General features: G+C 70.2%; 56 protein-coding genes and 1 tRNA gene (1 of these 57 only partly in view). 39 read left to right on the top strand and 18 right to left on the bottom strand.

Annotated features, from left to right (window positions below; translation table 11 throughout):
- Positions 1–272 precede the first annotated feature (272 nt).
- The 5 genes from ACZ6SQ_RS14080 to ACZ6SQ_RS14060 all read left to right on the top strand — a co-directional run bounded on the left by ACZ6SQ_RS14080 (position 273) and on the right by ACZ6SQ_RS14060 (position 3824).
- Complete coding sequence (locus tag ACZ6SQ_RS14080; RefSeq protein ID WP_469560759.1) at positions 273–1691, top strand: amino acid permease; 1419 nt, start codon at positions 273–275, stop codon at positions 1689–1691.
- A 144-nt stretch (positions 1692–1835) separates the two neighbouring features.
- Positions 1836–2258: a M67 family metallopeptidase gene (locus ACZ6SQ_RS14075; protein WP_469560755.1), complete on the top strand. Its 423-nt coding sequence runs from the start codon at positions 1836–1838 to the stop codon at positions 2256–2258.
- Positions 2259–2370: 112 nt separating this feature from the next.
- A complete protein-coding gene (locus ACZ6SQ_RS14070) occupies positions 2371–2466 on the top strand; it encodes a putative leader peptide (RefSeq protein WP_343234080.1) in 96 nt (31 codons plus the stop codon).
- 113 nt (positions 2467–2579) lie between these two features.
- A complete protein-coding gene (locus ACZ6SQ_RS14065) occupies positions 2580–2858 on the top strand; it encodes a MoaD/ThiS family protein (RefSeq protein ID WP_469560752.1) in 279 nt (92 codons plus the stop codon).
- 15 nt (positions 2859–2873) lie between these two features.
- Positions 2874–3824, top strand: a complete 951-nt coding sequence (locus tag ACZ6SQ_RS14060) for a PLP-dependent cysteine synthase family protein (RefSeq protein WP_469560749.1) — start codon at positions 2874–2876, stop codon at positions 3822–3824.
- A gap of 488 nt (positions 3825–4312) precedes the next feature.
- Here the strand turns inward: ACZ6SQ_RS14060 and ACZ6SQ_RS14055 are convergent, their stop codons facing one another.
- Positions 4313–4759 (bottom strand): type II toxin-antitoxin system PemK/MazF family toxin, encoded by a 447-nt coding sequence (locus ACZ6SQ_RS14055; RefSeq protein ID WP_386379715.1) that lies wholly within the window; start codon positions 4757–4759, stop codon positions 4313–4315.
- Between the two features lie 205 nt (positions 4760–4964).
- Here ACZ6SQ_RS14055 and ACZ6SQ_RS14050 point away from each other — a divergent pair, with 205 nt between their 5' ends.
- Positions 4965–5717, top strand: coding sequence for an MBL fold metallo-hydrolase (locus ACZ6SQ_RS14050; RefSeq protein WP_469560745.1), 753 nt, complete (start codon positions 4965–4967; stop codon positions 5715–5717).
- 152 nt (positions 5718–5869) lie between these two features.
- Here ACZ6SQ_RS14050 and ACZ6SQ_RS14045 read toward each other — a convergent pair whose 3' ends face one another.
- Together ACZ6SQ_RS14045 and ACZ6SQ_RS14040 are read right to left on the bottom strand one after the other, a co-directional pair.
- Entirely contained in the window at positions 5870–7132 is a 1263-nt protein-coding gene (locus ACZ6SQ_RS14045; RefSeq protein ID WP_469560742.1) for a PTS transporter subunit EIIC, read from the bottom strand.
- A 181-nt stretch (positions 7133–7313) separates the two neighbouring features.
- Complete coding sequence (locus ACZ6SQ_RS14040; protein ID WP_469560740.1) at positions 7314–8603, bottom strand: PTS transporter subunit EIIC; 1290 nt, start codon at positions 8601–8603, stop codon at positions 7314–7316.
- Here ACZ6SQ_RS14040 and ACZ6SQ_RS14035 point away from each other — a divergent pair.
- From ACZ6SQ_RS14035 to rdgB, 4 genes are all read left to right on the top strand, one after another.
- Positions 8550–9023 carry a PTS sugar transporter subunit IIB gene (locus ACZ6SQ_RS14035; RefSeq protein WP_469560736.1) on the top strand — a complete coding sequence of 158 codons (474 nt, stop codon included), beginning with the start codon at positions 8550–8552 and terminating at the stop codon, positions 9021–9023. The genes ACZ6SQ_RS14040 and ACZ6SQ_RS14035 overlap by 54 nt on opposite strands.
- A gap of 132 nt (positions 9024–9155) precedes the next feature.
- Positions 9156–9881: a ribonuclease PH gene (rph, locus tag ACZ6SQ_RS14030; protein ID WP_469560733.1), complete on the top strand. Its 726-nt coding sequence runs from the start codon at positions 9156–9158 to the stop codon at positions 9879–9881.
- A gap of 137 nt (positions 9882–10018) precedes the next feature.
- Positions 10019–10417: a hypothetical protein gene (locus tag ACZ6SQ_RS14025; protein ID WP_469560730.1), complete on the top strand. Its 399-nt coding sequence runs from the start codon at positions 10019–10021 to the stop codon at positions 10415–10417.
- Between the two features lie 48 nt (positions 10418–10465).
- Positions 10466–11071, top strand: a complete 606-nt coding sequence (gene rdgB, locus ACZ6SQ_RS14020) for an RdgB/HAM1 family non-canonical purine NTP pyrophosphatase (RefSeq protein ID WP_469560725.1) — start codon at positions 10466–10468, stop codon at positions 11069–11071.
- A 55-nt stretch (positions 11072–11126) separates the two neighbouring features.
- On the opposite strand, the gene ACZ6SQ_RS14015 is transcribed toward rdgB, so the two are convergent.
- Both ACZ6SQ_RS14015 and bcp read right to left on the bottom strand, forming a co-directional pair.
- A tRNA-Leu gene (locus tag ACZ6SQ_RS14015) sits at positions 11127–11211 on the bottom strand.
- Positions 11212–11844: 633 nt separating this feature from the next.
- Positions 11845–12312 (bottom strand): thioredoxin-dependent thiol peroxidase, encoded by a 468-nt coding sequence (gene bcp / locus ACZ6SQ_RS14010; protein ID WP_469560722.1) that lies wholly within the window; start codon positions 12310–12312, stop codon positions 11845–11847.
- A gap of 92 nt (positions 12313–12404) precedes the next feature.
- On the opposite strand from bcp, the gene ACZ6SQ_RS14005 reads away from it, so the two are divergent.
- The 3 genes from ACZ6SQ_RS14005 to sugE all read left to right on the top strand — a co-directional run bounded on the left by ACZ6SQ_RS14005 (position 12405) and on the right by sugE (position 13632).
- Complete coding sequence (locus ACZ6SQ_RS14005; protein WP_469560719.1) at positions 12405–12734, top strand: DUF3618 domain-containing protein; 330 nt, start codon at positions 12405–12407, stop codon at positions 12732–12734.
- A gap of 93 nt (positions 12735–12827) precedes the next feature.
- Positions 12828–13130: a GroES family chaperonin gene (locus tag ACZ6SQ_RS14000; RefSeq protein ID WP_203634995.1), complete on the top strand. Its 303-nt coding sequence runs from the start codon at positions 12828–12830 to the stop codon at positions 13128–13130.
- Positions 13131–13311: 181 nt separating this feature from the next.
- The gene (sugE, locus tag ACZ6SQ_RS13995; protein WP_469560716.1) at positions 13312–13632 is read left to right on the top strand and encodes a quaternary ammonium compound efflux SMR transporter SugE; all 321 of its coding nucleotides are present in this window, start codon (positions 13312–13314) and stop codon (positions 13630–13632) included.
- 18 nt (positions 13633–13650) lie between these two features.
- Here the strand turns inward: sugE and ACZ6SQ_RS13990 are convergent, their stop codons facing one another.
- Positions 13651–15972, bottom strand: a complete 2322-nt coding sequence (locus ACZ6SQ_RS13990; RefSeq protein WP_469560714.1) for a transglycosylase domain-containing protein — start codon at positions 15970–15972, stop codon at positions 13651–13653.
- Positions 15973–16175: 203 nt separating this feature from the next.
- On the opposite strand from ACZ6SQ_RS13990, the gene ACZ6SQ_RS13985 reads away from it, so the two are divergent.
- The 4 genes from ACZ6SQ_RS13985 to ACZ6SQ_RS13970 all read left to right on the top strand — a co-directional run bounded on the left by ACZ6SQ_RS13985 (position 16176) and on the right by ACZ6SQ_RS13970 (position 19778).
- Positions 16176–16976, top strand: a complete 801-nt coding sequence (locus ACZ6SQ_RS13985) for an ABC transporter permease (RefSeq protein ID WP_469560711.1) — start codon at positions 16176–16178, stop codon at positions 16974–16976.
- A gap of 154 nt (positions 16977–17130) precedes the next feature.
- Positions 17131–17895, top strand: a complete 765-nt coding sequence (locus tag ACZ6SQ_RS13980) for an ABC transporter permease (protein WP_469560986.1) — start codon at positions 17131–17133, stop codon at positions 17893–17895.
- Positions 17892–18890, top strand: coding sequence for an ABC transporter ATP-binding protein (locus ACZ6SQ_RS13975; protein WP_469560708.1), 999 nt, complete (start codon positions 17892–17894; stop codon positions 18888–18890). The genes ACZ6SQ_RS13980 and ACZ6SQ_RS13975 overlap by 4 nt, the downstream gene beginning before the upstream one ends.
- Positions 18891–18995: 105 nt before the next feature.
- Positions 18996–19778 carry a DUF1707 SHOCT-like domain-containing protein gene (locus tag ACZ6SQ_RS13970; RefSeq protein WP_469560705.1) on the top strand — a complete coding sequence of 261 codons (783 nt, stop codon included), beginning with the start codon at positions 18996–18998 and terminating at the stop codon, positions 19776–19778.
- Between the two features lie 341 nt (positions 19779–20119).
- Here the strand turns inward: ACZ6SQ_RS13970 and ACZ6SQ_RS13965 are convergent, their stop codons facing one another.
- A complete protein-coding gene (locus tag ACZ6SQ_RS13965; RefSeq protein WP_469560703.1) occupies positions 20120–21505 on the bottom strand; it encodes an SGNH/GDSL hydrolase family protein in 1386 nt (461 codons plus the stop codon).
- A 145-nt stretch (positions 21506–21650) separates the two neighbouring features.
- Between ACZ6SQ_RS13965 and ACZ6SQ_RS13960 the strand changes: the two genes are divergently transcribed.
- Positions 21651–23036, top strand: a complete 1386-nt coding sequence (locus ACZ6SQ_RS13960) for a DUF445 domain-containing protein (protein WP_469560701.1) — start codon at positions 21651–21653, stop codon at positions 23034–23036.
- Positions 23037–23253: 217 nt separating this feature from the next.
- On the opposite strand, the gene ACZ6SQ_RS13955 is transcribed toward ACZ6SQ_RS13960, so the two are convergent.
- Complete coding sequence (locus tag ACZ6SQ_RS13955; protein WP_469560699.1) at positions 23254–23703, bottom strand: hypothetical protein; 450 nt, start codon at positions 23701–23703, stop codon at positions 23254–23256.
- A gap of 213 nt (positions 23704–23916) precedes the next feature.
- Here ACZ6SQ_RS13955 and ACZ6SQ_RS13950 point away from each other — a divergent pair, with 213 nt between their 5' ends.
- Both ACZ6SQ_RS13950 and ACZ6SQ_RS13945 read left to right on the top strand, forming a co-directional pair.
- A complete protein-coding gene (locus ACZ6SQ_RS13950; RefSeq protein ID WP_469560697.1) occupies positions 23917–24924 on the top strand; it encodes a GlxA family transcriptional regulator in 1008 nt (335 codons plus the stop codon).
- A 172-nt stretch (positions 24925–25096) separates the two neighbouring features.
- The gene (locus ACZ6SQ_RS13945) at positions 25097–25618 is read left to right on the top strand and encodes a hypothetical protein (RefSeq protein WP_469560694.1); all 522 of its coding nucleotides are present in this window, start codon (positions 25097–25099) and stop codon (positions 25616–25618) included.
- A 150-nt stretch (positions 25619–25768) separates the two neighbouring features.
- Here the strand turns inward: ACZ6SQ_RS13945 and ACZ6SQ_RS13940 are convergent, their stop codons facing one another.
- Entirely contained in the window at positions 25769–26233 is a 465-nt protein-coding gene (locus ACZ6SQ_RS13940) for a DUF2267 domain-containing protein (protein WP_469560692.1), read from the bottom strand.
- Between the two features lie 255 nt (positions 26234–26488).
- On the opposite strand from ACZ6SQ_RS13940, the gene ACZ6SQ_RS13935 reads away from it, so the two are divergent.
- Positions 26489–26791 carry a hypothetical protein gene (locus ACZ6SQ_RS13935; RefSeq protein ID WP_469560691.1) on the top strand — a complete coding sequence of 101 codons (303 nt, stop codon included), beginning with the start codon at positions 26489–26491 and terminating at the stop codon, positions 26789–26791.
- Between the two features lie 25 nt (positions 26792–26816).
- On the opposite strand, the gene ACZ6SQ_RS13930 is transcribed toward ACZ6SQ_RS13935, so the two are convergent.
- Both ACZ6SQ_RS13930 and ACZ6SQ_RS13925 read right to left on the bottom strand, forming a co-directional pair.
- Positions 26817–27053 (bottom strand): DUF397 domain-containing protein, encoded by a 237-nt coding sequence (locus ACZ6SQ_RS13930; protein WP_469560686.1) that lies wholly within the window; start codon positions 27051–27053, stop codon positions 26817–26819.
- Entirely contained in the window at positions 27054–27899 is an 846-nt protein-coding gene (locus ACZ6SQ_RS13925; protein WP_469560684.1) for a helix-turn-helix domain-containing protein, read from the bottom strand. It lies immediately after the preceding gene.
- Positions 27900–28116: 217 nt separating this feature from the next.
- Here ACZ6SQ_RS13925 and ACZ6SQ_RS13920 point away from each other — a divergent pair, with 217 nt between their 5' ends.
- Complete coding sequence (locus ACZ6SQ_RS13920; RefSeq protein ID WP_469560681.1) at positions 28117–28752, top strand: ATP-binding protein; 636 nt, start codon at positions 28117–28119, stop codon at positions 28750–28752.
- A gap of 23 nt (positions 28753–28775) precedes the next feature.
- Here ACZ6SQ_RS13920 and ACZ6SQ_RS13915 read toward each other — a convergent pair whose 3' ends face one another.
- On the bottom strand, positions 28776–30119 hold the full coding sequence (locus ACZ6SQ_RS13915; protein WP_469560678.1) for a DNA cytosine methyltransferase: 1344 nt from the start codon (positions 30117–30119) through the stop codon (positions 28776–28778).
- Between the two features lie 229 nt (positions 30120–30348).
- A complete protein-coding gene (locus ACZ6SQ_RS13910) occupies positions 30349–31035 on the bottom strand; it encodes a hypothetical protein (RefSeq protein WP_469560676.1) in 687 nt (228 codons plus the stop codon).
- 120 nt (positions 31036–31155) lie between these two features.
- Here ACZ6SQ_RS13910 and ACZ6SQ_RS13905 point away from each other — a divergent pair, with 120 nt between their 5' ends.
- The 3 genes from ACZ6SQ_RS13905 to ACZ6SQ_RS13895 all read left to right on the top strand — a co-directional run bounded on the left by ACZ6SQ_RS13905 (position 31156) and on the right by ACZ6SQ_RS13895 (position 35247).
- A complete protein-coding gene (locus ACZ6SQ_RS13905) occupies positions 31156–32565 on the top strand; it encodes a ParB N-terminal domain-containing protein (RefSeq protein ID WP_469560674.1) in 1410 nt (469 codons plus the stop codon).
- Positions 32565–34409, top strand: coding sequence for a DEAD/DEAH box helicase (locus ACZ6SQ_RS13900; protein ID WP_469560672.1), 1845 nt, complete (start codon positions 32565–32567; stop codon positions 34407–34409). The genes ACZ6SQ_RS13905 and ACZ6SQ_RS13900 overlap by 1 nt, the downstream gene beginning before the upstream one ends.
- 61 nt (positions 34410–34470) lie before the next feature.
- Positions 34471–35247, top strand: a complete 777-nt coding sequence (locus ACZ6SQ_RS13895; protein WP_469560670.1) for a protein NO VEIN domain-containing protein — start codon at positions 34471–34473, stop codon at positions 35245–35247.
- A 37-nt stretch (positions 35248–35284) separates the two neighbouring features.
- On the opposite strand, the gene ACZ6SQ_RS13890 is transcribed toward ACZ6SQ_RS13895, so the two are convergent.
- From ACZ6SQ_RS13890 to ACZ6SQ_RS13880, 3 genes are all read right to left on the bottom strand, one after another.
- Positions 35285–37324 (bottom strand): GmrSD restriction endonuclease domain-containing protein, encoded by a 2040-nt coding sequence (locus tag ACZ6SQ_RS13890; protein WP_469560667.1) that lies wholly within the window; start codon positions 37322–37324, stop codon positions 35285–35287.
- Positions 37325–37453: 129 nt separating this feature from the next.
- The gene (locus ACZ6SQ_RS13885) at positions 37454–37933 is read right to left on the bottom strand and encodes a very short patch repair endonuclease (RefSeq protein ID WP_469560664.1); all 480 of its coding nucleotides are present in this window, start codon (positions 37931–37933) and stop codon (positions 37454–37456) included.
- A gap of 279 nt (positions 37934–38212) precedes the next feature.
- Positions 38213–39232, bottom strand: a complete 1020-nt coding sequence (locus ACZ6SQ_RS13880; protein ID WP_469560660.1) for a hypothetical protein — start codon at positions 39230–39232, stop codon at positions 38213–38215.
- A 123-nt stretch (positions 39233–39355) separates the two neighbouring features.
- On the opposite strand from ACZ6SQ_RS13880, the gene ACZ6SQ_RS13875 reads away from it, so the two are divergent.
- From ACZ6SQ_RS13875 to ACZ6SQ_RS13860, 4 genes are all read left to right on the top strand, one after another.
- Positions 39356–40144 (top strand): class E sortase, encoded by a 789-nt coding sequence (locus tag ACZ6SQ_RS13875; RefSeq protein ID WP_469560658.1) that lies wholly within the window; start codon positions 39356–39358, stop codon positions 40142–40144.
- Positions 40145–40192: 48 nt separating this feature from the next.
- On the top strand, positions 40193–40492 hold the full coding sequence (locus tag ACZ6SQ_RS13870) for a DUF6412 domain-containing protein (RefSeq protein ID WP_386379689.1): 300 nt from the start codon (positions 40193–40195) through the stop codon (positions 40490–40492).
- Positions 40493–40572: 80 nt separating this feature from the next.
- Positions 40573–41271 (top strand): YidC/Oxa1 family membrane protein insertase, encoded by a 699-nt coding sequence (locus ACZ6SQ_RS13865; protein ID WP_469560655.1) that lies wholly within the window; start codon positions 40573–40575, stop codon positions 41269–41271.
- A gap of 139 nt (positions 41272–41410) precedes the next feature.
- Positions 41411–42268 carry a fumarylacetoacetate hydrolase family protein gene (locus tag ACZ6SQ_RS13860; RefSeq protein WP_469560651.1) on the top strand — a complete coding sequence of 286 codons (858 nt, stop codon included), beginning with the start codon at positions 41411–41413 and terminating at the stop codon, positions 42266–42268.
- A 367-nt stretch (positions 42269–42635) separates the two neighbouring features.
- On the opposite strand, the gene ACZ6SQ_RS13855 is transcribed toward ACZ6SQ_RS13860, so the two are convergent.
- Both ACZ6SQ_RS13855 and ACZ6SQ_RS13850 read right to left on the bottom strand, forming a co-directional pair.
- Positions 42636–43121: a heme-degrading domain-containing protein gene (locus tag ACZ6SQ_RS13855; protein WP_469560648.1), complete on the bottom strand. Its 486-nt coding sequence runs from the start codon at positions 43119–43121 to the stop codon at positions 42636–42638.
- A 23-nt stretch (positions 43122–43144) separates the two neighbouring features.
- Entirely contained in the window at positions 43145–44260 is a 1116-nt protein-coding gene (locus ACZ6SQ_RS13850) for a Gfo/Idh/MocA family oxidoreductase (RefSeq protein WP_469560646.1), read from the bottom strand.
- A gap of 334 nt (positions 44261–44594) precedes the next feature.
- On the opposite strand from ACZ6SQ_RS13850, the gene ACZ6SQ_RS13845 reads away from it, so the two are divergent.
- The 10 genes from ACZ6SQ_RS13845 to ACZ6SQ_RS13800 all read left to right on the top strand — a co-directional run.
- Positions 44595–45833 (top strand): ROK family transcriptional regulator, encoded by a 1239-nt coding sequence (locus ACZ6SQ_RS13845; protein WP_469560983.1) that lies wholly within the window; start codon positions 44595–44597, stop codon positions 45831–45833.
- Positions 45834–46481: 648 nt separating this feature from the next.
- Positions 46482–47354, top strand: coding sequence for a hypothetical protein (locus ACZ6SQ_RS13840; RefSeq protein ID WP_469560644.1), 873 nt, complete (start codon positions 46482–46484; stop codon positions 47352–47354).
- 75 nt (positions 47355–47429) lie between these two features.
- Complete coding sequence (locus tag ACZ6SQ_RS13835) at positions 47430–48185, top strand: GntR family transcriptional regulator (protein WP_469560640.1); 756 nt, start codon at positions 47430–47432, stop codon at positions 48183–48185.
- 282 nt (positions 48186–48467) lie between these two features.
- Positions 48468–49592: a TIGR03364 family FAD-dependent oxidoreductase gene (locus ACZ6SQ_RS13830; RefSeq protein WP_469560638.1), complete on the top strand. Its 1125-nt coding sequence runs from the start codon at positions 48468–48470 to the stop codon at positions 49590–49592.
- A complete protein-coding gene (locus tag ACZ6SQ_RS13825) occupies positions 49586–50266 on the top strand; it encodes a phosphonatase-like hydrolase (protein WP_469560635.1) in 681 nt (226 codons plus the stop codon). The genes ACZ6SQ_RS13830 and ACZ6SQ_RS13825 overlap by 7 nt, the downstream gene beginning before the upstream one ends.
- Positions 50263–51315, top strand: a complete 1053-nt coding sequence (locus ACZ6SQ_RS13820; protein ID WP_469560632.1) for an ABC transporter ATP-binding protein — start codon at positions 50263–50265, stop codon at positions 51313–51315. The genes ACZ6SQ_RS13825 and ACZ6SQ_RS13820 overlap by 4 nt, the downstream gene beginning before the upstream one ends.
- Before the next feature lie 226 nt (positions 51316–51541).
- Positions 51542–52312 carry a 2-aminoethylphosphonate ABC transporter permease subunit gene (locus ACZ6SQ_RS13815; protein ID WP_469560980.1) on the top strand — a complete coding sequence of 257 codons (771 nt, stop codon included), beginning with the start codon at positions 51542–51544 and terminating at the stop codon, positions 52310–52312.
- Positions 52299–53096 (top strand): ABC transporter permease, encoded by a 798-nt coding sequence (locus ACZ6SQ_RS13810; RefSeq protein WP_469560629.1) that lies wholly within the window; start codon positions 52299–52301, stop codon positions 53094–53096. The genes ACZ6SQ_RS13815 and ACZ6SQ_RS13810 overlap by 14 nt, the downstream gene beginning before the upstream one ends.
- 54 nt (positions 53097–53150) lie before the next feature.
- Complete coding sequence (locus ACZ6SQ_RS13805; RefSeq protein ID WP_469560626.1) at positions 53151–54203, top strand: 2-aminoethylphosphonate ABC transporter substrate-binding protein; 1053 nt, start codon at positions 53151–53153, stop codon at positions 54201–54203.
- A gap of 89 nt (positions 54204–54292) precedes the next feature.
- Positions 54293–54837 carry the 5' portion of an alkaline phosphatase family protein gene (locus ACZ6SQ_RS13800; RefSeq protein ID WP_469560623.1) on the top strand. 949 nt of this gene lie beyond the right edge of the window, so the window shows 545 of its 1494 coding nt (coding positions 1–545); its start codon is at positions 54293–54295; its stop codon lies beyond the right edge, outside the window.

Raw genomic sequence — 54837 nt, 5'->3', positions numbered from 1 at the left:
CTTACGTCCTGCTTATGTCCCGTTGGTCCGCTTCTTCCTGTGCGGTGCGTCACAAGCGGTCACGGCGATCAATGTCGCGGCCGTGATAGATCTTCACGACCGCCCGGCGAGCACCACCCATGCCCGCCGGGTGCGCCACCGAGCCGGCGACCGCCGGCCAGGCACGGGCGGGCCCCGCGAAGTCCGCTCAGCTCCATCAGTCCGGGGGGATCGAGACCCGATCCGAGGCCCACGAAAGGCCCGGGTCGGCAGTGGAGAAAGGCGCACTACACATGACCTCTGCACAGGTCACCGACGCACCCGAAGAGGGTTACGAGCGAGGCCTCGGCAGCCGTCAGGTCCAGATGATCGCCATCGGCGGCGCCATCGGCGTCGGCCTTTTCCTGGGAGCCGGGGCGAACATCGCCAAGGCCGGTCCCAGCCTCATCTTCATGTACGCCCTCGCGGGCGTGATCATCTTCTTCATCATGCGGGCGCTCGGTGAGCTCCTGCTCTACCGCCCGGTCTCGGGTTCCTTCGCGGAGTACTCCCGCGAGTTCCTCGGCCCGTTCTTCGGCTACTTCACCGGCTGGACGTACTGGCTGATGTGGGTCGTCACCGGCATGGCCGAGCTGACGGCCGCCGCGATCTACGTCAACTACTGGTTCCCCGACATCCCGCAATGGGTGACGGCACTGGTCTTCCTGGTGATCCTTTTCGCGGTCAACCTGATCTCCGTGAAGCTCTTCGGCGAGCTGGAGTTCTGGTTCTCCATGGTCAAGGTCACGGCCCTGATCGGCATGATCGTCATCGGTCTCGGCGTGCTCACCTTCGGCTTCAGCTCCGCCGGCGACACCGCCGCCGTCTCCAACCTCTGGGAGTTCGACGGCTTCTTCCCCAAGGGCATCGGCGCGTCCCTGATGACCCTCCAGGGCGTCATGTTCGCCTACCTCGCGGTCGAGCTGGTCGGTGTCACGGCCGGTGAGTCGGAGGACCCGGAGAAGACCCTCCCCAAGGCGATCAACACCCTGCCCTGGCGCATCGCGCTGTTCTACGTCGGTGCCCTCACGGTCATCCTGTGCGTGGTCAAGTGGACCGAGTTCGCACCCGGCGTCAGCCCGTTCGTGGCGGCCTTCGCGAAGATCGGCATCCCGGCGGGCGCCGCCATCGTCAACTTCGTCGTCCTCACCGCGGCCCTGTCCTCCTGCAACTCCGGCATGTACTCCACCGGCCGCATGCTGCGGAACCTGGCCGAGAGCAGCGAGGCCCCCCGGGTCTTCACCAAGCTGTCCTCCACCAAGACGCCCGCCCTCGGCATCCTCGTCTCGGTGTGCTTCATGGGCATCGGCGTGATCCTGAACTACGTCGTCCCGGAGAAGGCCTTCGGCTACGTCACCTCCGTCGCCACCGGCGCCGGCATCTGGACCTGGCTCATGATCCTCGTCAGCCACGTCCTGTACCGCCGCGCGGTCGACGCGGGCCGGCTGCCCGCCTCCTCCTTCCCGGCGCCCGGCGGCGCGAAGTGCTCGTACGTGGCCATCGCGTTCCTGCTCTTCGTCACCGGCCTGATCGCCTACGACAAGGACTCCCGCGTCAGCCTCTACGTGATGGCCGGCTGGGCCCTCGCCCTCGGCATCGGCTGGCTGGTCGTCAAGGCGCGCAACCCGCAGGTCGCCGAGCGCCGCGAGCCGCAGCTCGAGAAGGTCGGCTGACCCACAGGGCGTCCGCCCATCGGACGTCCGGTCGCCGGGGACACTCGTGGCCTCCCCGGCGGCCACCGCTCAGGACGTCCGGCATCCGGGCCGTCCCGTACCACTCCTCGGTACGGGACGGCCCTTCTGCTTATCCTGACGGGCATGCTGACCATCACCCAGGCCCTGGTCGACCAGATCGTCGCGCACGCGCGCAAGGACCACCCCGACGAGGCGTGCGGCGTCGTCGCGGGCCCGGCGGGCTCGGACCGGCCCGAGCGCTTCATCCCCATGCTGAACGCCGCCATGTCGCCCACGTTCTACGAGTTCGACTCCGGCGATCTCCTCAGGCTCTACCGCGAGATGGACGACCGCGACGAGGAGCCGGTGATCATCTACCACTCCCACACCGCGACCGAGGCCCACCCCTCCCGCACCGACATCTCCTACGCCAACGAGCCCGGCGCCCACTACGTCCTGGTCTCCACCGCCGACACCGACGGCCTCGGCGACTTCCAGTTCCGCTCCTTCCGGATCGTCGAGGGCGAGGTGACCGAGGAGGAGGTCAAGGTCGTCGAGGCCTACTGACTCCGGCCGGTCCCGCCCCCGAGCCGCCATGGGTCTCGCATGCCGGACGAAATCGGTCCGGCATACGGAATCACATTCCAGGACCCCGGCCGGGAATCGATACGATGAGCCCATGGTTCTGAACGACGTGAGCGACAAGACGCCGGGCATGCTGCTCGTGGCGCGGCTGCACGTCGACCTGTGCAGGCTCGCCAGCTCCATCTGTTGACGCTGCCCTGCCGCCGCACGGCCGTGGAGCCGCGGCGCTCACCGCACCACCCCGCACCGGATGCGCCGCCGCGCGCCCACCGACGTCACTACACCCGACAGGAGCCCTCAGCCATGGCCATCGAGGTCCGCATCCCCACCATCCTCCGGCAGTACACCGACGGTCAGAAGGCGGTGGAGGGCAGCGGAGACACCCTCGCCGACCTGTTCACCGACCTGGAGACCCGGCACGCGGGCATCCAGGCCCGCATCGTGGACGGCGGTGAGCTGCGCCGCTTCGTCAACGTCTACCTGAACGACGAGGACGTCCGCTTCCTCGACGGCATCGGCACCAAGCTCGCCGACGGCGACAACGTCACGATCCTGCCGGCCGTGGCCGGCGGCATGGCCTGAGGGTCCTGACCGGCGATGCGCTACGACTCCCCGCTGGCCGCGGTGGGCAACACCCCTCTGGTGCGCCTGCCGCGGCTCTCGCCGTCCGAGGACGTGCGGATCTGGGCCAAGCTGGAGGACCGCAACCCCACCGGCTCGGTCAAGGACCGCCCCGCCCTGCACATGATCGAGCAGGCGGAGAAGGACGGCCGGCTCACCCCGGGCTGCACCATCCTCGAGCCCACCTCCGGCAACACCGGCATCTCCCTGGCCATGGCGGCCAAGCTCAAGGGCTACCGCATGGTGTGCGTCATGCCCGAGAACACCTCCCAGGAACGCCGGGACCTGCTCGGCATGTGGGGTGCCGAGATCATCTCCTCCCCGGCGGCGGGCGGCTCCAACACCGCCGTACGCGTCGCCAAGGAGCTGTCCGCCGAGCACCCCGACTGGGTGATGCTCTACCAGTACGGCAACCCGGACAACGCAGGCGCCCACTACGCCACCACCGGCCCCGAGATCCTGGCGGACCTCCCCTCCATCACCCACTTCGTTGCGGGCCTCGGCACCACCGGCACCCTCATGGGCGTCGGCCGCTACCTCCGAGAGAACAAGCCCGACATCAAGATCGTCGCCGCCGAGCCGCGGTACGACGACCTCGTCTACGGCCTGCGCAACCTCGACGAGGGCTTCGTCCCCGAGCTCTACGACGCGTCCGTCCTCACCACCCGGTTCTCGGTCGGCTCCGCCGACGCGGTCACCCGTACCCGGGAGCTGCTCCAGCAGGAGGGCATCTTCGCGGGCGTCTCCACCGGGGCCGCGCTGCACGCGGCGATCGGTGTCGGCCGCAAGGCCCTCAAGGCGGGCGAGCAGGCCGACATCGTCTTCGTCGTCGCCGACGGCGGCTGGAAGTACCTCTCCACCGGCGTCTACACGGCCCCCACCACAGAGGAAGCCATCCAAACCCTCCAGGGCCAACTCTGGGCCTGACCCCCGGGCAGCGTCCCTATGGGGCGTTGGGCCGCCCTCGCCCCCGAGAAGCCCAGCCAGGCTGCAGAAACCGTCCGCGCAGTTCCCCGCGCCCCTTAAGGGCACAACGCCCCGGCACGTCCAAAGGGACGCGGGAACTGCGCACCCAGCAACAACGAACGGCTCCCGACACCCCCCAAGGGGCGCGGGGAACTGCGCGAGCAACCACGATGGCGGGCAAGCCGATGACGGACGGGTCCCGGCACGCTCTCAGGGGCGCGGGGAACTGCGCGAACGGCCACGATGGTGGGTAAGGCGAGAAGCGGACAGGTCCGGGCACGTCCTTAGGGGCGCGGGGAACTGCGCGAATCACCACGACGGCGGGTCAGGCCATGACGGACGGGTGCCGGCTCGTCCGCAGGGGCGCGGGGAACTGCGCGACAAGCCACAGCCATGGCGGCGGGTAAGGCGATAGCGCGGCGACGGTCGACGACGGGCGGCAGCCGCGGCTACGTCGTCAGGTGGCGGACCTGGTCCCAGAGGGTCGGGTCGACCACCCCCACACGGCGCCGGAAGTCGGACACCGCGACCTCACGAAGCTCGTCGGTCTCGAGAAAGCTCGCTCGGCCACGCGCGTCCCCGACCGCCCCCGGCGGCAGCGGAATAACCCCCGCCCGCTCGTCGTGGAACCGGCTCGTGATCTTCGCGACAACCACCCGCCGCCCCCGAACCGCCAGCACCAGACACGGCCGATCCTTCGCCCCGGGCCGGTCCTCGAAGGGCACGTTCGCCCACCAGATCTCCGCCGGCCGAGGCCGGACACCGACCGCCCCGGCCCGCCCGGGAGGCCGCGTCCGCCGCCCCGCGGGACGCCGCCGCCCCCACCCGTCCACGACCGCGGCGACCAGCGCCAGGAACACCACCGCCGCGAGCGCCAGCCACCAGGACGTGTCCATACGGAGAACCGTACCGGCGCACACCCCACTCCGCGCGCCCTCCCGCACCCCGCACGCACCCCAGGTCCAGCCGAACCGGTGACAGCACAGGTGAGTTCCCCCACAACGGCCCCTGGCGGAGGAGCGACCGGACGTTTTGCGCCTTACGCTCGACGAACCGCACGACCCCCGTCTACAACATCCCGCCAGCGGAGGTTTCTGCTTCATGAAGCTCACCGTCGTCGGCTGCTCGGGGTCGTTCCCGTCCGCGGAATCGGCCTGCTCGAGCTACCTCGTCGAGGCCGACGGCTTCCGGCTGCTTCTCGACATGGGCAACGGCGCCCTCGGCGAGTTGCAGCGCCACTGCGGTCTCTACGACCTCGACGCGATCTTCCTGAGCCATCTGCACGCCGACCACTGCATCGACATGCTCGCGTATTTCGTCGCGCGCTACTACCGGCACGAAGGCGGCCGCTGCGCCCCCATCCCGGTCTACGGTCCGGAGGGCACGGAGCACCGTCTGACCACCGCGTACGCCGACACCCCGTCGGCCTCCTCGATGAGCGAGGTCTTCGACTTCCACACGGTCAAGCCGTCCACCTTCGAGGTCGGCCCGTTCACGGTGCACACCGAACGGGTCGCCCACCCGGTGGAGGCGTACGCCATCCGGGTCGAGCACGGCGGCCGGTCGCTGACGTACTCCGGCGACACCGGCGTCACCCCCGTGCTGGACGAACTCGCCCGCGACAGCGACCTGTTCCTGTGCGAGGCCGCCTTCACGCACGGCAAGGAGAACATCCCCGACCTGCACCTCAACGGCCGTGAGGCCGGCGAGACCGCGACCCGTGCGGGAGCGCGGCGCCTGGTCCTGACCCACATCCCCCCGTGGACGGACCCGCAGGTCAACCTGGCCGACGCGCGCGAGGCCTACGCCGGCCCCGTGGAACTGGCCGTACCGAGGACGTCGTACGAGATCTGACGTCCGAGGAACGCGTTCGCAGAACGGGCACACCGAACGAGCACGCTGAACGAGCACACCGAACAAGCACGACACGGCGAGGCCCCCCGGAGCGGATTCCGGGGGGCCTCGCCGTCGTTCGGGACGGGGTCAGGACGCCGTCACACCGTGGCTCACGCCTTGGTGAGGTCCTCGACCTCCTCCTCGGGCTCGCGGCCCGGGGTGGGCAGGTTCCACTTCACGATGGCGAAGCGGAAGACCGAGTAGTAGATCGCCGCGAACACCAGGCCGACCGGGATGATCATCCATGGCTTGGTGGCGAGGTTCCAGTTCAGGGCGTAGTCGATCAGACCCGCCGAGAACGTGAAGCCCGCGTGGGCGCCGAGGGCCCAGGTGACGGCCATGGACACGGCGGTGAGCACCGCGTGGATCGCGTACAGCGCCGGGGCGATGAACATGAAGGAGAACTCGATCGGCTCGGTCACACCGGTGACGAACGAGGTCAGGGCCAGCGAGATCATCATGCCCATCACGGCCTTGCGGCGCTCGGGGCGGGCGGCGTGCGCGATGGCCAGGGCGGCGGCCGGGAGGCCGAACATCATGATCGGGAAGAAGCCGGTCATGAAGAGGCCGGCGTCCGGGTCACCGGCGAAGAAGCGGTTCAGGTCGCCGTGCACGACCTCGCCCGCGGCGTTGGTGAAGTCGCCGATCTGGAACCAGGAGACGGTGTTCACGAACTGGTGCATGCCGACCGGGATCAGCGCGCGGTTGATCAGACCGAACAGGCCCGCGCCGCCGGCGCCGAGGCCGGTCATCCACTCGCCGAAGCTGGAGATGCCCTCACCGATCGGCTCCCAGACCAGGCCGAAGAAGACACCGACGGCGGTGCCGACGAAGGCCATGATGATCGGCACCAGACGGCGGCCGTTGAAGAAGCCCAGCCAGTCCACCAGCTTGGTGCGGTGGAAGCGCTGCCAGAGCGTGGCGGCGATCAGGCCCATGACGATGCCGCCGAGAACGCCCGGGTTGTTGTACGTCGCGGCGACGTCGACACCCTTGTTCGCGGTGGTGTTGACGACGGCGTCGGTGACCGGGAACGCCTTCAGGACGTTGGCGTAGACGAGGTAGCCGACCAGCGCCGCGAGGGCGGTGGAGCCGTCGGACTTCTTGGCGAAGCCGATGGCGACGCCGATGCAGAACAGCAGCGGCAGGTTGTCGAAGACCGCGCCGCCTGCGGTGGCGAACACGGAGGCGACCTTGTCCCAGCCGAGGCCGTCGGCGCCGAAGACGTCGGCCTGTCCGAGGCGCAGCAGGATGCCCGCCGCCGGGAGTACGGCGATCGGCAGCTGCAGGCTGCGGCCGACCTTCTGCAGGCCCTGGAACAGGCCGGATCCCCGCTTCTTCGCGGGGGCCGCCGATGCGGTGGCGGTGCTCATACTGTCCTCCATCGGGGTGATGGTCTACACCACTCAGTGGTGTAGACCTGTTTCTAGCACGTGAAGGACGCATAAGGAACCCGTCATTCCTGCGACGAAATCACTACGCCCCGTGCCCGTGATCGGGCACGACGAAGGCCCCCCGGACCGGCGGTCCGAGGGGCCCTGGGGGAGGGGGAGTTCAGGCCTTGGTGACGTCCTCGTGCTCCTCCTCCGGCTCCCGGCCGGGAGTCTTGAGATCGAACTTGGTGATCGCGAACCGGAACACGAGGTAGTACACGGCCGCGAAACACAGGCCGATCGGGATGATCGCCCACGGTCTCGTCGCCAGGTTCCAGTTGATGATGTAGTCGATCAGACCCGCCGAGAAGCTGAAGCCGTCGTGCACTCCCAGCCCCCAGGTCACCGCCATCGACACACCCGTCAGCACCGCGTGGATCGCGTACAGCGCCGGGGCCACGAACAGGAACGAGTACTCGATCGGCTCGGTGATACCCGTCACGAACGACGTCAGGGCCACCGACAGCATCAGACCGCCGACCTCCTTGCGGCGGTTCGGCCGCGCGGTGTGGGTGATCGCCAGCGCCGCCGCCGGCAGAGCGAACATCATGATCGGGAAGAAGCCCGACAGGAACTGCCCCGCGTCCGGGTCACCTGCCAGGAACATGTTGATGTCGCCGTGCACCTCGGTCCCGTCCGGCTTCACATACGTCCCGAACTGGAACCAGATGGGCACGTTCAGGAACTGATGCAGACCGATCACCAGCAACGCGCGGTTGGCCACACCGAAGATGCCCGCACCCCACGAACCCGCGTCGCTCAGCCAGTCGCTGAAGTTCTCCAGCCCGTCACCGATCGGCGGCCAGATCCACAGACACAGCGCCGCGAACGCGATCGCCACGAACGACATGATGATCGGCACGAGCCGCCGCCCGTTGAAGAAGCCCAGCCAGTCCACCAGCCGCGTGCGGTGATAACGCTGCCAGAAGTACGCCGTCAGCAGACCGATCACGATGCCGCCGAAGACGCCCGGATTCTGGTACGTGAACCCCGCCGCCGTGTCCTCGGCAGGCGCCAGACAGCCCACGTTGGGAATGGCCAGGCTGTCCGGCGGACAGTCCTCGGGGAACTGGCGCAGCACGTTGTAGTACACGAGGAAGCCCGCCACCGCCGCGAGGGCCGTGGAACCGTCCGACTTCTTCGCCATACCGATGGCCACACCCACACAGAACAGCAGCGGCAGCCCGAGCGAGCCGTCCAGCAGCGCCCCGCCCGCACCCGCCATGACCTTGGACACATCGGTCCAGCCGAGCCCCTCGTCGCCGAACACGTCCGGCTGGCCCAGCCGGTTGAGGATGCCCGCCGCCGGCAGCACGGCGATGGGGAGCTGAAGGCTGCGCCCCATCTTCTGGAGCCCTTGGAACAGTGTGTTCCAGCGGGCGCGTCCGGGACTGACGGCTTCTTCACTCATGGGCGTCCTTCCGGGCGGTTTGGCGACCGTCCGTCAGGTGGTGTAGACCAGTCACGGACGATTGGGAGCCGTGCCGTCATCCTGCGGCCCATACGGCCCGAACGCTCGCGAAGTTGGGCCAATTGTGGGTTACTGCGACAAAGCGGTTCACGCCCCTTCACATCAGGTCGGATCAGGGAGAAGGACATGGCCAGCAAGGCTGAGAAGATCGTTGCCGGGCTCGGCGGCATCGACAACATCGAAGAGGTCGAGGGCTGCATCACCCGCCTGCGCACCGAGGTCAACGACCCCTCGCTGGTCGACGAAGCCGCCCTCAAGGCCGCCGGCGCCCACGGCGTCGTGAAGATGGGCACCGCCATCCAGGTCGTCATCGGCACCGACGCCGACCCGATCGCCGGGGAGATCGAAGACATGATGTGAGCCACCACGGCCCACCCGAGGGGCCCCCTCCCGACCACGGGAAGGGGCCCCTCACACATCCCGCCACCCCTGGCGCCCCGCCCCCGCCCCGACGCGCGAACCCCGCCCGCCAGGGGCACTAGGCTCCTCCCCATGTCTCGAATCGACGGCCGCACCCCCGAACAGCTCCGCCCCGTCACCATCGAACGCGGCTGGAGCAAGCACGCCGAGGGCTCCGTCCTCGTCTCCTTCGGCGACACCAAGGTCCTCTGCACCGCCTCCGTCACCGAAGGCGTCCCGCGCTGGCGCAAGGGCAGCGGCGAAGGCTGGGTCACCGCCGAGTACGCCATGCTGCCCCGGGCCACCAACACTCGCGGCGACCGCGAATCCGTCCGCGGCAAGATCGGCGGCCGCACCCACGAGATCAGCCGCCTCATCGGCCGCTCCCTGCGCGCCGTCATCGACTACAAGGCCCTCGGCGAGAACACCGTCGTCCTCGACTGCGACGTCCTCCAGGCCGACGGCGGCACCCGCACCGCCGCCATCACCGGCGCCTACGTCGCCCTCGCCGACGCCATCACCTGGGCCCAGGGCAAGAAACTCATCAAGCCCGGCCGCAAGCCCCTCACCGGCAGCGTCTCCGCCGTCTCCGTCGGCATCGTCGACGGCGTCCCCCTCCTCGACCTCCGCTACGAGGAAGACGTACGCGCCGACACCGACATGAACGTCGTCTGCACCGGCGACGGCCGCTTCGTCGAGGTCCAGGGCACCGCCGAGGCCGAACCCTTCGCCCGCGACGAACTCAACGCCCTGCTCGACCTCGCCGTCGCGGGCTGCACCGATCTCGCCGCACTCCAGGCCAAATCGCTCGCCCAGTAACAGCCGGGCGACAAGGCGGGCGGCACGGGCAACCGTAGCCGCCCGCCGCCGCGTCACCAGTAGTACGGACGCACGGCCCACCGCCGCGCGCCCGGTCACAGGAGGGCCGACAAGGCCCAGAGGGAGGGAACCGTTCCATGGCCGCGAGCCGCCGACGCCGCACCACCGCTGTTGCCGCCGCCCTGGTGGCTGCCGTGCTGACCGCCGGCCTCACCACCGGCTGCGACGCCGTGAACAAGGCACTGGACTGCGTCCAGACCGCAGACGCCATAGCCGACAGCGTCACCGACCTCCAGCAGGCGGTCGAAAGCGCCTCGAACGACCCGGCCCAGCTGGAGGAGTCCCTCGACTCCATCGACCAGAACCTCGGCGAGATCAAGGACAAGACCGACAACGCCGACGTCGAGAAGGCCGTCGACGACCTCGGCAAGGCCATCACCAACATCCGCACCGCCGTCGAGAACGGCGACGCCACGCCCGACATCGGCCCCGTCACCGACGCCGCCGGCGAACTCACCAAGGTCTGCACGCCGTAACCACGGCCGAGGACCGGCGGGTCATGACGTCCCGCGATACTGGACGCCATGACCCGCCTGATCCTCGCCACCCGCAACACCGGAAAGCTCACCGAGCTCGAGGCGATCCTCGCCGAAGCCGGCCTTCCCCACGAGCTGGTCGGCGCCGACGCGTTCCCCGACATCCCCGACGTCAAGGAAACCGGCGTCACCTTCGCCGAGAACGCCCTCCTCAAGGCACACGCCCTCGCCCGGGCAACCGGCCTCCCCGCCGTCGCCGACGACTCCGGCCTCTGCGTCGACGTCCTGGGCGGCGCCCCCGGCATCTTCTCCGCCCGCTGGGCCGGCCGCCACGGCGACGACCGCGCCAACCTCGACCTGCTGCTCGCCCAGCTCGGCGACATCGCCGACGAGTACCGCGCCGCCCACTTCGCCTGCGCGGCCGCCCTCGCCCTCCCCGACGGCACCGAACGCGTCGTCGAGGGCCGCCTGACCGGCACCCTGCGCCACGCCCCCTCCGGCACGGGCGGCTTCGGCTACGACCCGATCCTCCAGCCGGACGGCGACACCCGCACCTGCGCGGAACTGACCCCGGCGGAGAAGAACGCGATCAGCCACCGCGGCAAGGCGTTCCGGGCCCTCGTACCCGTGGTGCGCGAGCTGCTGGGCAGCTGACGGAAGCCCGCCCCGGTGACCCGGAGGAAGCCGGATCACCGGAGCGGCGCCGAAGTGCGGTCGGTGGGACTCGAACCCACACGGGATTTCTCCCACGGGCACCTAAAACCCGCGCGTATCGCCTATTTCGCCACGACCGCCCCAAAACGGACATTCGATCACTCGGTGCCGTCGGGTGTTCACAGTGTACGGGGGCGGCCGCTCTCGCTGTGTCGGGGTTTCCGGCGACACCATGTCGCTGTCGGCGCATGGCAGTTCGGGCGGAGGTGGCGGAGATTCCAGGAGCGGCGGCCCAGCGCGGCGCGGGAGCGGCCGTCGTCCGGGATGCCGAGGGCGCGGGCCGTCGCCCGGAAGCTGTCGGCCGATGTGACGGCGGCCCGCAGCTCGTCGTCCGTGAACGGGAGTTCGGGGTGCGGGCGGCTGATGCCGGGGAATCGGCCGATGTCGATACCGACCGTCTCGATGCGACGGCGGAGGTGGGCGAGTGTGCCGGTCGCAGGTCTCGCCCCGAGCTTCAGTGCGGTTTCGCGTAGAAGCGCGGTTTCGCGTAAAGAGGAGGGAGATGCGGCCGCCTCGGCGAGGGCCGCGTCCGGGTGGGTGCGCCATGGGCTGCCCAGGTGTGCGACTGGCTCACGGCCGCCGCCAGGGTGCTGCGTGCACAGGCAGGCTTGATTCCCGGTTCCCCTCCGGTCAGACCGGGCGCTCCCCTCTCGTACGGATCAGCGATCTGATCGTCGGACGGTCACGCTCGGTCTGACGGGGTGGGGGTGCGGTCAGACCCCCAGGTCCTTGATGATCTTGGCGACGTGGCCGGTGGCGCGGACGTTGTAGAGGGCTCGTTCGACCTTGCCCTCCTCGTCGACGACGATCGTGGAGCGGATGACGCCCATGTACGTCTTGCCGTAGTTCTTCTTCTCGCCGTAGGCGCCGTAGGACTCGGTGACGGTCTTCTCCGGGTCGGCGAGGAGCGTGACCTTCAGGTGCTCCTTCTCGCGGAACTTGGCGAGCTTCTCCGGCTGGTCGGGGGAGATGCCGATGACGTCGTAGCCGGCGCCGGCCAGCAGGTCGAGGTTGTCGGTGAAGTCGCAGGCCTGCTTGGTGCAGCCGGGCGTGAGGGCGGCCGGGTAGAAGTACACGATGACCTTGCGGCCCTTGTGGTCGGCCAGCGAGACCTCGTTGCCGTCGGCGTCGGGCAGGGAGAAGGCGGGGGCCGGGTCCCCGGGCTGGAGTCGTTCGCTCATGCATCGAGCGTAACCGGGGGTCCTGACCGTGCGGCCACGACAAGAGCTGACAGACTGTTCGGAACAGCATCAGCAGACACGGAGGCCGTACGGTGGCGGAGACGTCGGACACCAGAACCCCGGCGCAGATCGAGGCGGACATCAAGCGCCGCCGCGCAGTGCTGGCCGAGACGCTCGACGAGATCGGGGTCCGGGTACACCCGAAGACCATCGTCGGCGATGTGAAGGCCAAGGTCGTCGCCAATGTCGATCACACCCTCGGAAGGGCCTACGTCCAGGTCAACCGGGCCGTGACGGACGTGCGGGCCCAGTTCGTGGACGACGAGGGCGCCCCGCGCCTGGAGCGTGTGCTGCCGGTCGCCCTCGTCGCCGTCGGCCTGGTCGGGGTGCTCGCCCTGAGCACCCGGCGCCGTAAGCGCTGACCCTGCGGGGCCCGGCATGCCGAAGACAGGTAGGTTCGAGGCGTGAGCGCCAACAGAAACGACAGCACCCCGCACGACAAGCTGCCCATCCGCATGCTGCACGACCGCGTCCTCGTGCGGCAGGACACCAGTGAGGGCGAGCGGCGCTCGGGCGGCGGCATTCTCATCCCCGCCACCGCGGCCGTGGGCCGTCGGCTGGCCTGGGCCGAGGTCGTCGCGGTGGGCCAGAACGTGCGGACCGTGGAGCCCGGCGACCGCGTCCTGTACGACCCGGAGGACCGGGCCGAGGTGGAGGTGCGCGGCACGGCCTATGTGCTGATGCGTGAGCGTGATCTGCATGCCGTGGCGGCCGACCGGTTCGAGGGGTCGGAGGACTCCACGGGGCTCTACCTCTGACGCGCCTTACGATTCCTTGCTCGGGAGCGGGGCTGGTGACCACTGTCACCGGCCCCGTTCCTGTTTCTTTGCTAGATTCGAAGGAGCCCGACGAGACGCGCCGTACCGGGGCCGCCCGCACAGGGTGGGACGCAAAGACGACGCACCGCCCTGAAGAGGTCTGTCTCGCGGAGGTGCTCCCATGGCCTGGGTTCTGCTCGTCGTCGCCGGTCTGCTGGAGGTCGGCTGGTCGGTCGGGATGAAGTACACCGACGGCTTCACCCGGTTGGTGCCCAGTGTGCTCACCGGCGCCGGAATCGTCGCCAGCATGGTGCTGCTGTCCTACGCCGCCCGTTCCCTGCCCATCGGCACCGCGTACGGCGTGTGGGTCGGTATCGGTGCGGCCGGGGCGGCGGTGCTCGGCATGGTGGTGCTCGGTGAGCCGGCCACCGCCGCCCGGATCTTTTTCATCTGTCTGCTGCTGGTCGCCGTGGTGGGTCTGAAGGCGACCTCGGGTCACTGACCGCCCGCCGGGCGTGTCTCACTCGCGGGGTTCCGCGCCGCCGGTGAGGACGCCGCCCAGGTCGCCGCCGTCGGTGGTGCCGCCGCCCGGGTCGCCGGTGGTGGTGCCGCCGTCCGTGGTGCCTCCGTCGGTCGTGCCGCCGTCGGTGGTGCCGCCCGTGTCGGTGCCGTCGGTCGTGCCGCCGTCGGTGGTGCCGCCGTCCTGGCCGCCGGTGTCAGGGGTGTCGGTGGGGCCGGGGAGGGTCGGCTCGTCGGAGGGGTCCTCCTCGGTGGGCGTGATCTCCGGCATCTCCCAGACGGGCTCCTCCTGGACCCAGAGGTCGAAGTCGTTGTCCGGGACGCCCTCGAGCGCGTCCCGGGTGAACTGCGCCCAGATCTCCCCGGGCGGCCCGCCACCGTTGATGCGGTCCAGTCCCAGCGCGCCGTACAGCGGCTCCTGCGCGGCCGTCTCGGGGTTCTGGCCCATCACGGCGACGACGGTGGCCAGGTCGGGGGTGTAGCCCGCGAACCAGGCCGCCTTGTCCTCCTCGGCCGTGCCGGTCTTGCCGGCGGCCGGGCGGCCCGCCTCCTGCGCGGCGAACGCGGTGCCGTTGTCGACCACGCTCTGGAGGATCGAGGTCGTGGTGTCGGCGGCCTCACGGCTGACGGCCTGCCGGATCTTGCGCGCGGGCAGCGCGATCTCCTCGCTGCCGTCCTTGGTGAGCTTCTTGATCAGGGTGTACGTGCCGTGCTTGCCGTGGTTGGCGAGGGTCGCGTACGCCTCCGCCATGTCGAGCACGCTGGCCTGCGCGACACCGAGGGCGACGGAGGGCCCGGAGTCCTGGAGCCCGGGGGTGTCGGCCGGGAGGCCGAGGCCGATCGCGGTCTTCTTCACCCGCTCCGGGCCGACGTCGACCGCCATCTGCGCGTACACGGCGTTCACGGACTTGTCGGTGGCCTCGCGCACGCTGATGGGGCCGTAGTCGACGTGGTCCTCGTTCTCGGGGGCGTAGGAGCCGCCGTCCCAGCCCTCCACGGGACGGGAACTGGTGCCGTCGTAGACGGTGTTGGGTGTGATCTCGCGCTCGTCCTGGGTGACGGAGCCGTTCTCCGCTGCCGAGGTGAACACGAACGGCTTGAACGTGGAGCCGACCTGGAAGTCCCGGCGGGTGGCGCCGTTGGTGTACTGCTTGACGTAGTCGATGCCGCCGTACATCGCGACGACCTCGCCCGTCTTCGGGTCGACGGCGGCGCCGCCCGCGCGGACGTAGTTGTCGACCTTGCGGTTCTTCTTGTCCAGCTTGGACATCAGCTGGTCGTCGACGGCCTTCACGAAGGCGTTCTGCTTGGGCTTCTGGAGCGTGGTGGTGATGCGGTAGCCGCCCGCCTCCAGCTCCTCGGGGTCCAGGATCTTGTGCTCGGTCAGGTACTGCTTGATCGCGTCCACGACGTAACCGCGCTGCCCGGACAGGCCGATCGCGACGGTGGCCTCCCTGGGCATCGGGAACTTCATGCCCTGCCGTGCCGACTCGGTCAGCCAGTTCTTCTTGACCATGCCGTCGAGGACGTAGTTCCAGCGTGCCTCGGCGCCGCGCCTGTTCTCCGGGTGTGCCACCACGTCGTACTCGCTGGGCGCGTTGAGCAGCGCCGCGAGGTAGGCGCCCTTGGCGGCGTCGAGCCGGGTGGCGTCGATGCCGTAGTAGGCCTGTGCGGCGGCCTGGATGCCGTAGGCGTTGCGGCCGAAGTAGCTGGTGTTCAGATAGCCCTGGAGGATCTCGTCCTTGGTCACCTCGCGGTCCAGCTTGATCGCGATGAAGAACTCCTTCGCCTTGCGGGTGACCGTCTGTTCCTGGGCGAGGTAGTAGTTCTTCACGTACTGCTGGGTGATCGTGGAGCCGGACTGCTTTCCCTTGCCGGTGGCGGTGTTCCAGGCCGCGCGCACCATCGCCTTGGGGTCGACGGCGGACTCGGTGTAGAAGTCGCGGTCCTCGGCGGCGAGTACGGCGTGCTGGGCGTCCTTGGAGACCTGAGCGAGGGAGACGTTCTCCCGGTTGATCTCGCCGTCGCGGGCCAGTTGGCTGCCGTCGGCGTACAGATAGACGTTGCTCTGCTTGGTCGCGAGGGCGTTCGCCGGAGGGATCTTGACCAGCGAGTAGCCGAGGAAGAACAGGCCTCCCAGCAGCACGGCCCCCATGACGAAGGCGACCAGCACCATCCGCCAGGTCGGCACCAGCCGGCGCCAGCCTGTTCGCCTCGGCCGTTTCTGCTTGCCCTCGTCCACGGCCTCCCCCTCCGGCGACTCCGGCCCGGTTCTGGATGCCCAGCCCTCGTCCGGTTGCTGCGGCTGCGGCTCGTCGCTCATCTCGTGCACGGACTCCTGTTTCGCGTCGTACGTTCCCGTACGCCCTCGTACGCCTTCTGCGCCCCCAGACGAAGACTCTCGCACCATGCGTTCCGTTCCCGCCGAGCGGCACGCGTTCGTCGGAATTTGCGTGGCGGGCCGTCTCGCGCCGCCGGTAGGCTCCGTCGCTTCGGTGTGCGGGCGGAATCCGGAGGGCGGTGCGTGTGGGCGCGGCACGGTTGTACACGGCCGTCGCGACGGGGGGATTCCGACGGTACGCCACTTATCGGGCGGCCACCGCCGCGGGCGTGTTCACGAACACCGTGTTCGGCGTGATCATCGTCTCCACGTATCTGGCGCTGTGGGACGAGAAACCCCACCTCGGGGGGTACGACCAGTCGCAGGCGGTCACCTATGCGTGGCTGGGGCAGGCGTTGTACTCGACGCTGGCGCTGCAGGGCGGTGGTGCGGAGAAGGACCTGATGGGCCGCATCCGCACGGGTGAGATCGCGATCGATCTGTACCGTCCGGCCGATCTCCAACTGTGGTGGCTGGCGACGGACTTGGGTCGATCGTTGTTCCAGGTGCTGGGCCGGGGGCTGATCCCGTTCGCGTTCGGGGCGCTGGTGTTCGACATGGCGTTGCCCACGGATGTGTTCACCTGGGCGGCGTTCCTGATCGCGTTGGTGCTGGCGATGCTGGTCAGTTTCGGTATCCGGTATCTGGCCGCGCTGAGCGTGTTCTGGATCATGGACGACCGGGGTGTCTCGCAGGCCGTCATGGTCAGCGGGGTGTTCTTCTCGGGCATGCTGCTGCCGTTGAGCGCCTTTCCCGGTGCGTTCGCCGATGTGGTGCGGGCGTTGCCCTGGGCGGCGCAGCTCCAGGTGCCGGCGGACGTGCTGATGGGGGAGACAGGCCTGCTGGCGGCGTACGCCTTCCAGGCGGGCTGGGCGGTGGCGCTGCTGGCGGCGGGCCGGCTGCTGCAGTCGGCGGCGACGCGGCGGGTGGTGGTCCAGGGTGGCTGACGCGGAGGCCGGGGCGCGGACGGCGGACGACGCGGGTGACACGGAGCCCGGGGTGTGGCACGAGGGCGGGGCGCCGGCCGGGTCGTGGCCCGGGGACGGGGGCAGGGCGGCCCGGCTCGGTGAGGGGCTGCGGGCCTACCGGCTGATCGCCGGGATGTGGATCCGCTCCACGGTGACCTACCGCACCTCCTTCGCCCTCACGGTCGTGGGGAATCTGCTGCTGACCGGGCTGGACTTCGTCGGCATCCTGCTGATGTTCTCGCAGGTCGACTCCCTGGGCGGCTGGAGCCTGCCCGAGGTCGCCTTCCTCTACGGGCTGTCCGCGACCTCGTTCGGGATCGCCGATCTGCTGCTGGGCTCGATGGACGCGCTGGGCACCCGTATCCGTGACGGCTCCTTCGACACCCTGCTGGTGCGGCCCGTGCCGGTGCTCGCCCAGGTCGGCGCGGACCACTTCGCGCTGCGCCGCCTGGGCCGGATCACGCAGGGCACGCTGGTGCTGACGTACGGGCTGTTCGCCGTGGATGTCGACTGGACGCCGGCGAAGGTGGTGCTGCTGCCGGTGATGGTGATCAGTGGAGCGGTGGTCTTCGGGGCGGTGTTCGTGGCGGGCGCGGCCTTCCAGTTCCTCGCGCAGGACGCGGCCGAGGTGCAGAACGCCTTCACCTACGGCGGCACCACACTGCTGCAGTACCCGCCGAGTGTGTTCGGGAAGGACCTGGTGCGGGCGGTGACCTTCATGCTGCCGCTGGCCTTCGTCAACTGGGTGCCCGCCTCCTACGTCCTGGGGCGGCCGTACCCGGTCGGGCTGCCGGAGTCGGCGGCGTTCGCCCCGCCGCTGGTGGCGGTGGCGTGCTGTGTGCTGGCCGGGGTGGCGTGGCGGGCGGGTCTGAGGTCGTATCGGAGCACGGGGAGTTGAGGCGGTTGGCTGGGGTCGAGGGCGGGTCCGGTTCCGGGGCGTTCATCGAGCTGGACGGTGTGGAGAAGGTCTTCGACGTGTACCGCAGGACCGGGTTCCTGAAGCGGGAGCGGCGGCAGGTGCGGGCGGTCGACTCGCTGTCCTTCACGGTGGGGCGCGGGGAGATGGTCGGCTACATCGGCCCGAACGGCGCCGGGAAGTCGACCACGATCAAGATGCTGACCGGCATCCTCACCCCCAGCGGCGGCCGGCTGCGGGTGGCCGGCATCGACCCCTCCCGCGAGCGGGTGCGGCTCGCGCACCGCATCGGGGTGGTGTTCGGGCAGCGCACCACCCTGTGGTGGGATCTGCCGCTGATCGACTCCTACCGGCTGATGCACCGCATGTACCGCATCCCCGACGACCGTTACCGCGTCCGTCTGGACCGTCTCGTCGAACTCCTCGATCTCGCCGACCTGCTGGAGGTGCCCGTGCGGCAGCTCTCGCTCGGCCAGCGGATGCGCGGCGACATCGCCGCGGCGCTGCTGCACGATCCGGAGGTGCTCTACCTCGACGAGCCGACGATCGGGCTGGATGTGATCTCCAAGGCCAAGGTGCGGGAGTTCCTGCGGGAGTTGAACACCGAGCGCGGCACGACGGTCCTGCTGACCACGCACGATCTGACCGACATCGAGCAGCTGTGCTCCCGGGTGATGGTCATCGACCACGGGCGGCTGATGTACGACGGTGCGCTCGCCGGTCTGCACGAGGCGGGAGAGAGCGAGCGCACCCTGGTGGTCGACCTGGAGCGGGAGCTGCCGCCGATCGAGGCCTCGCCCGCCCGGGTCGTCCGGGTGGAGGGCCCGCGCCAGTGGCTGGCGTTCCCCGCCTCGCAGTCGGCGGCCCCGCTGGTGGCGGAGATCGCCGCGCGCTATCCGCTGGTCGACCTGTCGGTGCGGGAGCCGGACATCGAGGCGGTGATCGCGAAGATGTACGCGGGGCGGGCCCCGGCGTAATCCCGGGTGCACGCGGGGGAACGGGCCGCGGTGATCTCGCGGGGCGGGCCCGGGCGGACGGTGCGCGGCATACCGTCCGGCGCGTGGAACTCGTAGGCTGATCCCATGACGGACGATGCCCCTGAGCTGCGGGCCTCAGACGCGGACCGTGAGCGAGTCGCCGAAGTCCTGCGGGACGCCCTCGCGGAGGGCCGGCTGGACATGCCGGAGTTCGAGGAGCGGCTGGAAGCCACGTTCAGCGCGCGGACCTACGGCGAACTCGCCCCCATCACCCGTGACCTGCCCGCGCCGGGCGTGACGCCGCCCTCGGTGTCCCTGACCAAGGGGGTGGCGGAGCCAGGCAGTTGGGCGGCACGGATCGTCGGCGGCGAGGGGTCCTCCAACGGCGCCTTCGCGATCATGGGCGGTTTCCAGCGCAAGGGGCGGTGGACGGTGCCGCGGCGGTTCACCGCGTTCACGTTCTGGGGCGGTGGGGAGATCGATCTGCGCGAGGCGGACTTCGTCGACGGCGAGGTCGAGATCAGATGCGTGGCGATCATGGGCGGGGTGCAGGTGACGGTGCCGTCCGGCGTCGAGGTCGTGGTCCGCGGCGTCGGTGTGATGGGCGGCTTCGACCACAGCGAGGAGGGTGTGCCGGGCGATCCCGGCGCCCCGCGCGTGGTCGTCACCGGGTTCGCCTTCTGGGGCGGTGTCGGCGTCGAGCGCAAGCTGACCCGTGCGGAGCGTGAGCTGCGGCGGGTGGAGCGGCGGCAGGCCAAGCAGGATCGCAAGGCGGCGATGCGTGAGCTGCAGGACAACTTTCGCGAGGACGTCGAGAACGCGCATCGCAGGATGCTCGACGGCCACCGTGACCTGATGCGGGAGCGGCGGCGCCGGGACGACGACTGACGGCCCGCCCCGCGGGATTTCCGCCCATCGCCGGGTGCGGGTGGTCGTGGGCTGTTCGCGCGGTTCCCCGCGCCCCTTTCGGGTGGTGGTGCGCTCGGGGGTGTCGGGTGCGGGTGGTCGTGGGTTGCTCGCGCAGTTCCCCGCGCCCCTTGGGCGGTGATGGCGCTCGGGGTGGTGTGATCGCGCAGTTACCCGCGCTGCGGAGGGCGACGGCGTACCCAGGGGCGCGGGGAACTGCGCGACCAGCCACGGACGGCCCGCACTCGTCGGCGAAGGCCACGGGCGGGTCGTAGCCGTCGGGGAACGGTCGCGGGTGAGCCGCGGTCGCTGGGTCGGGCCCGTTACCGGCGGGGCGGCGGCGGTGCCGACAGGGTCGTCAGGTCCAGGGCGTCGGCCATACGGGCGTAGCCGCGGTCGCTGGGGTGGAGACGGTCGCCGCAGTCGTATTCGGCGGCGAGCCGACGCGGGTCGTACGGATCGCGCAGCGCCTCGTCGAAGTCGGCGACCGCGTCGAAGACCCGCCCGTCGCGGATCTCGGCGTTGATCCGCTGCCGTACCTCCTCGCGGGCGTCGGTGTAGCCGGGGTGGCCCCCGAAGGGCATCAGGGTGGCGCCGACGACCTTGACGCCGTGCCCGTGTGCCCGGCCGACCATCGCGCGCAGGCCGGCGAGGATCCGGTCCGGGTCGGCGAGGCGGGGGTCGCGCAGGATGTCGTTGACCCCGAGGTCCACGACCACCACCCGGACGTTGGCGCGGCCGAGGACGTCCCGTTCGAAGCGGTTGAGCCCGCTGGGATTGTCGACGGCGAAGCCGTCCGTGCCGATCCCGGGCAGGCTCTCGCCGACCGGGCTCGTCACCTTGCCGACCAGGCCGTCGGCGAGCACGCGGTTGCCGCTGATGCCCTGGTTGGCCACGCCGTAGCGCGGCACGTCCCGCCCGTCCTCGGCGGCCTCGCGCAGCCGCCGGGCGAGCACGTCGGTCCAGCGGCGGTTCTCGCCCACGCTGGAGGAGAAGCCGTCGGTGAGGGAGTCCCCGAGGGCGACGACCGTGCCGTCGGCCTGGTCGGTGAGCACGTCCAGCGCGGTCAGATAGCGCCAGGCGTCGACCTGCTCGGTGAACCTGGTGCCGGTGAGGTCCTCGACGCGGTCCCCGGCCGCGGCGTAGCTGATCTGGCGGGCGCGCGGATGATGGGTGACCGGCCCGGACGGGGTCGGCGAGTAGGTGGTGACCAGCACGTCACCGTCGTACGGCACGATCAGCGAGGCCGGGTCGCTGACCGTCTGTCCGCCGGGCGGCACGACGACCGTGGTGCGGCCGCCGAAGGTCAGCCGGCGCATCGTCCCGGGCTCGGCCGCCGCGCCCGAGCCGTCGGCGGCCAGCGCGACGGAGGCGTGGGTGAGGGTCAGCGGTGCCCGCCCGAAGAGATTGGACAGCGTCACGCGGGCACTCGTACCCCCGACGCTGGTGTGCACGACGTTGCGCACCGATCGTCCCGCGAGCCCCGAGGCCTGTGTGCCGGGCTCTGCGGCCACCGGGGAGGCCGACCAGGTGCCGACCCAGAGGCCCGTGGACTCCGGCACCGCGGAGCCGCGCACCCGGTCGCCGTCGCCCGTACGGGCGCGGGTGCCGTCGTCGAGTGCGACGGCGAAGTAGATGGCGGCCGACAGGGCCACGATCAGCGCGATGAGCGCGGCGAGCAGCGCACCACCGCGTTGGCGCCTGGACATGCGGTTGTGGTTCTCCTCGGACGGGGGAGCCGCGCGAGGGCTCCGGTGCGATCACTGTGACAAACGCCGGGAACTCTTGTTCCGTTCCAGGAGTCGGTCAGGAAGGGACAATGACGAAGTCGGCGCTCGTGAACGGGTGGAGTGCATGGAACGTACGAGACCGGATGACACCGGCGATACGGGACTGGATGAACCCGGTGCGACGGCCCGGGAAATTTCCGGGGCACCGCGGCGGCCGGGTGCCGCGGGCGGGCGTCCGGCGCGCGCGATGAACGTCTTCAGCGCCGCGGACGAGGACAAACGGCGCGGAGTGCGCCGGATGAAGCTGACGGCGACCGGCCTGCTGCTGTTCGTCGCCGTCGTCTACGTCCTCGCCAAATGGGCCTCCCACGAGGGCGCGGGCGCCTGGGCGGGCTATGTCGCCGCGGCCGCCGAGGCGGGCATGGTCGGCGCGCTCGCCGACTGGTTCGCGGTCACCGCGCTCTTCCGGCACCCCCTGGGCCTGCCCATCCCGCACACCGCGATCATCCCCACCAAGAAGGACCAGCTGGGTGTCTCGCTCGGCGAGTTCGTCGGCGAGAACTTCCTCTCCGAGGACGTCGTGCGCGGACGTCTCAGGTCCGTCGGCATCAGCAGCCGCCTCGGCGCCTGGCTCGCCGAGCCCGAGCACGCCGACCGGGTCACCGCCGAGCTGGCCACCGCGCTGCGCGGCGCGCTGACCGTGCTGCGCGACTCCGACGTGCAGGCGGTCGTCGGCGAGGCGATCACGCGGCGGGCCGACGCCCAGGAGATCGCGCCCGGCATCGGCAAGATGCTCCAGAAGGTCGTCGCCGACGGCGGTCACCGGCGTGTCGTCGACCTGGTGGTGTCCCGCGCCCACGACTGGCTGGTGCTGCACGGCGACTCCGTGATGGACGCCGTGCAGGGCGGCGCGCCGGGCTGGACCCCGCGGTTCGTCGACAAGAAGGTCGGCGAGCGGGTCTACAAGGAGCTGCTGCGCTTCTGCGCCGAGATGCGGGACATGCCGTCCCACCCGGCGCGCGGCGCCCTGGACCGCTTCCTCACCGACTTCGCCTCCGACCTCCAGTCCGACACCGACACCCGCGCGCGGATCGAGCGGCTCAAGGGCGAGGTGCTGGGCCGCGGCGAGGTGCAGGACCTGATCGCCTCCGCGTGGACCGCCGTACGGTCGATGATCGTCGCGGCGGCCGACGACGAGCGCAGCGAGCTGCGGCTGCGGGTCCGGGCCTCTCTGCTGTCGCTGGGCGCCCGGATGGCGACCGAGCCGCGCCTGCAGGAGAAGGTGGACCGCTGGGTCGAGGGCGCGGCCGTGCACGTCGTGACGACGTACCGCAAGGAGATCACCTCCCTGATCACCGACACGGTCGCCGGCTGGGACGCCGAGCACACCACCCGCAAGATCGAGGCGAACATCGGGCGCGACCTCCAGTTCATCCGCATCAACGGCACGGTGGTGGGCTCGCTCGCAGGGCTGGTGATCTACACGGTGTCCCGGGCGATGGGCGCGTAGGCACCGGCGTTCCGGGGCCCGGTGCCGCCCGCGGGGAAGGGCCGGCCGGACGGGGTGGCGCGTGACGGCTGTTCATGATCACCCTAGCGGTGTACCCGGGTGCGGCAGCCCGGGCGGGAGCGCCGGATGGTGCCGTGACCGGAGAGGTCCACCGGCTCCACCGGCTGCCGCGGGGGCCGGTGGGAGTCCGGCGGCATGGCCGGCCGGCCCGGGTCTCTCAGGCCCCGGTGCTGGACCCCGGCCGCACGATCATCAGCACCGTCACCGTCGCCCACAGCAGGTTGAACACCCCGGTCACCATGGCGAGCCGCACGGTGGCCTCCCGTGATCCCTGGTTTTCCGCGAGTGCCTCCTGCCGGGGCAGCACCAGCCCGCCGAGGACCAGCGCGGCCAGCACGGTCAGCGCGATGGACACGATCAGCCAGGCGTCGCCGAGCACGCCCATCGCGCTGCCGGTCGCGAAGCCGAACACGGGCACGGCGACGCCGACGACGGCGTAGACCCGGCAGATGCGGTGCAGCAGCCGTACGGTCTCGGCGGCCCGGACGTCCTCGGGCGCGGCCAGCGCCCTGCGCGCGGCGGGCGGGAACATGCTGGCGGCGACGGTGACGGGGCCGATCGCGACGATGGCGGCCAGGACGTGGACGGCGAGCAGGAACTTGGTCACGCCCGTGACGCTAGGCGGCACGGAGACGGGCCAGAAGTGGCAGGAGTGCCACGGGCCGACGGATTCTCGCCAGGCGCGTACATCAGCCGGTAGAGGCGGCCCCTACGCGGGTGCGCCTGCCCGTAGGGGTGGCCCGTACGCGCGTACATCTGCCCGCAGGGGCGGCCTCTACGCGAGTGCGCTGCCCCTAGGGGCCGCCCCTACCCTCGGACCATGCACTTGGTGGCCGTACTCGCACTCGACGGTGTGATCCCCTTCGACCTCTCCGCCCCGATCGACACCTTCGGCTGGGCGCGGCTGCCGGACGGCAGGCAGCCGTACGACGTGCGGGTCTGCTCACCGGTCCCGGGCGGGGAGGTGCGGGCGGGCGCGTTCACGGTACGGGCGCCGCACGGCCTGGAGCTGCTGGCGGAGGCGGACACGATCATCCTGCCGGGTGTGCAGGATCCCCCGGAGGAACTGCCTCCGGGCGTCGCGGAGGCGCTGCGCGAGGCGGCGGCGCGGGGCGCGCGGATCGCGTCGGTGTGCGTGGGCGCGTTCGTCCTCGCGGCGACGGGTCTGCTGGACGGACTGCGTGCGACGACCCACTGGCTCGCGGCCCCCGACCTGGCCGCCCGCCACCCGGAGGTGACCGTCGACCCGAACGTCCTCTACGTCGACAACGGCCAGATCCTCACCTCGGCGGGCGCGGCCGCGGCGCTCGACATGTGCCTGCACATGGTCCGCTCGGATCACGGCTCGGCGGTGGCGGCGCACACGGCCCGGATGTCGGTGATGCCCCTGGAACGCGAGGGCGGCCAGGCCCAGTTCATCGTCCAGGACCTGCCCCCGGCTCCCGCGGGCGCGACCCTGGAACCCCTTCTGGCCTGGCTCTCCGCCAACTGTGCCCGCGACCTGACCCTCGCCGCCATCGCCGGCGAGGCGGGCATGAGCACCCGCACCCTCAACCGCCGCTTCCGCGACCAGACCGGCACGACGCCCCTCCAGTGGCTGCATCGCGCGCGCGTCCACCACGCCCAGCACCTCCTGGAGACCACGGACACGCCCGTCGAACGCGTCGCCCTCGACTCGGGGTTCGGCTCCCCGACGGCGTTCAGGGAACGGTTCCGGAGGGTGGTGGGGGTGAGCCCGCAGGGGTATCGACGGGCGTTCCGGGCGGGTGCGGCGGGCGCCGCGGGTGCGGTGGGCGCCTCGGAGCCTGCCGCGTCCCTGACGCCGTAGCCGTCCGCACGCTCTGGCCAGGGCCTTGAGGGCGGGAACCCTCTGGCAGAGTGGAGATGTCGGCGTACGCCGCCGGGGAACGTGACCGGACGCCAGGTCGTACGTCTCGCCGGCCCACGCCCGGACGCGGCGGGAGGGGGCGGACGAACGACGAAGAGGAGCGAGGCCCGCCATGGCTGCCGGAGACAGCGAATTCCTCAGCCACGCCTCGGAGGTGGCCTTCGACCTCGGCCGCGACCGTTTCCGCCTGCGCGCCCTGGACATCGCGGCCCGGCGCATCGAGTTCGCCCAGACCGAGGAGTCCCTGCCGCCGCCCGTCTACGAGCAGGGCGAACCCCCGGCGACCGACCGCCGGGGCCGCCGCAGGTACGACTGGCAGCCCGCCGCCGACGCCCCCGCCTGGATGAACCTCGCCTGGCTCCTGGACGACCTGGCGGCGTGGATCGGCGTGATGGCCGAGGACCACATCACCGTGCAGGGCCTCGACGCCCCGGAGCCCGGCCACTGCGACGTCCTCCTCCTCGACGGCGACACCCGCCTCCGGGCCCGCGTCGCCCTGACCGCCCGCACCGAGCCCCTGGACCACCCGGGCATGTTCCTCCGCGACCTCCTCGCGGAGGGCCGCAGCCGCGGGTACCTCGTCCGGGACGCGGGGGAGGACGGGTGGGTGGTGGATCTTCGGGGGGTGTTGTGAGGTGGGGTGCGGCTACTCCATAGATGAGCGGCCGGGCCTTCCCCGCCGTTCCGCCGCCGCCCGTCAGTGATCCACCCTCACCAGGACCTTCCCGACCTGCCCGCTCCCCTCCGCGTACTCGCGCGCCCGCACAATCTCCCCCAGTTCAGGTCAGGTCCGTCGGCGCAGATCGGCTCGGCCGAAGAGCAGGGCGTAGCCGGGCGGGAGGGCGGCGAGGAGGCGGCTGGTCAGGCCGTTGCCGATGACGGGAGGCAGCGAACCCAGTACCGAGCTGACGTCCCAGCGGGCGGTCGCCGGGGTCGCGCCCTCGACGCGGGCCGCGACCGTGTCGACGAAGCGGGGCGCGGTGAGCGGCTGCGCGACCGGGATCTGCGCGGCCACCAGCCGTGCCGCCTCGTCGGGCAGCCGCCCTGCCAGGGCCACGCGCTCGTCGCCGGTGACCTGCGCGCCGAGCAGGGACAGCACGATCCGGGTGACGCGCTCCGCCTCGTGTCTCGTGGCGTACTGCCCGGACTCCCGCACGGACTCGACCAGTCGGGACCAGCCTCCGTGGTCGGCCGCCTCGGGCCGCGGCTCGCCCTCGGTGCTGTTCCGCTCCGGCATCATGGTGCTCATCTACGGACTCCTCCTCGCCGAATGCTCATACGCCACTGCACTCAGTCACCCGGCGCGCGGAAGTCAAACCTGCGGCGCTCGGCAACGGTCGCCTTCGGGGCGTACGAGCGCGGGTGCGAGTGACCCACGGGCGGTGTGAGGCTGAAATCCAGACGATCCCGGACCCGGGTCCGAGGGACCGTGCGACACGCGCGTAGCTTGGGGGCGGGATGTGACCCGTTCCCGTCCCCAACGGCTCAGTCACAGGAGGCAGTCATGGCCCAGGTCCCCAGCGCGCTCGTCGCCGCGAGCGGTCTCGTCGGCGGATACGCCGTGGCCCGGTGGACCAGGAAGCGGCAGCTCGGCGGGGTCGTGCTGGCCGCCGCGGGGGTAGCCGCGGCCCAGCGGTGGCGGCAGCAGGCGGGCGGTCCGGCGGCGGGTGCGCTGAGCGCCGCGTACGTCGCCGCGTTCGCGGGCTCGCACCCGTTGGCGAAGAAGGTCGGGGCCTGGCCGGCGGTGTTCGGGGTGGCCGGGGCCATGGCGGTGGCGTCGTGGGCGGTGGCGGACCGGCGGGGCTGACGGCCTCTTCACCCAGCCGGAGTGCCTAGGAGCCGTCGGCCGGTGCTGCGCGGCGGACGGCACAGGCGCGGCGGACGTCTGCCAGAAACGCTGCCCACGCGGGTGCGGAGATCACCAGCGGGGCGGCGGCTGACCGTTTTGAGTCCCGGACGAGCATGCCGCCGGAGCTGACGGCGGCCTCCACGCACTCCGTGGTGTTGCCGCCGCTGTACGACGACTTGAACCAGGCCGGTTCGGACTGCGGCTGGGGGCCTATGGGCATTCACAGCTCCTTGCGGACGCGATGGATCATGGCGGAGGAAGCCTCCATGTCCAACGCTTGTGCGCGCAGGTACTCGAAAGCAAGTCTGTACCGGTCCAGTTCCTCTTCCTTCTCCAGGAAGAGCGAGCCCGTGTGGAAGTCGACGTACACCACGTCGAGAGCCGGTTCGGGTCCTCCGATGATCACGAAGCTGCCCAGTGCGGCGGCATGTGCTCCCTTGGCGAACGGCAGGACCTGAAGAGTGACGTGAGGTGACTCGTTGGCCTCGAGCAGCCGGTCGAGCTGGTCTTTCATGATCTCCGGTGAGCCGACGACCCGACGGATCACGGACTCGTCAAGGATCGCCCACATCCGCGGCGGCTTCGGCCGTACAAGGATCTCCTGGCGCTTCATCCTGATGTCCACGAGCCGGTCGATCTCCGCCTGCTCCAGCGGGACTTCGTTGGCCCTCTGCAACGCCGTGCTGTACTCGCGTGTCTGGAGCAGTCCGGGGACGTAGACGCAGGCGAAGTGACTTTCCGACACGGCTTCGTCTTCAAGCGTCAGCAGCAGGTTCATGCTCTCCGGAATCGAGTCGGCGAAGGAACTCCACCAGCCCTGCTGCTTGGCGTCCTTCGCCAGGGCGACAACCGCACGCCTCTCAGAGTCAGTTGCGCTGTACTCCCGGCACAGTGCGTCAACCACCAGCCACTTGACCGGCCCGGCCTGCGTCTCGTACCGGCTGACCGTCGCCTTCGACACCCCGACAAGCCGCCCGGCTTCCTCCAGCGTCATGCCCTTACGGGCGCGCAACTTTCGCATCATGGCGCCGAGTTGGCGGCGGCGCGTGGTGGTCCGTTCTGACATCCGGTTCCTCCGCCGTACGGCGGGCTGCCGCCCGCGGGTCCTCGACAGGCTAGGCAGCGGGAGGCCGTCGCAACTACCAGATTCACCCGATGGATTCTCATGAGAAGTTACACAGTGAGACTTCTCTGTGCCATTCTCACTCTCAGACCGCTACGCAGCGCAGCCGTTCAGTTACGGCGGGCGCAGTGCGCGCGTGGCCTGGGAGGGAGGAGTGGCCGTGATCGGCTACGACAGCACCGATGCCCGACTTCGTTGTGTGCTGCCTTTCAGAGCGGCGCCCGCGGAGGTGCGCCTGCTGCGGAAGGCCGCGGCCAGACAGCTGGCCCAGTGGGGCATGCCGACCGCGGCGGACGAGGCGGAACTGTTGGTCACCGAGCTGGCGACGAATGTGGTGAAGCATGTGGGCGAGGGAGTGTGCGCCACCCTCATCCTCGAGCGGCGAGGTGAGCGGCTGCGGCTGGAAGTCCACGACGAGAGCAGCGCCAAGCCGACCGTCAGAGCGCCCGGATGCGACGACGACTGCGGCCGCGGCCTCCACCTGATCGCGTCTCTGGCCGTGGACTGGGGAACCGTTCTGACGGCAGCGGGGAAGGCGGTCTGGTGCGAGCTCGCTGCCAGCGAGGGCGATGCCTGCCTGAGGGTCGAGCGCGCCGCTGCGGCACTGGAGAACTACCAGGCTCCAAGCTCCATGCCCGCGGGGCGTGGAGCCAAGGGGCGGGATGCGCTCCTTGGTCAGTCAGCCGTCGAACTGATCGCGGACCTCCTCCACTGGGGCGTGGCCTGGGGATGCGACCCGGACGACATGCTTGACAGGGCGATGATGCATTACGAGGCGGAAGCGGAGCCGGCGTAGTGGTCTAGCGCGGGGTCGCGCAATCAGCTGATCTTTGCCCGGTGCTGCGTGAACAAATCGTGACGCTGGTGGTCGTCCTGGCCAACGAATGCTTTGAACTGGCCAAGGAGATATGCAAGTTCGCCAGACTTGCGCTCCGTCTTCTCCAGCTCGAAGTCGTGCCCCAAGTGGTTCAGGCGCCGCTCTACTTCTGGTTGCCCCATGGGTGCACCAATTTTCGCGAGCTTCTTGATGATCTGCTCGACGGTCACTGGCCGGATTTGTTGCCGCAGCAGCTTGTAGACGGGGTCTTGGACGGCGTTGGTCGTCTCAACTAGCGCGCTCGGCTCTCCCTTCTTGAGGAGAGCATCTCGGATTGCCTCGCCAAGAGCCTTGGCGACGGGCGGAGGGAATGCGTTGCCGATCTGTCTGTACACAGAAGTCTTGCGACCCAGGAAATCCCATTGGGAGAATTCCCCGTGCCACCCCTGGAGCCGGGAGACCATCTGGGTCGTCAGCTTCGGCCCTGTTGCGCCGTTGACGGGCTTGAAGCCCGGCCCCGGTGCCTCATTGGCCACGCCCATGGCGTCAACTCCCAGCTCGGCCCAGGCCTTCTTCGCCCTGGTCGGCCCGAGGTCGGCTCCACCGTGTTTCTTTGAGCCGCCAACGATTGTCGGGGCGATGCCATCGGCCATCTTCACCCAGGCTTCGAATTCCTCGCCGTCCCAGCCGTTCGCACTCATGAGGTCGAAAAGTGTTTTGGCCACGGTAGTAGGTTTACCACCTGGATCTCCCATTGGCCAATTAAAATACTCGGCGTATTCGGGGAGGAGTGCGACAAGGACAAAGCGCGGTCGGAGTTGGGGAACGCCGAAATTTGATGCTTGCAGCAGCTCCCACGATGCGATGTAGCCGAATTCGTGAAGCTTGTCGAGTACCGCCTGCCGGTAGCCGGAGAACCGGTTGGCGCTGAGTCCGCGCACATTCTCCAGTAGCAGGGCCTTGGGCCTTATGCGGCCGCACAGCTCAATAGCCCAGGCGAAAAGATCCCGCTCATCGCTGGAACCAAGCTGTTTTCCTGCGATGCTAAACGGAGGACAGGGCACGCCGCCTGCCAGGAGGGCGATTTCCCTGTCCTTGTAGGAGTCTGGATCCCAGACCTCAGGATCTGCGACGTCGCCGACCCTCACAAGGTCGTCAGGCACGTCCAAGCCGTCTTCCTTGAGGACCCGGCGGAGGTTCTGGTCCAGGGTGTGGGCCGCGTGCTTGTCCAGTTCGACGGCGAGGAGATGCGTGAATCCAGCTCGATGCAGCCCGAAGGACTGACCGCCGGCGCCGGCGCAGATCTCGATCACTTCGAGTCTCTGCTCGTGCTCCGCCGCCGACATCGTGTTCTCCTTCCTGGTGCGCCGAGTGAGTCAGCGCACGGTGACCACTGGCAGTGCTCGCCCGCAGACGTTACAGTTCCCCGCTTCGCGTGAACCCGGCAGCACCCTAGCCGCAGATCAGCGGATGGGAGTGGTGGACGCGGGAAGCGCGAGACTGTGGAGTCTACGGTGCCGGGGTGACAACGTCGGCCCCGGCGGCCTTTCCGGAGCACGCCAGTGCGACGGCGTCTCAGCCCTGCAGTGCCGACCGGAGCTCTTCGCGCGCGTCTGCGGGCAGTCGCCGGTAGGCGTTCCAGGCTCGCTCCAGAGGTGTTGTGCCACGGCGTTCCCGCTCCATCCAGCGAAGAAGACGCCGCTGCTCTCCGGGTTCCAGGCGCTTGATCTCGGCCAGCGTTTCGTCGGCCCGGGCGACGGTTTCATCGGCGCCGACGCGGCAACGCTTGCATTCCGTCACGAGCAGCGTCTCCTCGCTGCTGCCAGGCAGCACGGTTTTGCGCCGGGTGACGGAGAGCACGGCCGTTTGATTGGAGTCGTCGTGGTAAGCCTCTCCGCCGGAGATGCCGCAAATGGTGCACATATAGTGGTCTCCGGCAAATGCGGCTTGCCTTTGCTTGCTGGAAACCGCCTTCTGCGGAGCCGCGGCTCGTCGTGCCGCAGGATCCCAGACGGGAACGCCGGCCTTCTCGAAGCGCTGGTCCTCCGCGGTCAGGCGGGCGTCTTCGGTGTTGGTCAGCAAGACCCAGCCGTAGTCCCGAAGATCGCGGATACGACGGTCCGCCTGCGAGACCTTAGGGAAGGCGTCCCTGATCTGCTCCTTGTTGAAGGTTCCGCCTTCGCCGATCACTTGGACGAGCCAGAGTGCGCCCCGGACCATGGTTCCGGCCTTGAGTTCGGGGTCGTTCCAGGAAGGCAGCACTTCTTGCTCCGCTCTCCAAACGGCTGGGACGTCGATTGTCGGCTATCGGCACACCGCCTGTCAGCCGGGCCTGCCATGATGCTGCTTCACGCTGCGTCTGACCCTGGGGAGGCTCTGGTTATGGCTGTGAAGTTCGGCGTTCCACCTGAAGGCGAGAGGATCCGTTCGCTGGTGGACGAGCGGCTAAAGCAGGCCATGGCTGAGGAGGGTGCGAAGGTCACGGTCGAGTGGCGCGGTGAGCAGCGGCACTTGCATGTGATCTCGATGCCGGTCGACATGCTCTACTTCAACCCCGACACCCACCGGATCCGCGCACAGCGCACGCTCCAGCCGGAGCGCAACCGGGTCTTGGAAGAGGAGCCGTGGAGTGAGCCCGGCCAAACGTATCTGCGTGACCTGTTGCGCTGTCGGCCTTCGAACCCGAGCCAGACCGATCCGGACTACGTGGCCCTGCGGGACGAGCTAGATGACGTCGGCCAGAGGGAACCGGGGATCATCAGCCCGGACGGCATCCTCGTCGATGGCAACACTCGCTGTGCCGCGCTGAGAGACTTGGGCATCAGAGATATCCGGGTCGGTGTGCTTCCCTCGGACACGTCTCGCCGCGACATCAACAGCGTTGAGCTCGCTCTGCAACTGCGTCGGGACAAGCGCCGCGAGTACTCGTACATCAACCGCCTCATCGCGATTGAAGATGAACTCGCGGACGGCCGCCGCGAGGAGGACGTGGCCCGGGACTTCAACATCAAGAAGACCACCCTTCAGCAGGACCGCTGGGTCTACCAGCTGATCAATGACGCGATTGACCGCAGCCGGACCACGAGCGGCGCTGTCCTGCGCCTGGTCGACTTTGAGGACCATCAGGAAAAGCTCCGCGAGCTGCATCGTGACTACACCAAGCTCGCCAAGACTGACCCGGACGCTGCTGAGCAGCTCAAGGAGTCGCGTCTGGCGATGGTGGTGCTGAACTACGCGAAGACAACGGTGCGTCTTGCGGAAGCGGACTTCCATAGCCGTTACCTCGACGAGCGCCTGCCCAGTGAACTGCGTCCCGCTGCACAAGAGTCCGCCGCTGTGGCTATTCCCGGCTTGGCCGGTGTGGCGATCCCTGACGGCACGGCCGCAGTCAAGTCGACCCGTGCCCTTACTGATGCCCTGCTACAGGCGAAGGCGGCGGCGCAGGCTGGGGACAAGCTGGCCCCGGCTGCTGTCACTCAAGCGGATGCGCTGATCAAGACGGCACGTAAGACGTTCGACGCTGCTGTGAAGCTTGCCGGCGCCAACGCTGAACTCCAGAAGCGCCAGGTGGCTGTCCCGGAGCGCCTTACAGACGCGGCTGACTATGTCAATCAATGTGCTGCCGAATTCGCCGAGGCCAAAGCAAAGCGTGCACTCGACGAGGATGCGTTTGACGACGCGCTGCTGACCCTGAAGGCGAGTCTCGCCCGCCTCGCAAAGCAGGCCGGGCGCACCTTCAGCTCCCCCGGCAACGGGGTTGCCTGGCTGCTTGATTCCACGCGAGAGAACTGATGACGGGACAGCCGACCGCACCCAGCCTGGAGATCGGCTTCGCTGACGGCGTCACCCGAGCGCGGCTGCGGGCTGGGACAGGTTACGAGAGCGACCTGCGTCGTCTCGCTCTGCGCTTCCAGAGCAGTGTTCAGCGGTCCCAGGGGACTACTGAGGTTGAGATCGATGATCTCCTGACTAACCTTGTCGCGCTCGCTACTTGGCCTGAACCTGCAAGCGTCACATGGGACCCTCAGTTGGCCGCCCTGGCGACCGATTCCGCTGTCGACGCACAAACCGTTGCCCAGCGGCTTGACCCGTCAGCAAGCACAGACGGTGAGGTAGACCCAGACGATGTCGTCAGTCTGCTCGGCTCCGGCTGGGTGGCAGATCTCACGGCGTTCCAGCGCCGTGACATCGCCAAGCTGCTCTCCTTGCGCCACGGTGCCAACTTCTCTGTTCCTGGGGCTGGCAAGACGCGGGTAGGCCTTGCTGTGTTCCACTCACTGCGGCACAACAAGGGAATCGAGCGGCTTCTGATCGTTGGCCCGAAATCCTGCTATGAGTCCTGGCAGTACGAGAACCGTGAGTGTCTCCGCGAGCCCCTCAGCATGGATGTGTTCTCCAGGAGTACCGATCCTGCTGCGGAAGCCCTCATTGTCAACTATGAGCGCTTGCGCCAGGACGGGGTCGTTAATGAACTCGGCCAGTGGCTGGCCGAAAGACCGTCCATGCTCCTGCTCGATGAGGCCCACCGAATGAAGCGCGGCGCCGACGGCACGGACGGTTCCGCCTGCCTCGCTCTCGGTCCCCGCAGCAGACACCGGCTGATCCTTACAGGCACGCCGGCTCCGAACGGCGTGAAGGATTTGGAGAATCTGTTCGGCTTTGTGTGGCCTGGACATGGGCGCCAGAAGGTAGTCCAGGCTGTGGCTGGCGGGGATCTCGCTAAGGCGAGCCAGGTTCTGCGCCCCCTTTTCACCCGCACCACCAAGGGCGAGTTGGGTCTGCCACCGGTATCTACGAACCTGACTACCGTGCCTCTGCCGCCCCTCCACCAAGAGGTGTACGAGGCGCTCATCGGACGCTTCTCCGCGCGTGCCGCTGGGTCGGAAGGTGACTTCCTCGCCCTCGGCAGAGTCATCGTCTACATGCTGATGGCAGCGACCAGCCCAGCGCTGCTCGCCGTCGGCACGACACGCCACGAACCGCTGTCCTATCAGGTGCCTCCGCTTTCCGTGCCAGAGGGCACACCGCTCTTCGAACTGATGCGGGACCTGCCGAGCTACGAGATGTCGCCGAAGTACCGTGAGGTCTTGGCGATACTCCGCAGGAATGCGGCTCAAGGACGTAAAACGCTCGTGTGGTCGACCTTCGTGCGCAGCCTCAACACGCTGGAGCGCATGCTCAGTGAATTCTCGCCTGCTCTGGTTTACGGGGCGATGAATGACGTTGACCGTGATGCGGCGATCAAGAGGTTCCGTCACGACCCCGACTGCATGGTTCTCTTGTCCAACCCAGGCACCCTCGGTGAGGGCATCAGTCTCCACCATCACTGCCACGACGCCGTTTACGTCGACCGGGACTTCGCGGCTGGCAGATTCCTGCAGAGCCTTGACCGCATTCACCGTCTCGGACTTGCACCCGAGACCGAAACGCGGATCACCGTCCTTGCTTCAGAGGGCACTATCGATGAGGTCGTTGATCAACGCCTCAGCGACAAGCTGCAGTTCATGGGGAGCATCCTCGATGATCCGGCCGTCCAGCAACTAGCCGATCTGGAGGAAGTACCGGCAATCGGCGGAGGCCTGGACCACAGAGACCTTCAGGCGCTGATGGGTCACCTCCGTGCCCGTTCCGCCTGAGCCGGTCCTGCGTGCGGCAGTCCGCTGGCTGGACAGACTCCCAGCCAGCGGTACCGCGCGCGTGCGCGCCCTCTTTACCACCCACAGTGACTTCAGCGACATCACGCCGACGCAGTACGACGCTGCTTACACCTGGATAAGGGACACAGGGCTGCTGAGGGCAGTGAACAGCGGCGTGCCAGTGAACGTCAGAGTCTTCGAAGCTGCGATGGCATTGAGCGGAGTGCCATGGTTCCGGGACGCTGACTTGCTGATCCGCAGACCGGACGAGCTTCCGGAGGATGCCCTGCGCGCGTCGGAGACGCTAGGCCTGACTCCGGAACAGGCGCACGCGCTGGTGAGCACGGCGTGGGGCAAAGTGGATACAGAGGAACGCTCGCGCATCGGCTCCGCAGGTGAACTCGCTCTTCTTGAGTTGCTGTCCGAGTCAGGGGCGGGCCATGTGGAGCATGTTGCGGCATGGTCTGACGGTTACGGGTACGACATTTTCGTGCATGCTTTTGAGTACGCTGCCCACCTGGAAGTGAAGACAACGGTGCGCAGAGGGCGTCTCACTGTTTATATCTCGCGCAATGAATACGAGACTATGCTGCGTGACCCGGCCTGGGAACTGGTCACGGTCCGTCTTTCCCCGGATCTTGAGCTAAATGCTGTGGCTGCGGTGCCGAGGGACTGGATCGCGAACCAGGTTCCCAGAGACCGTACCGAACGTGGGCGCTGGCAATCGTGCCGTCTTGACATACCCCCCGAGGTTCCTGTGCCAGGCATTCCGAGCATCGCGCCGATGCTCGCTGACACCGCGCCTGAGATGCTCAGGGGGCTGCCCGGTATCTCCTGACAACGGCTACGACTGCCGAGCGGAAGATAAACTGCCGTTACGAGGCTGCGTCTCGTACGCCGGTATCCGAGAGCAGGAACTCCTCAGGCTCCGCAGACCACTGATCGTCGTTTGGCTCAGGGCACTCCGCCAGAGGCCGCGCGCCCTCGAAGGCGTCCTTGACCGCGGTTCGCCACTGATCGAGTGAGCCCCGGATGATGAAGGGGCCGAGACCGAAGGTCACGGTGTCTTCATCATCAACACGCATCGGTGCTGCCTCGTCACCTACCAGGACATCGCTCGCGATGCCAGTGGCGGCTGCGTCCAGCGCCGCTTCAAACTCGGTGGGGGCAATCCACCCGATCCAGCTCTGTCCAGCGGCACTGGCCTCCGCTACCAGCACACTCCGTCCGGCTCCTGCGTATCCAGCAAGTACAAGAGACCGTGATGCACGTGTCTCTGCTGCCGAGCTGTCCTCCGTAAGGAAGGCGGGCCGGAAACGGTCAAGGAGCCTCGTGATGTGGGCTGCAAGCAGAGTCCTGCGGGCGCTCAGGAACTCGCGGAAGCCATCTGACTCAAGTACCGCAGGGTCGTGCGGGATCATGTGGGCGGCGCGGTCACTGAAGCCGACGTTCTGCAGATACGCCGCTGGGGACCGGGTGCCGATGATGTTCTTCGCCGTCTGCTCGGAGATGAACACGATGTTCGCGAGTTCGTTGATCTCCGTTGATGAGTATCCGCTCGCGCAGCTGCGTAGCTTCGCGGCGGGGTGAAGAAGGCTGTACTGCGGCTTGCCGGATCTGTCGACACCTCCCGAGATGGGGCCCCCGTCCCACCAGTCGGTAGCGCCGGCGTGGGCTGCCGCGAGGTAACAGAACATCAGATAGGGGCTCTGATGGTTGCGCCCAGCAAGGTCGTCGGCGGTCACGGAAATGCCGCCTCGACGGATTCCCAGGTTCGAAAGCAGTGCTGCCACAGGGTTCTCAGTGTCGAGCACCCTGATGTCCTGTGTCAGAGCAGTGTCCGCGGCGCCGCCGTAGCGGTTTCGGGCGGTGGCAGCCAGAAACCAGTACAGAAGGCCGTCCTCTGCCGCGGCGTCGATCTCCGTACCCTCCGGGTGCCGTCCGTAGTAGAGGATCAGGGGGTGGAGAGCGGCGAGCGAGGGGACCAGGGCCGTGGTCGGGATGAGCAGCTTGCCCTCAAGAAGTGGAACGACGCGGGCAAGCCCGCGTTGGACCTTCTCCCATCCTGATTCGACCATGTCCCGGCTGGCAGCGGTTAGCTTCGCCACGGACGCCAGCCGCTTGCCAGTGGTTGAGAGGCTGAGTGTAAGGGCCTTGATTAGGAAGTTGACGTCGAGAGCCCCGTACCCGCGTGCCGCCCAGCGGGCTGACTCCGCCTCCAGCTGCCCCAGAAAGCCGGGCGTCCGTGCCGAGAGCGTGGCGAGCGCGAGATCCGTGGTCTTGAGCGCCCGTCCGCCGCTGTTTACGCGGACGAAGATGTCGGCGACTTCCTCGTACTCGAATTCATGCAGCACCTCCATGTGGAAGTCACGCTGGGTGATCTTCTGAAGTGCGCTGAGGCGGCGCCCGATCTCAGGGTCCGGGATCGCGAGTCCGGCTTCTTTCAGATCACCGTGGATCGCAAAAACATCTGCGCCAGGGCCTGCGACGTCATAGACCTTGATCCACTTCTTGTTTCGGCGGGTGGCGGCACTCTGGTTCTGGAAGGCTTCTGTCTCGATGTTGAAGACAACCTGGGCTTCCGCGTGATCCGTGAGGACGCGGAACAGAGAGGTAAGTCTTTGCTGGCCATCGAGCAGGTAAAGAGGCATGACACTCGGCAGTGCCTGAGACACGCCAATCGCGGCACCCCGCGTCTCGGCAGGCTGGCCGGTCTTCCAGAAGAGGAGGGATCCTGCTGGGTATCCGCGATACAGCGACTCAATGAGCCTGGCGACCTGCGATGCCTTCCACACATATCCACGCTGGATCTCGGGAAGCATGATCTCCCCGGCCGCGATCTGCGTGATGAGTGTCCGGACGTCGCGGTTTGTGCGCTCGACCGCCACCTTGCCCCCCGTGTCAGGCGCGGTCACGGCTGGATCGTCCGTACCCGCTGTGTCTTACACGAGCCCGGCCAGACGGCTTCCCCCACAGAAGTCGCTTACTGCCGCGCTCGCTGAAGACAGCTTAGGGGAGGGGTGCGGGGCCCGTGGTCTGGACGCTTACTCAACTGCTTCACCTTGATGCCCTGCTTGCCGCGCCCTTCTACCGGCCACAGCCTCACAGACCACGAGCGAGCACTGCTCGGCTGGTTCGTGTTCCCAGAAGCGCAGTACCAGCCAGCCCGCCTCCTGGAGCCGCTGGTCCGTATCACGGTCACGCTGCATGTTGCGCAAAACCTTCTCGGACCAGTAGCCGGGATTCGTCTTTGGCGGAACGTAGTGCTCGGGACATCCGTGCCAGTAACAGCCGTCGATGAAGACCGCTACCTTCGCTGGACGGAACACCATGTCCGCGGTACGGCGGAGGTCCGCCAGCGGCCGGGCGGCAACGCGGTATCGAAGGCCCTGGGCATGTACAAGCCGTCGGATCAGCTTCTCGGGCTTGGTGTCACGGCTGCGGATCGCCTGCATGTTGCGACGACGGGCTGCGGACGACGCCCAGGAGCCTTCTGGTGCTTCCCACTCGGGATCTTCGGACACATCGCTGAGCCTAGTACGGGGGGGTGGTGTGGGCACCGGGCGGTGATAGAGACGCAGCGGCTGCCGACTCAGGGGAGCGGATTGATGCCCAGCCGTGCTGGAACAGCCGCCAATCGTGAGTGCAGATCGAGCAGGTGGAGGTGCTCGCCTCCGTTGCTGCCTCTACACCGAGACTTCCGGGGAAGTGATCGTTGCGGCCGGTATCCAACCGTGTACAGCAAGTCAGTGGGCGTGCCCGGCCGTCACTGCGACTCCGGCGACGTTGGACTCTGGTTGTTGTCAGCCCCCCACTCCATGACACCCCCCATACCCCCGCCCCGACCCGCACCAGCAGGTCGCGCTCTCCCGTGGCGGCCAGGCCACCGCCCGCCCCCGGGCCGCGAGTGTCGTCGCGTACTGGGGGAGGAGGGACGTGTCGGAGGGGGAGGTGCCCTCGGAGGCGGCGAAGGCCTCGTAGGAGGGGACCGTGCCCGTGACGATGCCGAGGTTGCCCGTGCCGGAGGCGGAGAGCTCGCGGAGGGAGGACTCTATGGTCGACAGGTGCTCGGGGTGGGACGGGTACTCCGCGGAGAGGGACGGGTAGGCCTCGACCAGTTCGGAGAGTTCGAGGGCCGGCCAGTGCAGGACGGCGACCGGGAAGGGGCGGGACAGGGCCTCCCGGTAGGTGCCCAGCTCGGCGCGGAGGCGGGTGATCTCCGCCGCCAGTTCCGCCGGGTTGTCGGAGCCCAGGGACCACACCCGCTTGGGGTCGTGGAGTTCGTCCAGGGAGACCGGCGAGGAGTGGACCGTGTCCGCGAGCGAGTCCCACTCGTCGTGCGGCAGGCCCAGCATCCGCCGCACCCGGTGGCGGCCGAAGAGGAGCGGGTGCGTCGACCGGGCCGGGTCGGCCTCGCCGTCCGCGATCAGGAGCCGCACCCCCGATGTGAACGCCTCCTGCGCCGCCTCCAGCTCGTCGTGCGACTCCAGGGCCTCCGCGACGATCACCCAGGGCGCCGGGTCCCGGGGCGCCGAGGTCCGCAGGCCCTCGATGATCGCTCTGGCCTCGGCCTCATGGCCGTACTCCCACAGGTTCGACGCCTTGAGCGCGCGGATCAGGGGAGGGTTGTCCAGGTCGTCCTCGGTCGCGAGCAGGCGGTCGTAGAGCGCGGACGCCGCGGGGCGCTCGCCGGCGAGTTCCAGGTGGGCCGCGGCGCGCAGCAGCAGGGCCTCGGCGTCCTCGGGGTACAGGTCGGCGGTTCGCTCCAGGCGTGCCGCTTCGGCGGAGTGGTCGACGTTCTCGGCAGGCGTGTCGGGGCGCATGGTCAACACCGTAGCGCCGGGCGCCCCCGAAGGAGAGGCATCCCCCCACTCGGTCGCCGCACGGGCCTGGTGGTCTCCGCCCCCGCCCCTTACCGTGCGGGCGGTCCCGTCCGGGGAGGCCTCATGCGCGTGCCCGTCGTCCAGCACCGCACCCTGCGTCGGCGCGCCCGGCGCCGGAGCGTCCTGTGGGGCGGCGGGGAGGTCCTCGTCACCGTCGGGGTCGTCCTGCTGCTCCTCGTCGTCCATCAACTGTGGTGGACCAACCGGCAGGCCCGCGCCGCCGCCGAGCGCCAGGTCCACGCCCTGGAACGGGAGTGGGAGGGCAGCGGGACGCCCCGGCCGCCCGGCGGACCGGCTCCCGGGGACGCGCCGCCGGGCGGCCGGGGCGGCGACGAGGAGTCCCGGCCCGTCCCCGCCGGGGAGCCCGCGCCCGGCCGGACGGCGGCCGCCTCCCGCGGCACCCATCCCGCCTACGCCATCCTCACCATCCCCCGCCTGGACCTCCGCGTCCCCGTCGCCGAAGGCATCCGCAAGGCCGACGTCCTCGACCTCGGGTACGCCGGCCACTACCCCGGCACCCAACAGCCCGGCCAGGCGGGCAACTTCGCGCTCGCCGGCCATCGCAACACCCACGGCGAGCCCTTCCGGCATCTCGACCGCCTGACGCGCGGCGACCGGGTCCTCGTGGAGACGGCCGCGGCCGTGTACGCGTACACCGTCGACCGGACCCTGCCGCGCACCTCCCCGCGCGACTCCGGCGTCCTGCGGCCGGTGCCCGCCAGCCTCGTCCACCCCGGCCGCGGGTACCGGGAACCCGGGTACTACCTCACGCTCACCACCTGCACACCCGCCTATTCGTCGGCGTACCGCCTCGTGGTGTGGGGAAAGCTGACCTCCGTCCGGCTCCGCTGAAGTAGCGTGGGGGCAGCCGTGGCGAGCACGAGGGGAGAGGAGCAGCCGATGACGACCCAGCGGTCGGCCGGTCTGCTGCTGTTGCTTCTGCTCGGTGCCGCCCTCCTGGACTCCGGTGGCCTGTTCGCCACCGTCGCGCTCGCCGCCACCGCCGCCGCGGGGGCCGCGCTCGCCTTCTGTGCCGTCATCGCCGCGCGCTGCGCGCCGTCCGTACCGCGCACCCGCGTCCGTACGGCGATCCGCGACCGCGACCGGCGTACGGCGTTCCTGCCGCAACGCGATCCCGACGCCCGGGGCCGCCGCAGGCCACGAGCACCCGGACACGCCCTCCCGGCGACCGTCGCGTAGATCACCCGTATCCCGCGCGCTCGGGTCGTCATGCCGCCATGTCCTCATCCGGCACGACGAGACCCCCGGAGGGCTCACCCATGTCCGTCTTCGCCACACTGGTGGAGCAGCTCGCCGATCTGCTCCAGCCCCTGTTCCACGGCTCGGCCGCCGCGGCCGCCATCGTCCTGTTCACCGCGTTCGTACGGCTGCTCGTCCACCCCCTGTCCCGGGCCTCGGCCCGTGGCGCCCGCGCCCGGGCGGCGCTCCAGCCGCGGATCGCCGAGCTGCGCGCGAAGCACGCGAAGGACCCCGAGAAACTTCAACGGGCCGTGCTCGACCTGCACACACAGGAGAAGGTGTCGCCGCTGTCGGGCTGTCTGCCGAGCCTGTTCCAGGCGCCCGCGTTCCTGCTGCTCTACCACCTGTTCTCCAGCTCGGAGATCGGCGGCGAGCCCAACGTCCTGCTCGGCCATCAGCTGCTGGCCGCGCCCCTCGGCGACCGCTGGGCCGACGCGCTGGCCGGCGGCGGGCTGTTCGGGGGCGCCGGGCTCGTGTACCTCGCGCTGTTCGCCGTGGTCGTCGCCGTCGCCGTCTTCAACTTCCGGCGGTCCAGGGTCTCCCTCGCCGACAGCGCGCCCATCGACGCGCCGGGCGCAGGGGCCGTCGCCAAGGTGATGCCGTACCTGTCCTTCTTCACGCTGATCACCGTGGCCGTCGTACCGCTCGCCGCCGCGCTGTACGTCGTGACCAGTACGGCGTGGAGTGCGGCGGAGCGGGCGCTGCTCTACCCCGCCTAGTCCGGTCTGCCTCGCTCAGTCAGGCGGTCCAGTACGTGAACGGGGTCTTGCGGAGTGGACCGCCTCCTTGGAGGATCGACCAGTCCTGGGATGACCGCACACATCGGCGGGGCGTACGCGATCGAGGGAGACGGTGACCATGAAGCTGCTGCGTGTCGGTACGGCCGGAGTGGAGCGCCCCGCGCTGCTGGACGCCGACGGGGCCCTTAGGGACCTCTCCGGGCTTGTCCCGGACATCGACGGGCCGCTGCTCGCCGACGATGCCGCGCTGGGCCGGATCCGGGCCGCCGAGGCGTCCGGCGAACTGCCCGTGCTGGACGCGACGGGGCTGCGGGTCGGGCCGCCGGTGGGGCGGATCGGCAAGATCGTGTGCATCGGGCTGAACTACCACGACCACGCCCGTGAGACGGGCGCCGAGCCGCCCGCCGAGCCGGTCGTCTTCCTCAAGGCACCGGACACGGTGGTCGGGCCGTACGACGACGTGCTCGTGCCGCGGCGGTCCCGCAAGACCGACTGGGAGGTCGAACTCGCGGTCGTCATCGGCCGTACGGCCCGCTATCTGGGGTCGGCGGAGGAGGGGCTCGCGCATGTCGCCGGGTACGCGGTGGCGCACGACGTGTCGGAACGGGAGTTCCAGATCGAGCGCGGCGGAACGTGGGACAAGGGCAAGAGCTGCGAGACGTTCAATCCGCTGGGGCCGTGGCTGGTGACGGCGGACGAGGTGCCCGATCCTCAGCGGCTGTCCCTGCGGCTGTGGGTGAACGGGGAGTTGAAGCAGGACGGGTCGACGGCGGAGCAGATCTTTCCCGTGGGGGAGGTTGTTCGGTACGTCAGTCAGTTCATGACCCTGTACCCCGGTGATGTCGTCAACACGGGGACGCCTGCGGGGGTTGCCATGGGGCGGCCTGAGCCGAAGCCGTATCTGCGGGGCGGGGATGTGGTCGAGCTGGAGGTGGAGGGGTTGGGGCGGCAGCGGCAGGAGTTGAAGGGGGCGTAGCCCTCCGGGGGTTTTACGGGGGGTGTGGGGTTCTGCGGTCGGGTTTTGGGTGCGGGTTCGTTGTGGCTGGTCGCGCAGTTCCCCGCGCCCCTTAAGGGTGGTTTCGGGCGCAGGCGTTTCGGGAGTGCTGGTGGGGGCGCGGGGGGTGCGCTTCGTTTGTGGGTGCGGGTTCGTTGTGGCTTGTCGCGCCCGCGCGGCGGTAGCCGCATGTCGAGCACAGCCCCGCGCCCCTAAAGGCGGGTCCTGACGGGGGCGGTTCGGGAGTCCTGGTGGGGGCGCGGGGCGACAGGCGGGGATCGGGCACAGCCCCGCGCCCTTGAGGGCGGTTGCGGACGCGGGGTGTCTTGGGAGTGCCGGCCCCCGGAACCTAGAGCTTCAGGTAGGTTTCCAGGGCTTCTACCACCATGCGGTGGTCCTGGAGTTGGGGGAGGCCTGAGACGGTTACCGCGCCGATCACGCCTACGCCTTCGACGGTGATGGGGAAGGAGCCGCCGTGGGCCGCGTAGGTGTCGGGGTCGAGGCGGGAGGAGTCCTCGAAGGTCGTGCCCTTGGCGCGGAAGCGGGTGCCGACCAGGTAGGACGAGGCGTGGTAGCGCTCCACGACGCGGCGCTTGCGGGCGATCCACGCGTCGTTGTCGGGTGTGGCGCCCGGCAGGGCGGCGTGGAACAGCTGCTGCCCGGCGCGGTGGATGTCGACGGCGACGGGGGCCTGGCGCTCCCGGGCCAGCTCCACCAGCAGGGAGCCGAGGCGCCAGGCGTCGTCGGGGGTGAACTCGGGGAAGACCAGGCGCCGTTCCTGCGCCTCCAGTTCCGCCACGCTCGGCGTCAGCTCGGGCGCGATCTTCGGCGTCACGGACGCCGTCCTGTGCGTGCCGGTCACAGGGACACCACCACTCCGTCTCGGGCCGAACGGCGAGCCGCCTCCAGGACGTCGAGGGCGGCGGCCGCCTCCGACGCGGTCACCGGGTTCGGGGCGCCGTCGCGCACGGCGGCGGCCACGGCAGCGTAGTACGCGGGGTAGTCGCCCGGGAGCGTCTCCACTGGGCTGCCGCCGCCGGTCGGCGGGGACTCTCCGGCGCCGAGCGCGCCCCACTGGTCCGCGGGCTCCACGCCCCAGGCCGAGCCGTCGCCGGGGCGGGCGCCCTCGCGCAGGGCCGCCTCCTGCGGGTCCAGGCCGTACTTGACGTAGCCCGCCCGCGAGCCGAGGACCCGGAAGCGGGGGCCGAGCTGGGCGGCCGTCGCGGAGACGTAGAGGTGGGAGCGGACGCCGTTCGCGTGGGTCAGCGCGATGAACGTGTCGTCGTCCGTCTGCGCGCCCTCGCGCCGCACGACCGCCTCGGCGTACACCGACACCGCCGGGCCGAAGAGGACCAGCGCCTGGTCGACGACATGGCTGCCGAGGTCGTAGAGCAGACCGCCGATCTCGGCGGGGTCGCCGGACTCCCGCCAGCCGCCCTTCGTCTGCGGGCGCCAGCGCTCGAAGCGCGACTCGAAGCGCCATACGTCCCCGAGGGCGCCCTCGGCGATCAGCCCCCGCAGGGTGAGGAAGTCGTTGTCCCAGCGGCGGTTCTGGAAGACCGACAGCAGCAGGCCGCGCTCCTCGGCGAGGGCCGCCAGCTCGCGCGCCTCGGCCGCGGTGCCCGCGATCGGCTTGTCCACGACGACCGCGAGGCCCGCCTTCAGGGCGGCCGTGGCCAGCGGGACGTGCGTCTTGTTGGGGGAGGCGATGACGACGAGGTCGAGTTCGCCGGCGCGGTCGAGGAGTTCGTCGGGGGTGGCCAGGATCCGGACGTCCGGGAACTCCGTGCGGGCCTGCTGCTGCCGCTCCGGGTTCGAGGTGACGACGGTGTCGAGAGTGAGACCCTCGGTGGCCGCGATCAGCGGCGCGTGGAACACGGAACCGGCCAGGCCGTATCCGGCGAGGCCGACGCGCAGGGGGCCGGAGGGGCTGCCGGAGGGGCCGCCGAGGGGGGTGGTGCCAGTGCCAGTCATGCAGCCACTTTCGCAACGCTGTTGCGAAAGTGCAAGCGCGGGGGAGAATGGGCGGGTGAACACGGCGAGGGCGGACGCGGCCGACGAACGCGGCGAGGACGGCGAGCACGGCAGGACCGGAGCCGGGCGGGGCCCGGGCGCGGCCGGGGACTCGGTGGCGGAGACCGGGGCCGATGCGCCGCGGGCCGGGCGTGCCCCGCGCGGCGGCCCCGGCGTGGCCGGGACCGCGCGCCCCGGCCGCCTCCCGCCGAGGAGTTCCGGGCCGGCCGCGGGCGAGGCCGGCACCGGCGCGCGGGGCGGCGGCCCGGCACGCGGTATCGGCGCGACCCGCGCGCTGGGCCCCGGCCGTCGTGTCACCGCCTCCCGTGCCGCCGGGTCCGGCCGCGCGGCCGGCGGTTCACGCGCGTACGCCGGGGCGAACCTCCCCGATCTGCGCAGCCACAACACCGCGCTCGTCCTCGGGCTGCTGAGATCGGCCGGGGCGGACGGGATCAGCCGGCTGGAGCTCGCGGACCGTACGGGGCTGACCCCGCAGGCCGTCAGCAAGATCACGGCACGGCTGCGCGCGGAGGGACTGGCCGAGGAAGCGGGTCGCAGGGCTTCCACGGGAGGCAAGCCGCGCACTGTCCTGCGCCTCGTGCCCGCCGCGGGCCATGCCCTCGGAGTCCACCTCGACCGCGACGAACTCCGCGCGGTCCTGGTCGACCTCGCGGGCGAGGTGGTGGCCGAACGCCGGGCCCCGCTGGACCTGGGCGCGGGCTCGGAGGCCGTACTGGACGCGGTGGGCCGGGAGGCCGATTCGCTGCTGCGGGAGCAGGGGCCGCCGGACCGTGGTCCCGACCGTTCCCCGGAGGCGGAGGCGGAGGCGGGGGCGGCCGACGACCGGCCCGGTCTGCTCTCCCACGCCCGCAACCTCTTCGGCCTCGGCATCGCCCTGCCCGGGCCCCTCGACCACACGCACGGCGTGCTGCACCGGGTGACGGGGTTCCCGGAGTGGGACGGGTTCCCGCTGCGGGACGTGCTGGCGGAACGGCTCGGCGTGCCCGTCGTCGTCGACAAGGACACCAACGCCGCCGCGCTCGGACTCTCCGTGGCCGGTGCGGGCGGCTCCTTCGCGTATCTGCACCTCGGTACGGGGCTCGGGGCGGGGCTGGTGATCGGTGGAACCGTGCACCGGGGCGCGCGTACGGGGGCGGGGGAGTTCGGGCATCAGGTGCTGGCCCTGGACGGGCCGCTCTGCAGCTGTGGCAACCGTGGGTGTGTGGAGGCGTTGTGCCTGACCGCCGTCGCGCGCGGCGACATCGCCGAGGCGGCGCGTGTGCTGGGGGTCGGTGCCGCGAATCTTGTGGGGCTGCTGGACATCGACGCGGTGCTGCTGGGTGGGCGTACGGTCGATTCCGCGCCGGGGGCGTTCGTGCGGGGTGTCGGCGCGGTGCTTGCGGCGCACGCGCTGCGCTCCAGCGACCAGGACACGCCCGTCCCTGTCCTCATCGCGCCCAACGGCATGCGCGGTATCGCCGAGGGGGCGGCCCAGCTTCTTCTCGCGCCTCTCTTCAACCGACCAGAACACTGAGGGTTCCGGGGCGGGGGGTGCGTGTGCCGGGGGCTGTGGAGTGCCGGCTGCCCGTGTGCGGTCGCTCTTCGCGCAGTTCCCCGCGCCCCTCAGGGCGGTGGAGTTCTCGGCGCCGGGGGGTGTTGTGTGTCGGCTGTCCGTCGGTGGTGGGTCTTTGCGCAGTTCCCCGCGCCCCTAGGGCGGTCGTAGTCTCGGTGCCTGGGCGTACAGGTCGGCGTCCCTACCGTGTCCCCCCTGACGCCCGGCTGCCAACCGCCTTCAGGGGCGCGGGCTGTGTTGATATGCGGCTCCGCCGCGTGGGCGCGATCAACCACGGCGTACGGAAAGCCGGCACCCCACAGCCCCAGGCAGACGCGCCCGGCCCCGTGTCCCCCCTGACGCCCGGCTGCCAACCGCCTTCAGGGGCGCGGGGCTGTGTTGATATGCGGCTCCGCCGCGTGGGCGCGGTCAGCCACGGCGTACGGAGAGTCGGCACACAACCGCCCTCGGCGGACGCTCCGCCGCGTGGGCGCGAGCGACCACCACGTACGGAAAGTCGGCCCACAACCGCACCTCGCGGACGCGCCCGTCCGCTGATCGAGCGGTCTTGGCACCGCCCCACGGTGCGGCACCCCCCACCCCCGCCCCACCCGTGATGCTCATGTGTTTATGCGACTAACCAAGTCCCGCGGACGACCCAGGCTCAAACTGCCCACCCCCACCACCCTCTGCCTCGCCGCCGCCGCGGCCACCCCCCTCCTCGCCCCGCCGGCCACGGCGGCCACCGCGGCAGCCACCCCCCTCACCACCCCCGCGCGAGCCAACTCCTGCACCGCCGCAGGCGGCACCGAGTTCCCCCTGGCCACCCGCATCCACGGCGGTCCCGAGACCTACGCCCCCGGCGGCGGAGCCGGTGTCTGGTACGTCGACCTGACGAACACCACCGACCGCCCCTGCACCGGCGTCCACCCGGTCGTCGTGCTGGCCGACGAGGAACGGGCCCTGCGCACCGCCCAGCCACGGCTGGAGTTCTACGCCGACGGCCGCCCCCACCCGGTCCGCTTCGAGACCACCGACGAGGACGAACTGGTGGGGGCGTTCGCGGACGACGCGGCCGGGTTCGCCGGGTTCAGCGTCGGCCCGGGAAGGACGGTCACCGTGAAGGTCCGTCTCACCCTGGCCGAGAACGCCGTACCCAACGAGGTGACCGCCACCGCGGCCGTCGTCCAGCGGCAGGACGACGACGGCGAATGGGTGGGCAGGTCGAACGACTACCGCTTCACCGTCCGGGACGGCCCCGGGGACCCGGCCGACCCGGAGGGCACGGCGGACCCCACGGCCACCCCGGCGTCCCCGCCCGTCTCCGGCGCGCCGACCGGCCCCGCCGACCCCTCGGCCCGCCCCCGCACGGACCGGTTCCCGCTGTCCGCCGAGCTGGCCAGCACCGGCCTCGCCTCCCTGCCCACCGTGCTCGCGGCCGGCGCCGCCCTGCTGCTGGCGGCAGGCGCCGCCGTCATGGCCAGAAGCCGGGGCCGCCGCTGAGCGCTCCGGAACCGGGCGGCCGGCGAACCGCAGCCGCCTCCTCTCCCCGTCACCCCCGTCTGCGACGATCACCGTGTGGACTACCCGAACGACCAGGCCCCCGGCGCCCCCGTCCGCCGCGGCATCCCCGAGCACGGCCGGATCCCGAAGTACTACGCGGTGAAGGCGGAGATCGACCGGCTCGTCGACGACCTGAGGGAGGGCGACCCGCTGCCCACCGAGCGGGATCTGTCGGAGCGTCACGAGGTCGCCCGGGAGACCGTCCGCCAGGCGATCCGCGAACTCGTACTGGAGGGCAAACTGCGCCGCCAGGGCCGCGGCACCGTCGTCGCCGGGCCCAAGCTGGAACAGCCGCTGTCCCTTGCCAGCTACACCGAGGGCGTGCGCCGCCAGGGCCGTACCCCGGGGCGGAACCTGGTCACCCTCGACCGCTTCCCCTGCCCGGACGCCCTCGCCGCCGAGACCGGGCTGACCCGCGGCGAACCCGTCTGGCACATGGAGCGCGTGCTGCTCGCCGACGACGAACGGGTGGGGCTGGAGAGCACGTACGTCGCCGTCTCCCGCGTGCCCGAACTGGACTCCGGCTTCGACCCGGACTCCTCCTTCTACGCCTACCTCCACTCCCAGGACATCGGGTTCGGCGACGCGGACGAGCGCATCGAGACCGTTCTCGCCACCCCGCGCGAGGCGCTCCTCATCGGCACCCCGCCCGCCCTGCCGATGCTCCTCATCCACCGCGTCTCCCGGGACACCGAAGGCCGCCCGCTGGAGCGCGTCCGCACCCTCTACCGCGGCGACCGCTTCTCCTTCACGGCCCACCTCGGAGGCTGACCGGGCCCACCTCCGGGCGACCGGGCCCCCTCCGGGCGACCTGGCCGACCCCCGGGCCACCCGGCCGACCTCCGGGTGACCCGGCCCGCCTCCGGACCCGCCCGCCGGACAAGCCCCCCGCCGCCCCGGAACCTCCCGCACCGCCCGGCCGAAAACCATCTCTCCCGCCCCACCAGTACATCACGAAAAGATAACGGGTCTAGCCCAAACGTGATGACCAGTTCACGCTCTCGTTGTCAGCCGGACCCTTCCGGTTCCCCGGCCCCAAGGAGCGTTGCCGTCGTGAGAGTGATAGTCGTCGGAGCAGGCGTGGTGGGCACCATGCACGCCTGGCAAGCAGTCCAGCGCGGCCATGAGGTCGTACAGATCGAACGCGAGGCCGAGGCCCGAGGAGCCTCCCTGCGCAATTTCGGCCAGATCTGGGTCAGTGGCCGGGCGGGCGGGGAGGAGCTCGACACCGCCCTGCGGGCCAGAGAGCTGTGGGAGGAGATCGGCGCCCGGGTCCCCGCCCTCGGCTTCCGGGCGAACGGCTCCCTCACCCCGGTCCGCGGCGATCTCGAACTCGCCGTCGCCGAGGCCGCCGTGGCCCGCGAGGACGCCGCCGCCCGCGGCTACAAGCTGCTGCTGCCCAGCGAGGCCCGCGCCCTGAACCCCGCCCTGCGCGGGCGGTTCACCGCCGCCCTGTACTGCGAGCGCGACGCGGCCGTCGAGCCGCGCACCGCCCAGCTCGCCCTGCGCGCCGAGCTGCTGAGGTCCCCGCTCTACCGCTTCCTGCCCGGCCGCGAGGTCCGCGACGTCGTCGGCGAGAACGCCGTACGCGACGACCACGGCGAGGTGCATCACGGCGATGCCGTCGTGCTGTGCACCGGCGCCTGGCTCGGCGGCCTGGTGCGCGAGCTGGCCGGCCCCGGACTGCCGGTGCGCCGCGTACGGCTCCAGATGATGCAGACCGACCCGCTCGGCGAACCGCTGACCACGTCGGTCGCCGACGCCGACAGCTTCCGCTACTACCCGGCGTACCGCGGCGACGCGCTCGACGAGCTCAACACCGGTCAGCCGCAGCCCGAGACGGCCGCGCGCAACGCGATGCAACTGCTGATGGTCCAGCGCGCCGACGGCGGCCTGACCATCGGCGACACCCACGAGTACGAGCACCCCTTCGCCTTCGACACGGTCGAGGACCCCTACGACCACCTCGTCGGCGTCGTCGAGTCCTTCCTCGGCCGCCCGCTGCCGAAGATCCGCCGCCGCTGGGCCGGGGTGTACGCGCAGTGCACCGACACCGCCCGCGTGGTCCACCGCCAGCGGGTGCGCGACGGGGTGTGGCTGGTCACCGGGCCCGGCGGCCGCGGTATGACCTGCTCGCCCGCGATAGCCGAGACCACCGCGAACGCACTCGGATGGTGACGAAGTTGAACCCCAAGGACATCCGTCTCGTCGTCCTCGACATGGCCGGCACCACCGTCGCCGACGGCGGTCTCGTCGAGCGGGCCTTCGAGGCCGCCGCCCGCCACCTGGGCGCCGACCCGGCCGGCATGATCGGCCATGTCCGCGCCACCATGGGCGAGTCCAAGATCTCCGTCTTCCGGCATCTGTTCGGGGAGGAGGCCAGGGCCCAGGAGGCCAACAGGGCCTTCGAGGCGGCCTACGCCGAACTCGTCGACGGCGGCAGCGTCGAGGCCCTGCCCGGCGCCCGCGAGACCATCGAGGAACTCCAGGCCCAGGGCCGCACCGTCGTGCTGACCACGGGTTTCGCCCGCACCACCCAGGACGCCGTCCTCGCCGCCCTCGGCTGGCAGGACCTGGTGCCCCTGGCCCTGTGCCCCGCCGACGCGGGCGGCCGCGGCCGCCCCTTCCCTGACATGGTCCTCACCGCCTTCCTGCGCACGGCCGCCGCGGACGGGGTGGGCCAGGTCGCGGTCGTCGGCGACACCTCGTACGACATGCTCAGCGGCGTACGCGCGGGCGCCGGTCTGGTCGCCGGGGTGCTGACCGGGGCGCACGACGCCGAGGCACTGCGGTCGGCCGGCGCCACCCATGTCCTGGACTCCGTGGCGCAGTTGCCCGGAGTGCTGACATGAGCGGCGGCATCCGCTTCGACCAGGTCACCGTCGCCTACGACGGCAACGTGGTCCTCGACCGCCTCGACCTCACCGTCGCCCCCGGCGAGGTGATGGCCCTGCTCGGCCCGTCCGGGTCGGGCAAGACCACCGCCCTGCGGGCCGTCGCCGGATTCGTGCGGCCCGCCTCCGGGCGGGTCCACCTCGGCGACCGGGACGTCACCGACCTGCCGCCGTACCGGCGCGGCATAGGCATGGTCGTCCAGCAGTACGCCCTCTTCCCGCACATGCGCGTCGAGGACAACGTGGCCTTCGGGCTGAAGGCCCGCAAGGTCGCCAGGGCCGAGATCCGCACCCGGGTCGCCGAGGCGCTGGAGATGACCGGCATGGCCGCCTACGCCCGCCGCCACCCGCGCGAACTCTCCGGCGGCCAGCAGCAGCGCGTCGCCATCGCCCGCGCGCTCGCCATCAGCCCCGAGGTCCTCCTCCTCGACGAGCCCCTGTCCGCGCTCGACGCCCAGCTGCGCTCCGGCATGCTCGCCGAACTGGCCCGGCTGCACCGCGAACTGCCGGACGTGACGATCCTCTACGTCACCCACGACCAGGTCGAGGCGCTCACCCTCGCCGACCGGATCGCCGTGATGGACAAGGCCCGGCTCCAGTCCTGCGGCACCCCGCAGGAGCTGTACCGGGCCCCGGCCGACGAGTTCACCGCGTCCTTCGTCGGCAACGCCAACCTGCTGCCGGTCACCGTGACGGCCGACGGCGTCGTCCTCGCGGGGCGCGCCCTGAAGGTCGACACCTCCGGCGCCGCCCCCGGCGCCCGCGCCACCCTGTGCCTGCGCCCGCACCTCGTCGGCCTCGGCGACGGCCCCAACCGGCTCACCGGGACCGTACGCGAGATCCAGTGGCGCGGCGCCACCCACCGCCTCTACGCCGACATCGACGGCCACCGGCTCATGGCCGACCTGCGCGAGCTGAAGCAGCCGCCCGCACTGGACGAGACGGTGACCCTGCACTTCGCGCCGGAGGACGGCGTGCTGCTGGCAGCCGGAGCGGGCGATGACTGACCGGGAACGCACCCTCGAGGTCAGCGCCCTCGAGGTCAGCGCCCTCAAGGCCAGCGCCCTCAAGGGGCGCGGGGACCTGCGCGAACCCCAGTCACAACGCCCCAAGGGGCGCGGGGAACTGCGCGACAAGCCACGACGGCGCGGCACGCAACCGGCGACGGGAGGAGACACGCCGCCGACAGCGGGGCGACTTCTCTGGACCCTGCCCCCCACCGCCCTGCTCGCGATGTTCTTCCTCTATCCCCTCGCCCTGGTCGTCAGACAGTCCCTCCAGCCGGACACCGGCGGCACCTCCCTCCAGCCCTACGCCGACGTCCTCACGGACACCTCGTTCCGCGAGGCCCTGTGGACCACCGTCTGGCTCGCCCTCGCGGCCACCGCCGGCTGCCTGCTGCTCGGCTTCGCCCTGGCCCTGATCGTCGCGTTCGTACCGTTCCCCGGCGCCCGCGCGGTCTCCCGCTTCATCGACGTCTTCCTGTCCTTCCCGTCCTTCCTCATCACCCTGGCCCTGCTGTTCGTCTACGGCACGGTCGGCATGGCCAACGGCCTGTGGACGGGCCTCACCGGAGCCGCCGAGGGCCCCTTCGCCTTCCTCACCACCCCCTGGGGCGTACTCCTCGCGGAGATCACGTACTTCACCCCGTTCGTGATGCGCCCCCTGCTCGCGGCCTTCGCGCAGCTGGACACCGCCCAGCTGGAGGCGGCCAGTTCGCTGGGCGCCCGCGCCCCGAGGATCATCCGGCAGGTGATCCTCCCCGAGGCCCTGCCCGCCCTCGCCGCCGGCGGCAGCCTCGTACTGGTGCTGTGCCTCAACGAGTTCGGCATCGTCCTGTTCACCGGCGCGAAGGGCGTCACCACGCTGCCGATGCTCGTCTACGGCAGAGCGATCCTGGAGTCCGACTACCCGGGCGCCTGCGTCGTCGCCGTCGTCAACGTCCTGATCTCCGTGGGCCTGTACGGCCTCTACCGGGTGGTGAGCCGCCGTGCTGGTGCATAGCCGCGGGGCGAGGTGGGTCGTGTGGGCCGTGTTCCTCGTCCTCTTCGTTCCCCTGTTCGCCCTGCCCCTGCTGGTGGTCCTCGCCGCGTCCTTCGCGACGAACTGGTCCGGCGTGCTGCCCTCGGGTTTCACCACCGGCCACTACGACGCCGCCACCCGCGGCGAGGCCCTCCAGGCACTCACCACCAGCCTGGTCACCGCCCTCGCCGCGAGCCTGCTCGCGCTGGCCGTCGGCACCTGGGCCGCGCTCGCGGCGAGCGCGCTGAGGAAGCGCCACCGCAGGATCATGGACGCCCTGTTCGTGCTGCCGGTCGCCGTGCCGAGCGTCGTCGTCGGCCTCGCGATCCTGGTGGCCTTCTCCAAGCCGCCGTTCCTGCTCAACGGCACCCGCGAGATCGTGATCCTCGCGCACACCGTGCTGGTCACCGCGTTCGCGTACCAGTCGGTGTCCGCCGCGATCGTCCGCCTCGACCCGGTCTACGAACAGGCCGCCGCCTCGCTCGGCGCCCGGCCCTCGTACGTGCTGTGGCGGGTCAGGCTGCCTCTGCTGCTGCCGTCCCTGACGGCCGCGGCCGGCCTCTGCCTCGCCCTGTCCATGGGCGAGCTGAGCGCCACGATGATGCTCTACCCGCCTGACTGGACCCCGCTCCCGGTCCTCATCTACGCGGCCACCGACCGCGGCGCCCTGTTCGCCGGGTCCGCGCTCGCCGTGGTCCTGATGGCGGCGACCCTGCTGGTCCTGCTCGCCGTCAACCGTCTGCGCAACCGCGCCTCCTACCGCTGACCCCAGCGGACACCACCGCGCATCCGCCCACCCACGCAAGGAGTTCGTCTCGTCATGCCCCAGCACGCCCTCAGGCCGGTCGCCGCCCTCGCCCTGCTCGCCGCCCCGCTCACCGCCTGCGGCGGCACCACCGCCGCCTCGGAGGAGAACGTCGTCACCGTCTACAGCGCCGACGGCCTCAAAGGGGAGAACGGTGACGGCTGGTACGACCGGGTCTTCAAGGACTTCGAGAACGAGACCGGCATCAGGGTCGAGTACGTCGAGGGAGGCTCCGGCGAGATGGTGCAGCGCGCCGTCCGCGAGAAGAGCAACCCGCAGGCCGACGTCCTGGTCACCCTGCCGCCCTTCATCCAGCAGGCCGACGGCAAGGGCCTGCTCCAGAAGTACGTCCCCAAGGGCGCCGAGCAGGTCAGCGGCGCCGACAAGGCCGCCGACGGCACCTGGACCTCGGTCGTCAACAACTACTTCGGCTTCGTCTACAACAAGAAGGAGCTGAAGCAGGCCCCCACCACCTGGGAGGAACTGCTCGACGGCAGGTACAGGAACAAGCTCCAGTACTCCACGCCCGGTGTCGCGGGCGACGGCACCGCCGTGCTGATCAAGGCCATGCACGACTTCGGCGGTCAGGAGCCCGCGCTGGACTACCTCGGCAGGCTCCAGTCCAACAACGTCGGCCCGTCCGCCTCCACCGGCAAGCTCGCGCCCAAGGTCGACAAGGGCGAACTGCTCGTCGCCAACGGCGATGTGCAGATGAACTTCGCCCAGGCCAAGGACATGCCCAACCTCGGCATCTGGTTCCCGGCCCGCGAGGGCGGCGAGCCCACCACCTTCGCCCTGCCCTACGCGGGCGGCCTGGTCACGGGCGCCCCGCACTCGGAGAACGGCAGGAAGCTTCTCGACTTCATGCTCGGCCAGGAGGCACAGCGCCAGGTCAGCGAGATCGGCGGCGGCTTCAGCGCCCGCCAGGACATCAAGGCCACCGACGCCAACGCCATCGCCCTGGACAAGCTCATGGACGGCGTCGAGGTCTTCGAGCCGGACTGGGCCGACATCGACAAGAACCTCGGCGCCTACGTCGACGCCTGGAAGTCCGCGACCGGCAGCTGACCCGCCCGCACCACGGCAACGTCCCCGCACCACCTGTCGCAAGACGCCCGCACGACCTCCGCGTTACCCGACCACCCACGGAGTATCACGTGTCGTCCCACCTCTCCCGTCGCACCCTCCTGCTCTCCGCCGCGGCCGTCGCCGCCTCCGCCGGCCCGCTCACGGGCCTCGCCCGGGCGGCCGCCCGTACCCCCAAGGTCCTGGTCATCGGCCTCGACGGGGCCCTGCTCACCCGGATCAAGGACGCGGACGCCCCGAACCTCGACGCCCTGATGTCCGCCGGCGTCACCGCCCCCAGCAGCATCTACGCCAACCCGCTCGCGCCCACCATGTCCGGCCCCGGCTGGTCGACGCTGATCACCGGCGTGTGGCCCGACAAGCACAACGTGAAGGACAACTCCTTCACCGGCCACCGCCTCTCCCAGTACCCCGACTTCCTCACCCGCGCCGAGACGGCGAACCCCGCCCTCAAGACGTACGCCGTCTCCTCCTGGGCCCCGATCACCGACACGGTCCTCTCCTCGAAGGTCGACACCCGGGTCTCCACCCCGAGCGCCGAGTACGACACCGGCACCACCTCCCGGGCCGTCGCCGCGCTGCGGGACGGCGACCCCGACGCGGTCCTCGTGCACCT

This window comes from Streptomyces sp. NPDC048600, from assembly GCF_055587025.1.
This window is presented reverse-complemented; position numbering and strand designations above follow the sequence as displayed.

Coding starts and splice junctions, on each gene's coding strand:
- ACZ6SQ_RS14080 (WP_469560759.1), top strand. CDS start 273: ATGACCTCTGCACAGGTCACCGACGCACCCGAAGAGGGTTACGAGCGA.
- ACZ6SQ_RS14075 (WP_469560755.1), top strand. CDS start 1,836: ATGCTGACCATCACCCAGGCCCTGGTCGACCAGATCGTCGCGCACGCG.
- ACZ6SQ_RS14070 (WP_343234080.1), top strand. CDS start 2,371: ATGGTTCTGAACGACGTGAGCGACAAGACGCCGGGCATGCTGCTCGTG.
- ACZ6SQ_RS14065 (WP_469560752.1), top strand. CDS start 2,580: ATGGCCATCGAGGTCCGCATCCCCACCATCCTCCGGCAGTACACCGAC.
- ACZ6SQ_RS14060 (WP_469560749.1), top strand. CDS start 2,874: ATGCGCTACGACTCCCCGCTGGCCGCGGTGGGCAACACCCCTCTGGTG.
- ACZ6SQ_RS14055 (WP_386379715.1), bottom strand. CDS start 4,759: ATGGACACGTCCTGGTGGCTGGCGCTCGCGGCGGTGGTGTTCCTGGCG.
- ACZ6SQ_RS14050 (WP_469560745.1), top strand. CDS start 4,965: ATGAAGCTCACCGTCGTCGGCTGCTCGGGGTCGTTCCCGTCCGCGGAA.
- ACZ6SQ_RS14045 (WP_469560742.1), bottom strand. CDS start 7,132: ATGAGCACCGCCACCGCATCGGCGGCCCCCGCGAAGAAGCGGGGATCC.
- ACZ6SQ_RS14040 (WP_469560740.1), bottom strand. CDS start 8,603: ATGAGTGAAGAAGCCGTCAGTCCCGGACGCGCCCGCTGGAACACACTG.
- rph (WP_469560733.1), top strand. CDS start 9,156: ATGTCTCGAATCGACGGCCGCACCCCCGAACAGCTCCGCCCCGTCACC.
- ACZ6SQ_RS14025 (WP_469560730.1), top strand. CDS start 10,019: ATGGCCGCGAGCCGCCGACGCCGCACCACCGCTGTTGCCGCCGCCCTG.
- rdgB (WP_469560725.1), top strand. CDS start 10,466: ATGACCCGCCTGATCCTCGCCACCCGCAACACCGGAAAGCTCACCGAG.
- bcp (WP_469560722.1), bottom strand. CDS start 12,312: ATGAGCGAACGACTCCAGCCCGGGGACCCGGCCCCCGCCTTCTCCCTG.
- ACZ6SQ_RS14000 (WP_203634995.1), top strand. CDS start 12,828: ATGCTGCACGACCGCGTCCTCGTGCGGCAGGACACCAGTGAGGGCGAG.
- sugE (WP_469560716.1), top strand. CDS start 13,312: ATGGCCTGGGTTCTGCTCGTCGTCGCCGGTCTGCTGGAGGTCGGCTGG.
- ACZ6SQ_RS13990 (WP_469560714.1), bottom strand. CDS start 15,972: ATGAGCGACGAGCCGCAGCCGCAGCAACCGGACGAGGGCTGGGCATCC.
- ACZ6SQ_RS13980 (WP_469560986.1), top strand. CDS start 17,131: ATGTGGATCCGCTCCACGGTGACCTACCGCACCTCCTTCGCCCTCACG.
- ACZ6SQ_RS13970 (WP_469560705.1), top strand. CDS start 18,996: ATGACGGACGATGCCCCTGAGCTGCGGGCCTCAGACGCGGACCGTGAG.
- ACZ6SQ_RS13965 (WP_469560703.1), bottom strand. CDS start 21,505: ATGTCCAGGCGCCAACGCGGTGGTGCGCTGCTCGCCGCGCTCATCGCG.
- ACZ6SQ_RS13960 (WP_469560701.1), top strand. CDS start 21,651: ATGGAACGTACGAGACCGGATGACACCGGCGATACGGGACTGGATGAA.
- ACZ6SQ_RS13950 (WP_469560697.1), top strand. CDS start 23,917: ATGCACTTGGTGGCCGTACTCGCACTCGACGGTGTGATCCCCTTCGAC.
- ACZ6SQ_RS13945 (WP_469560694.1), top strand. CDS start 25,097: ATGGCTGCCGGAGACAGCGAATTCCTCAGCCACGCCTCGGAGGTGGCC.
- ACZ6SQ_RS13940 (WP_469560692.1), bottom strand. CDS start 26,233: ATGAGCACCATGATGCCGGAGCGGAACAGCACCGAGGGCGAGCCGCGG.
- ACZ6SQ_RS13935 (WP_469560691.1), top strand. CDS start 26,489: ATGGCCCAGGTCCCCAGCGCGCTCGTCGCCGCGAGCGGTCTCGTCGGC.
- ACZ6SQ_RS13930 (WP_469560686.1), bottom strand. CDS start 27,053: ATGCCCATAGGCCCCCAGCCGCAGTCCGAACCGGCCTGGTTCAAGTCG.
- ACZ6SQ_RS13925 (WP_469560684.1), bottom strand. CDS start 27,899: ATGTCAGAACGGACCACCACGCGCCGCCGCCAACTCGGCGCCATGATG.
- ACZ6SQ_RS13915 (WP_469560678.1), bottom strand. CDS start 30,119: ATGTCGGCGGCGGAGCACGAGCAGAGACTCGAAGTGATCGAGATCTGC.
- ACZ6SQ_RS13905 (WP_469560674.1), top strand. CDS start 31,156: ATGGCTGTGAAGTTCGGCGTTCCACCTGAAGGCGAGAGGATCCGTTCG.
- ACZ6SQ_RS13900 (WP_469560672.1), top strand. CDS start 32,565: ATGACGGGACAGCCGACCGCACCCAGCCTGGAGATCGGCTTCGCTGAC.
- ACZ6SQ_RS13880 (WP_469560660.1), bottom strand. CDS start 39,232: ATGCGCCCCGACACGCCTGCCGAGAACGTCGACCACTCCGCCGAAGCG.
- ACZ6SQ_RS13875 (WP_469560658.1), top strand. CDS start 39,356: ATGCGCGTGCCCGTCGTCCAGCACCGCACCCTGCGTCGGCGCGCCCGG.
- ACZ6SQ_RS13870 (WP_386379689.1), top strand. CDS start 40,193: ATGACGACCCAGCGGTCGGCCGGTCTGCTGCTGTTGCTTCTGCTCGGT.
- ACZ6SQ_RS13865 (WP_469560655.1), top strand. CDS start 40,573: ATGTCCGTCTTCGCCACACTGGTGGAGCAGCTCGCCGATCTGCTCCAG.
- ACZ6SQ_RS13860 (WP_469560651.1), top strand. CDS start 41,411: ATGAAGCTGCTGCGTGTCGGTACGGCCGGAGTGGAGCGCCCCGCGCTG.
- ACZ6SQ_RS13850 (WP_469560646.1), bottom strand. CDS start 44,260: ATGACTGGCACTGGCACCACCCCCCTCGGCGGCCCCTCCGGCAGCCCC.
- ACZ6SQ_RS13840 (WP_469560644.1), top strand. CDS start 46,482: ATGCGACTAACCAAGTCCCGCGGACGACCCAGGCTCAAACTGCCCACC.
- ACZ6SQ_RS13825 (WP_469560635.1), top strand. CDS start 49,586: ATGGTGACGAAGTTGAACCCCAAGGACATCCGTCTCGTCGTCCTCGAC.
- ACZ6SQ_RS13820 (WP_469560632.1), top strand. CDS start 50,263: ATGAGCGGCGGCATCCGCTTCGACCAGGTCACCGTCGCCTACGACGGC.
- ACZ6SQ_RS13815 (WP_469560980.1), top strand. CDS start 51,542: ATGTTCTTCCTCTATCCCCTCGCCCTGGTCGTCAGACAGTCCCTCCAG.
- ACZ6SQ_RS13805 (WP_469560626.1), top strand. CDS start 53,151: ATGCCCCAGCACGCCCTCAGGCCGGTCGCCGCCCTCGCCCTGCTCGCC.